This window comes from Enterobacter sp. 342, from assembly GCF_036663495.1.
In the GTDB taxonomy this organism is placed as follows: Bacteria; Pseudomonadota; Gammaproteobacteria; order Enterobacterales; family Enterobacteriaceae; genus Enterobacter.
On sequence record NZ_JAWUEI010000022.1, the window covers coordinates 1 to 57,472 of the forward strand.

General features: G+C 54.0%; 53 protein-coding genes and 5 tRNA genes. 42 read left to right on the forward strand and 16 right to left on the reverse strand.

The window, feature by feature from the left end; genetic code table 11:
- Positions 1-122 precede the first annotated feature (122 nt).
- Positions 123-198: transfer RNA gene (locus V6E55_RS16925), tRNA-Trp, on the forward strand.
- Between the two features lie 98 nt (positions 199-296).
- On the opposite strand, the gene hdfR is transcribed toward V6E55_RS16925, so the two are convergent.
- Positions 297-1,118, reverse strand: a complete 822-nt coding sequence (gene hdfR / locus V6E55_RS16930; RefSeq protein ID WP_316943460.1) for an HTH-type transcriptional regulator HdfR — start codon at positions 1,116-1,118, stop codon at positions 297-299.
- A 118-nt stretch (positions 1,119-1,236) separates the two neighbouring features.
- Between hdfR and V6E55_RS16935 the strand changes: the two genes are divergently transcribed.
- A complete protein-coding gene (locus V6E55_RS16935) occupies positions 1,237-1,575 on the forward strand; it encodes a DUF413 domain-containing protein (RefSeq protein WP_008501577.1) in 339 nt (112 codons plus the stop codon).
- A gap of 25 nt (positions 1,576-1,600) precedes the next feature.
- Here V6E55_RS16935 and V6E55_RS16940 read toward each other — a convergent pair whose 3' ends face one another.
- Entirely contained in the window at positions 1,601-3,121 is a 1,521-nt protein-coding gene (locus tag V6E55_RS16940; protein ID WP_316943462.1) for a YifB family Mg chelatase-like AAA ATPase, read from the reverse strand.
- A 340-nt stretch (positions 3,122-3,461) separates the two neighbouring features.
- On the opposite strand from V6E55_RS16940, the gene ilvL reads away from it, so the two are divergent.
- The 7 genes from ilvL (at position 3,462) to ilvA (ending at position 10,012) form a co-directional block, all read left to right on the forward strand.
- On the forward strand, positions 3,462-3,560 hold the full coding sequence (gene ilvL / locus V6E55_RS16945) for an ilv operon leader peptide (protein WP_001311244.1): 99 nt from the start codon (positions 3,462-3,464) through the stop codon (positions 3,558-3,560).
- A gap of 86 nt (positions 3,561-3,646) precedes the next feature.
- Entirely contained in the window at positions 3,647-3,697 is a 51-nt protein-coding gene (gene ilvX, locus V6E55_RS16950) for a peptide IlvX (protein ID WP_108091188.1), read from the forward strand.
- Between the two features lie 2 nt (positions 3,698-3,699).
- Entirely contained in the window at positions 3,700-5,346 is a 1,647-nt protein-coding gene (gene ilvG, locus V6E55_RS16955) for an acetolactate synthase 2 catalytic subunit (protein ID WP_114979850.1), read from the forward strand.
- The gene (ilvM, locus tag V6E55_RS16960; protein ID WP_129994744.1) at positions 5,343-5,606 is read left to right on the forward strand and encodes an acetolactate synthase 2 small subunit; all 264 of its coding nucleotides are present in this window, start codon (positions 5,343-5,345) and stop codon (positions 5,604-5,606) included. Before ilvG ends, ilvM begins: the two co-directional genes overlap by 4 nt.
- Before the next feature lie 18 nt (positions 5,607-5,624).
- Positions 5,625-6,554, forward strand: coding sequence for a branched-chain-amino-acid transaminase (gene ilvE / locus V6E55_RS16965; RefSeq protein WP_021242827.1), 930 nt, complete (start codon positions 5,625-5,627; stop codon positions 6,552-6,554).
- A gap of 60 nt (positions 6,555-6,614) precedes the next feature.
- Positions 6,615-8,465 carry a dihydroxy-acid dehydratase gene (gene ilvD, locus V6E55_RS16970; RefSeq protein ID WP_129994745.1) on the forward strand — a complete coding sequence of 617 codons (1,851 nt, stop codon included), beginning with the start codon at positions 6,615-6,617 and terminating at the stop codon, positions 8,463-8,465.
- Between the two features lie 2 nt (positions 8,466-8,467).
- Positions 8,468-10,012 (forward strand): threonine ammonia-lyase, biosynthetic, encoded by a 1,545-nt coding sequence (gene ilvA / locus V6E55_RS16975; RefSeq protein WP_108091187.1) that lies wholly within the window; start codon positions 8,468-8,470, stop codon positions 10,010-10,012.
- Here the strand turns inward: ilvA and ilvY are convergent.
- Positions 10,009-10,899 carry an HTH-type transcriptional activator IlvY gene (gene ilvY, locus V6E55_RS16980; RefSeq protein ID WP_316943464.1) on the reverse strand — a complete coding sequence of 297 codons (891 nt, stop codon included), beginning with the start codon at positions 10,897-10,899 and terminating at the stop codon, positions 10,009-10,011. The genes ilvA and ilvY overlap by 4 nt on opposite strands.
- A 152-nt stretch (positions 10,900-11,051) precedes the next feature.
- Between ilvY and ilvC the strand changes: the two genes are divergently transcribed.
- Entirely contained in the window at positions 11,052-12,527 is a 1,476-nt protein-coding gene (gene ilvC / locus V6E55_RS16985; RefSeq protein WP_021242831.1) for a ketol-acid reductoisomerase, read from the forward strand.
- Between the two features lie 85 nt (positions 12,528-12,612).
- Here the strand turns inward: ilvC and ppiC (V6E55_RS16990) are convergent, their stop codons facing one another.
- Both ppiC (V6E55_RS16990) and ppiC (V6E55_RS16995) read right to left on the reverse strand, forming a co-directional pair.
- The gene (gene ppiC, locus V6E55_RS16990) at positions 12,613-12,894 is read right to left on the reverse strand and encodes a peptidylprolyl isomerase PpiC (protein ID WP_008501570.1); all 282 of its coding nucleotides are present in this window, start codon (positions 12,892-12,894) and stop codon (positions 12,613-12,615) included.
- 49 nt (positions 12,895-12,943) lie between these two features.
- Entirely contained in the window at positions 12,944-13,225 is a 282-nt protein-coding gene (gene ppiC, locus V6E55_RS16995) for a peptidylprolyl isomerase PpiC (RefSeq protein WP_316943465.1), read from the reverse strand.
- A 112-nt stretch (positions 13,226-13,337) separates the two neighbouring features.
- On the opposite strand from ppiC (V6E55_RS16995), the gene rep reads away from it, so the two are divergent.
- Entirely contained in the window at positions 13,338-15,362 is a 2,025-nt protein-coding gene (gene rep, locus V6E55_RS17000; RefSeq protein ID WP_316943468.1) for a DNA helicase Rep, read from the forward strand.
- A gap of 55 nt (positions 15,363-15,417) precedes the next feature.
- Here rep and gppA read toward each other — a convergent pair whose 3' ends face one another.
- Together gppA and rhlB are read right to left on the reverse strand one after the other, a co-directional pair.
- Positions 15,418-16,902 carry a guanosine-5'-triphosphate,3'-diphosphate diphosphatase gene (gene gppA / locus V6E55_RS17005; protein WP_114979854.1) on the reverse strand — a complete coding sequence of 495 codons (1,485 nt, stop codon included), beginning with the start codon at positions 16,900-16,902 and terminating at the stop codon, positions 15,418-15,420.
- 6 nt (positions 16,903-16,908) lie between these two features.
- Entirely contained in the window at positions 16,909-18,174 is a 1,266-nt protein-coding gene (gene rhlB / locus V6E55_RS17010; RefSeq protein WP_114979855.1) for an ATP-dependent RNA helicase RhlB, read from the reverse strand.
- A gap of 144 nt (positions 18,175-18,318) precedes the next feature.
- Between rhlB and trxA the strand changes: the two genes are divergently transcribed.
- The 17 genes from trxA (at position 18,319) to V6E55_RS17095 (ending at position 33,477) form a co-directional block, all read left to right on the forward strand.
- Positions 18,319-18,648, forward strand: coding sequence for a thioredoxin TrxA (trxA, locus tag V6E55_RS17015; RefSeq protein ID WP_006179218.1), 330 nt, complete (start codon positions 18,319-18,321; stop codon positions 18,646-18,648).
- Positions 18,649-18,993: 345 nt separating this feature from the next.
- Positions 18,994-20,253: a transcription termination factor Rho gene (gene rho / locus V6E55_RS17020; protein WP_001054528.1), complete on the forward strand. Its 1,260-nt coding sequence runs from the start codon at positions 18,994-18,996 to the stop codon at positions 20,251-20,253.
- Between the two features lie 241 nt (positions 20,254-20,494).
- Complete coding sequence (gene wecA / locus V6E55_RS17025) at positions 20,495-21,598, forward strand: UDP-N-acetylglucosamine--undecaprenyl-phosphate N-acetylglucosaminephosphotransferase (protein WP_316943469.1); 1,104 nt, start codon at positions 20,495-20,497, stop codon at positions 21,596-21,598.
- A gap of 13 nt (positions 21,599-21,611) precedes the next feature.
- A complete protein-coding gene (gene wzzE, locus V6E55_RS17030; RefSeq protein ID WP_114979856.1) occupies positions 21,612-22,658 on the forward strand; it encodes an ECA polysaccharide chain length modulation protein in 1,047 nt (348 codons plus the stop codon).
- A 56-nt stretch (positions 22,659-22,714) separates the two neighbouring features.
- Positions 22,715-23,845, forward strand: a complete 1,131-nt coding sequence (wecB, locus tag V6E55_RS17035) for a non-hydrolyzing UDP-N-acetylglucosamine 2-epimerase (protein WP_236920351.1) — start codon at positions 22,715-22,717, stop codon at positions 23,843-23,845.
- Positions 23,842-25,104, forward strand: a complete 1,263-nt coding sequence (gene wecC / locus V6E55_RS17040) for a UDP-N-acetyl-D-mannosamine dehydrogenase (protein ID WP_236920350.1) — start codon at positions 23,842-23,844, stop codon at positions 25,102-25,104. Before wecB ends, wecC begins: the two co-directional genes overlap by 4 nt.
- Entirely contained in the window at positions 25,101-25,778 is a 678-nt protein-coding gene (gene rffC, locus V6E55_RS17045; protein WP_114979859.1) for a dTDP-4-amino-4,6-dideoxy-D-galactose acyltransferase, read from the forward strand. Before wecC ends, rffC begins: the two co-directional genes overlap by 4 nt.
- A gap of 4 nt (positions 25,779-25,782) precedes the next feature.
- The gene (gene rffA / locus V6E55_RS17050) at positions 25,783-26,913 is read left to right on the forward strand and encodes a dTDP-4-amino-4,6-dideoxygalactose transaminase (protein WP_236920349.1); all 1,131 of its coding nucleotides are present in this window, start codon (positions 25,783-25,785) and stop codon (positions 26,911-26,913) included.
- A gap of 1 nt (position 26,914) precedes the next feature.
- Positions 26,915-28,165 (forward strand): lipid III flippase WzxE, encoded by a 1,251-nt coding sequence (gene wzxE, locus V6E55_RS17055; RefSeq protein ID WP_236920348.1) that lies wholly within the window; start codon positions 26,915-26,917, stop codon positions 28,163-28,165.
- A complete protein-coding gene (locus tag V6E55_RS17060; protein ID WP_236920347.1) occupies positions 28,162-29,241 on the forward strand; it encodes a TDP-N-acetylfucosamine:lipid II N-acetylfucosaminyltransferase in 1,080 nt (359 codons plus the stop codon). The genes wzxE and V6E55_RS17060 overlap by 4 nt, the downstream gene beginning before the upstream one ends.
- Positions 29,238-30,590 carry an ECA oligosaccharide polymerase gene (gene wzyE, locus V6E55_RS17065; RefSeq protein ID WP_236920346.1) on the forward strand — a complete coding sequence of 451 codons (1,353 nt, stop codon included), beginning with the start codon at positions 29,238-29,240 and terminating at the stop codon, positions 30,588-30,590. The genes V6E55_RS17060 and wzyE overlap by 4 nt, the downstream gene beginning before the upstream one ends.
- A gap of 12 nt (positions 30,591-30,602) precedes the next feature.
- Positions 30,603-31,343 (forward strand): lipopolysaccharide N-acetylmannosaminouronosyltransferase, encoded by a 741-nt coding sequence (gene wecG / locus V6E55_RS17070; protein ID WP_114979864.1) that lies wholly within the window; start codon positions 30,603-30,605, stop codon positions 31,341-31,343.
- A 197-nt stretch (positions 31,344-31,540) separates the two neighbouring features.
- Entirely contained in the window at positions 31,541-32,926 is a 1,386-nt protein-coding gene (gene thrP, locus V6E55_RS17075) for a bifunctional threonine/serine APC transporter ThrP (RefSeq protein WP_114979865.1), read from the forward strand.
- A gap of 102 nt (positions 32,927-33,028) precedes the next feature.
- Positions 33,029-33,105: transfer RNA gene (locus V6E55_RS17080), tRNA-Arg, on the forward strand.
- 67 nt (positions 33,106-33,172) lie between these two features.
- Positions 33,173-33,248 (forward strand) — tRNA-His (locus tag V6E55_RS17085).
- Between the two features lie 21 nt (positions 33,249-33,269).
- Positions 33,270-33,355, forward strand: a tRNA-Leu gene (locus tag V6E55_RS17090).
- A 45-nt stretch (positions 33,356-33,400) separates the two neighbouring features.
- Positions 33,401-33,477 (forward strand) — tRNA-Pro (locus V6E55_RS17095).
- Positions 33,478-33,984: 507 nt separating this feature from the next.
- Here the strand turns inward: V6E55_RS17095 and V6E55_RS17100 are convergent.
- From V6E55_RS17100 to hemC, 5 genes are all read right to left on the reverse strand, one after another.
- Positions 33,985-35,196 (reverse strand): MFS transporter, encoded by a 1,212-nt coding sequence (locus V6E55_RS17100; protein ID WP_316943471.1) that lies wholly within the window; start codon positions 35,194-35,196, stop codon positions 33,985-33,987.
- 171 nt (positions 35,197-35,367) lie between these two features.
- A complete protein-coding gene (gene hemY, locus V6E55_RS17105) occupies positions 35,368-36,567 on the reverse strand; it encodes a protoheme IX biogenesis protein HemY (protein ID WP_114979867.1) in 1,200 nt (399 codons plus the stop codon).
- 2 nt (positions 36,568-36,569) lie between these two features.
- Positions 36,570-37,766, reverse strand: coding sequence for a uroporphyrinogen-III C-methyltransferase (gene hemX / locus V6E55_RS17110; RefSeq protein ID WP_316943472.1), 1,197 nt, complete (start codon positions 37,764-37,766; stop codon positions 36,570-36,572).
- A 20-nt stretch (positions 37,767-37,786) separates the two neighbouring features.
- Positions 37,787-38,527 carry a uroporphyrinogen-III synthase gene (gene hemD, locus V6E55_RS17115; RefSeq protein WP_129994757.1) on the reverse strand — a complete coding sequence of 247 codons (741 nt, stop codon included), beginning with the start codon at positions 38,525-38,527 and terminating at the stop codon, positions 37,787-37,789.
- Positions 38,524-39,465 carry a hydroxymethylbilane synthase gene (gene hemC, locus V6E55_RS17120; RefSeq protein ID WP_147279812.1) on the reverse strand — a complete coding sequence of 314 codons (942 nt, stop codon included), beginning with the start codon at positions 39,463-39,465 and terminating at the stop codon, positions 38,524-38,526. Before hemC ends, hemD begins: the two co-directional genes overlap by 4 nt.
- Before the next feature lie 350 nt (positions 39,466-39,815).
- Here hemC and cyaA point away from each other — a divergent pair, with 350 nt between their 5' ends.
- Complete coding sequence (cyaA, locus tag V6E55_RS17125; protein ID WP_114979871.1) at positions 39,816-42,359, forward strand: class I adenylate cyclase; 2,544 nt, start codon at positions 39,816-39,818, stop codon at positions 42,357-42,359.
- 42 nt (positions 42,360-42,401) lie between these two features.
- On the opposite strand, the gene cyaY is transcribed toward cyaA, so the two are convergent.
- Positions 42,402-42,722, reverse strand: a complete 321-nt coding sequence (gene cyaY / locus V6E55_RS17130) for an iron donor protein CyaY (protein WP_028018192.1) — start codon at positions 42,720-42,722, stop codon at positions 42,402-42,404.
- Between the two features lie 135 nt (positions 42,723-42,857).
- On the opposite strand from cyaY, the gene lptM reads away from it, so the two are divergent.
- The 8 genes from lptM (at position 42,858) to corA (ending at position 49,790) form a co-directional block, all read left to right on the forward strand.
- Positions 42,858-43,061: an LPS translocon maturation chaperone LptM gene (gene lptM, locus V6E55_RS17135; protein ID WP_028018191.1), complete on the forward strand. Its 204-nt coding sequence runs from the start codon at positions 42,858-42,860 to the stop codon at positions 43,059-43,061.
- Between the two features lie 35 nt (positions 43,062-43,096).
- The gene (gene dapF, locus V6E55_RS17140) at positions 43,097-43,921 is read left to right on the forward strand and encodes a diaminopimelate epimerase (protein ID WP_108091171.1); all 825 of its coding nucleotides are present in this window, start codon (positions 43,097-43,099) and stop codon (positions 43,919-43,921) included.
- The gene (locus V6E55_RS17145; protein ID WP_028018189.1) at positions 43,918-44,625 is read left to right on the forward strand and encodes a DUF484 domain-containing protein; all 708 of its coding nucleotides are present in this window, start codon (positions 43,918-43,920) and stop codon (positions 44,623-44,625) included. Before dapF ends, V6E55_RS17145 begins: the two co-directional genes overlap by 4 nt.
- Entirely contained in the window at positions 44,622-45,524 is a 903-nt protein-coding gene (xerC, locus tag V6E55_RS17150) for a tyrosine recombinase XerC (protein ID WP_316943474.1), read from the forward strand. Before V6E55_RS17145 ends, xerC begins: the two co-directional genes overlap by 4 nt.
- Complete coding sequence (gene yigB / locus V6E55_RS17155) at positions 45,524-46,240, forward strand: 5-amino-6-(5-phospho-D-ribitylamino)uracil phosphatase YigB (protein ID WP_129994760.1); 717 nt, start codon at positions 45,524-45,526, stop codon at positions 46,238-46,240. The genes xerC and yigB overlap by 1 nt, the downstream gene beginning before the upstream one ends.
- Before the next feature lie 79 nt (positions 46,241-46,319).
- A complete protein-coding gene (uvrD, locus tag V6E55_RS17160; protein WP_129994761.1) occupies positions 46,320-48,482 on the forward strand; it encodes a DNA helicase II in 2,163 nt (720 codons plus the stop codon).
- A 149-nt stretch (positions 48,483-48,631) separates the two neighbouring features.
- Positions 48,632-48,688 (forward strand): YsgD/CorL family protein, encoded by a 57-nt coding sequence (gene ysgD, locus V6E55_RS17165; RefSeq protein WP_212743980.1) that lies wholly within the window; start codon positions 48,632-48,634, stop codon positions 48,686-48,688.
- A gap of 151 nt (positions 48,689-48,839) precedes the next feature.
- Complete coding sequence (gene corA / locus V6E55_RS17170; protein WP_008501540.1) at positions 48,840-49,790, forward strand: magnesium/cobalt transporter CorA; 951 nt, start codon at positions 48,840-48,842, stop codon at positions 49,788-49,790.
- A gap of 43 nt (positions 49,791-49,833) precedes the next feature.
- On the opposite strand, the gene rarD is transcribed toward corA, so the two are convergent.
- Complete coding sequence (gene rarD / locus V6E55_RS17175; protein WP_114979874.1) at positions 49,834-50,730, reverse strand: EamA family transporter RarD; 897 nt, start codon at positions 50,728-50,730, stop codon at positions 49,834-49,836.
- A 51-nt stretch (positions 50,731-50,781) separates the two neighbouring features.
- Entirely contained in the window at positions 50,782-51,249 is a 468-nt protein-coding gene (gene yigI / locus V6E55_RS17180) for an acyl-CoA thioesterase YigI (RefSeq protein ID WP_028018184.1), read from the reverse strand.
- A 162-nt stretch (positions 51,250-51,411) separates the two neighbouring features.
- Between yigI and pldA the strand changes: the two genes are divergently transcribed.
- The 3 genes from pldA to rhtC all read left to right on the forward strand — a co-directional run bounded on the left by pldA (position 51,412) and on the right by rhtC (position 54,883).
- The gene (gene pldA, locus V6E55_RS17185) at positions 51,412-52,281 is read left to right on the forward strand and encodes a phospholipase A (RefSeq protein WP_114979875.1); all 870 of its coding nucleotides are present in this window, start codon (positions 51,412-51,414) and stop codon (positions 52,279-52,281) included.
- Between the two features lie 90 nt (positions 52,282-52,371).
- Entirely contained in the window at positions 52,372-54,201 is a 1,830-nt protein-coding gene (gene recQ / locus V6E55_RS17190) for an ATP-dependent DNA helicase RecQ (protein WP_114979876.1), read from the forward strand.
- A gap of 61 nt (positions 54,202-54,262) precedes the next feature.
- Positions 54,263-54,883 carry a threonine export protein RhtC gene (gene rhtC, locus V6E55_RS17195; RefSeq protein ID WP_010426287.1) on the forward strand — a complete coding sequence of 207 codons (621 nt, stop codon included), beginning with the start codon at positions 54,263-54,265 and terminating at the stop codon, positions 54,881-54,883.
- Here rhtC and rhtB read toward each other — a convergent pair.
- On the reverse strand, positions 54,880-55,500 hold the full coding sequence (rhtB, locus tag V6E55_RS17200) for a homoserine/homoserine lactone efflux protein (RefSeq protein WP_028018181.1): 621 nt from the start codon (positions 55,498-55,500) through the stop codon (positions 54,880-54,882). The two genes, rhtC and rhtB, sit on opposite strands and share 4 nt — an antisense overlap.
- Positions 55,501-55,609: 109 nt before the next feature.
- Here rhtB and pldB point away from each other — a divergent pair, with 109 nt between their 5' ends.
- The gene (gene pldB / locus V6E55_RS17205; protein WP_316943476.1) at positions 55,610-56,602 is read left to right on the forward strand and encodes a lysophospholipase L2; all 993 of its coding nucleotides are present in this window, start codon (positions 55,610-55,612) and stop codon (positions 56,600-56,602) included.
- A 25-nt stretch (positions 56,603-56,627) separates the two neighbouring features.
- Positions 56,628-57,428, forward strand: a complete 801-nt coding sequence (gene yigL, locus V6E55_RS17210) for a sugar/pyridoxal phosphate phosphatase YigL (protein ID WP_316943477.1) — start codon at positions 56,628-56,630, stop codon at positions 57,426-57,428.
- Positions 57,429-57,472: the final 44 nt, after the last annotated feature.

A 57,472-nucleotide genomic window follows, 5' to 3' on the forward strand; every position in this document is an offset into this window, starting at 1 on the left:
AGTTCAGTCGGTTAGAATACCTGCCTGTCACGCAGGGGGTCGCGGGTTCGAGTCCCGTCCGTTCCGCCACTTATTAAGACATTAAGCCTGCCTTATTGGCAGGCTTAATGGCAAAAAACTTTAGGGGCGTAGCTCAGTTGGTAGAGCACCGGTCTCCAAAACCGGGTGTCGCGAGTTCGAGTCTCTCCGCCCCTGCCATATATAATCCTTTGCTTCGGCAAAGGATTTTTTTTGCCTGAAACACTGCAGAAAACTCTCTTCTTAATTTTCAGCCAGCATCCCTGCTGGCTGATATATCAATCCATTACATTGATTTTTAATAGATCTTTTATCTGCGATTGCTTATCACTGTTTTGCAGCCAAATCGCATACAGGGGCCTGGTAAGCGTGGTGGAATCCATCACAGTGTGCAGCCCCGCTTTAGTGTCTGCCCAGCGAACAGGTAACCAGGTACAACCTTTCAGTAAGGAAAGTTGCTGACAGGCGATCTCTGCAGAGCTGGTCGTTAACTGCGGAACATCATCAGGTGCAATCAACCCCGTCTCGTTCTGCTGAAAATCTGGCCCCCATTCCAGTCGCAAATAGGTCAAGTCTGCCTTCATCATTGAAGGTTCAGAGGCATAAAGTGCCAGGCCAAACTGACCCACAATCTGGCTGCTAAATTCGTCCATCTTGGGGGCTTCGGTTGTGATCAGAAGATCAAGCTGGCGCTCATGAAGTTGTTTAACCAGCGACTGCCGTTGTGCAATCCTGGCTTCGAATTGCAGGTGGCCGTGAGAATGATACAGCCGGGTAAGCCATTGGCTTAGCATACATTCCCACAGAGAAGCGCTGGCCCCTATCGAGAACTCATTATGCCTCGAAGTATGTGCCACCTCTTTACGTGCTGCCTGCCAGGTATTCATCAGCGTTTCTGCGTACGGCAGTAGTTTCTCACCAGCAGGCGTTAAGCGAATATTGTTGCGATGGCGGGTAAAAAGATTCACACCCAGTTGATTTTCCAGCTGTCGAATACGAAAACTGACTGCTGATTGCGTCAGGTAAAGGGCTTCAGCTGCTCGCCCAAAGTGGCGTGTTCTGCTCACTTCAAGGAAAGTTTTAAGCAATTCCGTATCCACATCTTTCTCCACAAAATTATTTGTCGTTATGATTTAAATGTTTTGTTTTACACTCTGTCAAGCGTAACTAATACTCCGCGCCATAAATAGCTCGGCCAAAGAATTAGGAGCGTGTAGGATGGCGGAAAGCTTTACGACGACTAATCGTTTTTTCGACAATAAACATTATCCGCGCGGGTTCTCTCGTCACGGCGATTTCACCATCAAAGAAGCTCAACTGCTTGAGCGCCATGGTTATGCCTTTAACGAGCTGGATCTGGGTAAGCGTGAACCTGCTACCGAAGACGAAAAACAGTTTGTTTCTGTTTGCCGTGGTGAGCGTGAGCCGCAGTCTGAAGCGGAACGTGTATGGATCAAGTACATGGCGCGCATTAAGCGTCCAAAGCGCTTCCATACGCTGTCTGGCGGTAAGCCGCAGATGGAAGGTGCAGAAGACTACACCGAGTCTGACGACTAATAAGAAAGGGGCTACGGCCCCTTTTTTACGCCAGTAACTTTTGCAGGTGCAAAAGCAGACGGTCGATTGCACGATAGCTCAACGCTTCCTGCAGATGTTGTCTCTCAATTTCATGACACCTTTCCACATCGGCGATAGTTCGGGCGACTTTTAAGAGACGCTGCCACGCACGAATTGAGAGCCCAAATCGCGTCAATGTTTCTTCCAGCCAGTTTGCGTCCTCAGCCTTTATCTGGCAAAACTGCCGAATCTCAGCATTATCCAGACGGGCATTCAGTTTATTTTGACGTATATACTGCCGGGCTTGAGCGGCGATAACCCGCTCGCGAACCTCTACCGTGCTCTCCCCTCTGACGCTACTCTGGCTGAGCAGGCCAGGGGGAGGTAAAGGGATCTCCAGGGATAAATCGAAACGATCCAGAAAAGGGCCAGAGAGTTTCCCCAGATATCGCAGCGTCTGCTCAGGCGTACAGCGATTATGATTACCCTGATAATGTCCTGACGGGCTCGGGTTCATTGCTGCAACCAGCTGGAACTGCGCGGGATAGCTTATTTTGGCACGTGTACGGGAGATATGAATTTCACCCGATTCGATAGGCTCCCTCAGAGCATCCAGCACGCGCCGTTCAAACTCAGGCAGCTCATCAAGAAAAAGAATGCCATTGTGGGCCAGTGAGATCTCTCCCGGCCCCGGTATAGAGCCGCCGCCGACCATGGCTGTTAGTGAGGCACTGTGGTGCGGAGAGCGGAAAGGGCGACGTCGCCACTGTTTTTGTAACGACACAGAACTCACCAGGCTAAATATTGCAGCGCTTTCAAGTGCTTCATGGTTATTGAGTGGGGGCAGCAGACCATTCAATCTGCTCGCCAGCATCGTTTTCCCAGTACCTGGCGGACCAATCAACAGCAGGTTATGCCCTCCGGCAGCGGTAATCTCCAGTGCCCGTTTCCCCTGCTCCTGACCGATGATATCGCTGAGATCGTCCAGGCTTTCAGGTAGGAGATCCCCTGTTTCTTCAGGCTCTGACAACTCATGTCGCCCCTCAAGATATGCGCAAACCTCCTGCAAGTGCCCTGCGATCAGGCATCCTTTTTCGGCTATCAGGCTCACCTCGGAACCATTTTCATTGGCAACAATGATTTGTCGACCAGCACGAATGGCTTCCAGCGCACCTGAGATTGCACCAGGAACGCCTCTCAATGCCCCTGTAAGCGCCAGTTCACCGATGAACTCATACGAGCCTAGCCTGGATGCATTAAGCTGTTCAGAGGCAGCGAGAAGCGCTATAGCGATAGGTAAATCATATCGTCCCCCCTCTTTGGGCAGGTCCGCAGGCGCCAGGTTGATAGTGATCTTCTTTGCGGGGAAGGTATAACCGCTATTGATGATTGCGCTGCGTACCCGATCTCTGGCTTCTTTCACCGTTGTTTCCGGCAAACCGACGAGTGTTAATCCGGGAAGCCCATTGCTCAGATGAACCTCTACGGAAATCAGCGGTGCTTTGACTCCAATAGCCGCACGCGTATAAACAACTGACAGTGACATAAGCACCTCCTTGGGGGTCGACTATGCCAGTATCTCGCTCATATCTTTAGCGTCAGTTTTGTTTTTTACGACGCCTGTTCCAGGCTTTTGGCGACAAAATGCAACTATTTCGTCTTAGCGGAAACCTTCTCGCAGAAAAAGAGCGGCTCGTTTTGATGACCTGAGTACGCTGGAAATTATGAAAAAAATTCACACTCTGTTTTTCTCATATAAAACAATGATTTTTCGAAATATGATTTGCGTGCTAATCAAAATGGTCATAAATAAATCTTGTGTTTGATTTAAAAACTGTGATACCTCTTTAGGTATTCCTTCGAACAAGATGCAAAAAGAACAGAAAATGACAGCCCTTCTACGAGTGATTAGCCTGGTCGTGATTAGCGTGGTGGTGATTATTATTCCACCGTGCGGGGCTGCACTTGGACGAGGAAAGGCTTAGAAATCAAGCCTTAACGAACTAAGACCCCCGCACCGAAAGGTCCGGGGGTTTTTTTATGACTAAAAAACTTAAGCGAGGAGCAGAGAATGAACACTAGCACAAAATTCTGTTTCTCCCGATTTATGACGGGGAACTAACTATGAATGGGGCACAGTGGGTAGTACATGCGTTGCGCGCGCAGGGAGTCGAGACAGTATTCGGTTATCCGGGTGGCGCAATTATGCCGATTTACGATGCATTGTATGACGGCGGCGTGGAACACCTGTTGTGCCGACACGAGCAGGGCGCAGCAATGGCAGCCATCGGTTATGCGCGCGCTACCGGCAAAACTGGGGTTTGCATGGCAACCTCAGGACCAGGGGCAACCAACCTGATCACCGGCCTAGCTGATGCACTGCTCGACTCTGTTCCTGTCGTGGCAATCACTGGTCAGGTCGCTTCTCCGTTCATCGGCACCGATGCCTTCCAGGAAGTGGATGTGCTTGGTTTATCCCTGGCTTGCACCAAACACAGTTTCCTCGTCCAGTCTCTGGAAGAGTTGCCGCGCGTGATGGCTGAAGCATTTGCTGTTGCCAGTTCTGGCCGTCCTGGCCCGGTTCTGGTGGATATCCCAAAAGATATCCAGGTGGCTCTCGGTGATCTGGAACCGCACTTCTCCACCGTTGAAAGCGACGATGTGTTTCCACATGAGGACGTTGCAGAGGCGCGCCAGATGCTGGCACAGGCGAAACAGCCGATGCTGTACGTTGGCGGTGGCGTAGGCATGGCACAGGCCGTTCCAGCCCTGCGCGAATTTATCGCAACAACGCAGATGCCAGCGACCTGCACGCTGAAAGGTCTGGGCGCGGTGGATGCCGACTATCCGTACTACCTCGGCATGCTGGGGATGCACGGCACCAAAGCCGCAAACCTGGCGGTGCAGGAGTGCGATCTGCTCATTGCCGTAGGGGCGCGTTTCGATGACCGTGTCACTGGCAAGCTGAACACCTTCGCGCCGAATGCCAAAGTCATCCATATGGATATCGACCCGGCAGAAATGAACAAATTGCGTCAGGCACATGTCGCCCTGCAGGGTGATCTCAACATATTGTTACCCGCTTTGCAGCAACCGTTAGATATCCGTGCATGGCGTCAGCATGCTGCAGACATGCGCACTGAGCATGCCTGGCGTTACGACCACCCCGGTGAGGCCATCTACGCACCGCTGCTGTTGAAACAGTTGTCCGATCGTAAACCTGCAGACAGCGTCGTCACCACCGACGTGGGCCAGCATCAGATGTGGTCAGCTCAGCACATGACCTACACTCGCCCGGAAAATTTCATCACTTCCAGCGGGTTAGGAACGATGGGTTTCGGTCTGCCAGCTGCTGTGGGCGCACAGGTTGCCCGACCGAACGATACCGTTATCTGTATCTCCGGTGACGGCTCCTTCATGATGAATGTTCAGGAGCTGGGCACCGTGAAGCGTAAGCAGTTGCCGCTGAAAATCGTGTTACTCGATAACCAGCGTTTAGGGATGGTTCGTCAGTGGCAACAGTTGTTCTTCCAGGAACGTTACAGCGAAACCACCCTGACCGATAACCCCGATTTCCTCACTCTGGCCAGCGCCTTTGGCATCCCTGGCCAGCACATTACCCGTAAAGACCAGGTTGAAGCGGCACTCGACACCATGCTGTCAAGCGAAGGGCCTTACCTGCTTCATGTCTCAATCGACGAGCTTGAGAATGTCTGGCCGTTGGTACCGCCAGGTGCCAGTAACTCACAAATGCTGGAGAAATTATCATGATGCAACATCAGGTCGCCGTGCAGGCTCGCTTCAATCCAGAAACCTTAGAACGCGTTTTGCGTGTGGTCCGTCATCGTGGTTTTCAGATTTGCTCTATGAATATGGAGACGGCCACCGATGCGCAAAATATCAGCATCGAATTAACCGTTGCCAGCCCGCGCCCGGTCGAATTACTGTTTAGTCAGTTATCAAAACTGGTAGATGTTGCCCATGTAGCCATCTGCCAGAGCACAACCACATCACAACAAATCCGCGCTTAAGCGTGACAGGACGAAAAAATGACGACAAAAAAAGCTGATTACATTTGGTTCAATGGTGAGATGGTTCGCTGGGAGGACGCGAAGGTCCACGTGATGTCCCACGCGCTGCACTACGGTACGTCTGTGTTTGAAGGCATCCGTTGTTACGACTCTCACAAAGGGCCAGTGGTGTTCCGTCATCGTGAACATATGCAGCGTCTGCATGACTCAGCCAAAATTTATCGTTTCCCGGTTTCCCAGAGTGTCGATGAGCTGATGGAAGCCTGCCGCGAGGTGATTCGCAAGAACAACCTGACCAGCGCGTATATTCGTCCGCTGGTGTTTGTGGGTGATGTGGGGATGGGCGTTAACCCGCCAGCAGGCTATACCACCGATGTGATCATTGCCGCGTTCCCATGGGGTGCTTATCTGGGTGCTGAAGCTCTGGAGCAGGGGATCGACGCAATGGTCTCTTCCTGGAACCGCGTGGCACCAAATACCATCCCGACCGCTGCTAAAGCGGGCGGTAACTACCTCTCCTCACTGCTGGTCGGTAGCGAAGCGCGCCGTCACGGTTATCAGGAAGGTATTGCCCTCGACGTGAATGGCTATATCTCAGAAGGTGCGGGCGAAAACTTGTTTGAAGTGAAAGATGGCATTCTGTTCACGCCACCATTTACCTCGTCCGCGCTGCCGGGCATCACCCGTGACGCCATCATCAAGCTGGCGAAAGATCTGGGTATCGAAGTGCGCGAGCAGGTACTGTCCCGCGAATCTCTCTACCTGGCGGATGAAGTCTTTATGTCTGGTACTGCGGCTGAAATTACGCCGGTACGCAGCGTAGACGGTATCCAGGTGGGCGAAGGCCGCTGCGGCCCGGTCACCAAACGTATTCAGCAAGCGTTCTTTGGCCTCTTCACCGGCGAAACAGAAGATAAATACGGCTGGTTGGATCAGGTTAATCACTAAGTATAAATTTGGGACGGCACGCACCGTCCCATTAAATAGTCAGACGGGAGTAAATAAAGCATGCCTAAGTATCGTTCAGCCACCACCACCCACGGCCGTAACATGGCGGGTGCCCGCGCACTGTGGCGCGCCACCGGAATGACCGACGCCGATTTCGGCAAGCCAATTATCGCCGTGGTGAACTCCTTTACCCAGTTTGTGCCAGGTCACGTACACCTGCGTGATCTGGGTAAACTGGTTGCCGAGCAAATTGAAGCCTCTGGCGGTGTGGCGAAAGAGTTCAACACCATTGCGGTGGATGACGGTATCGCGATGGGTCACGGGGGCATGCTCTATTCACTGCCATCTCGCGAGCTGATCGCCGACTCAGTGGAGTACATGGTTAACGCCCACTGTGCGGATGCGATGGTCTGTATCTCCAACTGCGACAAAATCACTCCAGGGATGCTGATGGCTTCCCTGCGTCTGAACATTCCGGTGATCTTCGTCTCCGGCGGTCCAATGGAAGCAGGGAAAACCAAGCTTTCCGACAAAATTATCAAGCTCGACTTGGTTGATGCGATGATTCAGGGTGCGGACCCGAAAGTCTCTGATGAGCAGAGTGAGCAGGTGGAACGTTCCGCGTGCCCGACCTGCGGCTCTTGTTCCGGGATGTTCACCGCCAACTCCATGAACTGCCTGACCGAAGCACTCGGTCTGTCGCAACCGGGCAACGGCTCGCTGCTGGCGACTCATGCCGATCGTAAACAGTTGTTCCTCAACGCCGGTAAACGCATTGTTGAGCTGACGAAACGCTACTACGAGCAGGACGATGCCAGCGCGCTGCCGCGTAACATCGCCAGCAAAGCGGCGTTCGAAAACGCTATGACGCTGGATATTGCCATGGGCGGTTCCACCAACACTGTGCTGCACCTGCTGGCCGCCGCGCAGGAAGCCGAGATCGACTTCACCATGAGCGACATCGACAAGCTCTCCCGCAAAGTACCTCAGCTGTGTAAAGTCGCGCCAAGTACGCAGAAGTACCACATGGAAGACGTGCACCGTGCCGGTGGCGTTATCGGTATCCTCGGCGAACTGGATCGCGCCGGGCTGCTGAACCGTGATGTGAAAAACGTACTTGGTCTGACGCTGCCAGAGTCGCTGGACCAGTACGATGTGATGCTGACCAAAGACGACGCGGTGAAAAAGATGTTCCGCGCTGGCCCGGCAGGTATCCGTACCACCCAGGCATTCTCGCAGGACTGCCGCTGGGATACCCTGGATGATGACCGCGCTGAAGGCTGCATCCGCTCGCTGGAACACGCCTACAGCAAAGACGGTGGTCTGGCTGTGTTGTATGGTAACTTTGCGGAAAACGGTTGTATCGTGAAAACCGCCGGCGTAGATGACAGCATCCTGAAATTCACCGGCCCGGCAAAAGTGTATGAAAGCCAGGACGAGGCGGTAGACGCGATTCTCGGTGGCAAAGTGGTGGAAGGTGATGTGGTAGTGATCCGCTACGAAGGTCCGAAAGGTGGGCCGGGTATGCAGGAGATGCTCTACCCAACCACCTTCCTGAAATCCATGGGACTCGGTAAGGCGTGTGCGCTGATCACTGATGGTCGATTTTCTGGCGGTACGTCCGGCTTGTCTATCGGCCACGTTTCCCCTGAAGCGGCGAGTGGCGGCAATATCGCCATTATCGAAGATGGCGACCTGATCGAAATCGATATTCCAAATCGCGGTATTCAGTTGAAGCTGAGCGACCAGGAAATTGCGGCTCGTCGTGAAGCGCAGGAAGCTCGCGGCGACAAAGCCTGGACGCCGAAAGATCGTCAGCGTGAAGTCTCCTTCGCCCTGCGTGCTTACGCGAGCCTTGCCACCAGTGCAGATAAAGGCGCGGTGCGCGATAAATCGAAACTTGGGGGCTAATGATGGCCGAATCACAACCCTTATCTGCCGCCCCTGAGGGGGCGGAATATCTCCGGGCAGTGCTACGTGCGCCAGTCTATGAAGCGGTGCAGGTCACCCCGCTGCAGAAAATGGAAAAACTCTCTTCGCGCCTCGACAACGTGATTCTGGTGAAGCGCGAAGACCGTCAGCCAGTACACAGTTTTAAGCTGCGCGGGGCCTACGCGATGATGGCAGGGCTGACCGACGAGCAAAAAGCACGCGGCGTAATTACCGCCTCTGCAGGTAACCACGCTCAGGGCGTCGCATTCTCCTCTGCTCGCTTAGGGCTGAAAGCGCTGATCGTGATGCCGGTGGCCACGGCGGATATCAAAGTGGATGCGGTGCGTGGTTTTGGCGGCGAAGTGCTGCTTCACGGCGCAAACTTTGACGAAGCCAAGGCCAAAGCCATTGAACTGGCGCAACAGCAGGGTTTTACCTGGGTGCCACCATTTGATCACCCGATGGTGATTGCCGGGCAGGGCACACTGGCGCTGGAACTGCTGCAACAGGATGCTCATCTTGACCGTGTGTTTGTGCCGGTCGGCGGCGGAGGCCTGGCCGCAGGCGTGGCGGTGCTGATCAAACAGCTGATGCCGCAGATCAAAGTGATTGCCGTTGAGGCGGAAGACTCTGCCTGCCTGAAGGCGGCGCTGGATGCCGGGCATCCGGTAGACCTGCCGCGTGTCGGGCTGTTTGCCGAGGGCGTGGCGGTCAAGCGCATTGGGGATGAAACCTTCCGCCTGTGCCAGGAGTATCTCGACGATATCGTCACGGTTGATAGCGACGCGATCTGCGCGGCGATGAAAGATCTGTTCGAAGATGTGCGTGCGGTGGCGGAACCTTCTGGTGCGCTGGCGCTGGCGGGGATGAAAAAATACATCGCTCAGCACAACATTCGCGGCGAACGCCTGGCGCATGTGCTCTCCGGTGCTAACGTTAATTTCCACGGTCTGCGCTATGTTTCAGAGCGCTGCGAGCTGGGTGAACAGCGGGAAGCACTGTTGGCGGTGACCATCCCGGAAGAGAAGGGCAGCTTCCTGAAATTCTGCCAGCTACTCGGCGGCCGCTCAGTGACGGAATTTAACTACCGTTTTGCTGACGCCAAAGATGCGTGCATTTTTGTCGGTGTGCGCCTGAGTCGCGGTCTGGAAGAACGCAAAGAGATCCTCAACCTGCTGCACGAAGGTGGCTACAGCGTTGTTGATCTCTCTGATGATGAAATGGCGAAACTGCATGTGCGCTATATGGTTGGCGGACGTCCATCGAAACCGCTCAAGGAACGTCTGTTCAGCTTTGAGTTTCCGGAGTCTCCGGGCGCACTGCTTAAGTTCCTGCATACGCTGGGTACGCACTGGAACATCTCTTTGTTCCACTACCGCAGCCACGGCACGGACTATGGTCGCGTGCTGGCCGCGTTTGAGCTGGGCGAACATGAGCCTGATTTCGAAACGCGGCTGAACGAACTGGGCTATGACTGTCACGATGAGACGCATAACCCGGCGTTCAGGTTCTTCCTCGCGGGTTAATGGTTTGGCAGGATCTGCCAGAACGCATCAATAAGCGGCTCATGCAGCCGCTTTTTTTGTGCACACACGCCAAGCTCAAACGGTGTTTTCTCGTCGCTGCGTTCCAGAATCATCACGCGGTTACGTACCGGCTCCGGACTGTTTTCCAGCACCACTTCCGGCAGTAGCGCCACGCCGCAGCCGAGCGCCACCATTGAGACCATCGCCTCATGGCCACCGACTGTTGCGTAAATTGACGGATTGCTGATCTTCTGACGGCGGAACCAGAGCTCAATACGGCGGCGTACCGGTCCCTGATCGGCCATGATAAATGGCACCGTTGACCAGTCTGGTTTCTCCACCGATACCTGATTACGCACCGGGCAGGGCAGTGCCGGGGCAATCAGCACTACCGCCAGGTTCTCCAGCATTGAAAATGCCACCGCACCTGGCAAGGTTTCGGGTTTCCCGGCAATGGCGAGATCCGCTTCACCCGTCACCACTTTTTCCATTGCATCGGCGGCGTCGCCGGTGGTGAGTTTAATTTCAACCGACGGATGTGCCGCGCGGAAGCGGTCAAGGATGGGCGGGAGATGGCTATAGGCGGCGGTCACGGAGCAGAAAATATGCAGCTCACCAGAAAGTGACGGCCCCTGTTGGTCAATCGAGTGCCTGAGTTGCTGATACTGTAACAGTGTCTGCTGGGCAAAAATGCGCAGTTCTTCACCCGCTTCCGTGAGGGTAACGGCACGGTTATCACGCACAAACAGCGGCTGGCCGAGATCTTCCTCAAGGCGCTGGATCTGTCGTGAAAGCGTGGAGGGGCTGACGTGCATCGCCCGGGCGCTGCGGCCAAAGTGACGGCTTTCCGCCAGATGCAGGAACATTTTCAGATCGCGTAAATCCACTGATTTCACTCCCCCTTTTTACATTGCAGATATTGCAACGTGACGTTGTGAATATATCAATTTCCGCAATGAATTTCCTGTTGTAATGTGGGTACATTCTCGCTGAACAGCGAACCGAACAATAAGACACACAACATCACGAGGTATCACCCATGGCTAACTACTTTAATACACTGAACTTGCGCCAGCAGCTGGCGCAACTGGGCAAATGCCGCTTTATGGCGCGCGACGAATTTGCTGATGGCGCGAGCTACCTTCAGGGTAAAAAAGTGGTCATCGTCGGCTGTGGTGCGCAGGGTCTGAACCAGGGCCTGAACATGCGCGACTCCGGTCTGGATATCTCTTACGCACTGCGTAAAGAAGCGATTGCTGAGAAGCGTGCGTCCTGGCGTAAAGCGACCGAAAACGGCTTCAAAGTAGGCACCTACGAAGAGCTGATCCCACAGGCGGATCTGGTGGTTAACCTGACCCCAGACAAACAGCACTCTGACGTTGTGCGTTCTGTGCAGCCACTGATGAAAGACGGCGCAGCGCTGGGTTATTCCCACGGCTTCAACATCGTTGAAGTGGGTGAGCAGATCCGTAAAGACATCACTGTTGTCATGGTGGCACCGAAGTGCCCGGGTACGGAAGTCCGTGAAGAATACAAACGTGGTTTCGGCGTGCCAACCCTGATTGCTGTTCACCCGGAAAACGATCCAAAAGGTGAAGGCATGGCGATTGCCAAAGCATGGGCAGCGGCAACTGGCGGCCACCGTGCGGGCGTGCTGGAATCTTCCTTCGTTGCAGAAGTGAAATCTGACCTGATGGGCGAGCAGACCATTCTGTGCGGTATGTTGCAGGCCGGCTCTCTGCTGTGCTTTGACAAGCTGGTGGAAGAGGGCACTGACCCTGCATACGCTGAAAAACTGATTCAGTTCGGCTGGGAAACCATCACCGAAGCTCTGAAGCAAGGCGGTATCACCCTGATGATGGACCGTCTGTCCAACCCGGCGAAACTGCGTGCTTACGCATTGTCTGAACAGCTGAAAACCATCATGGCACCGCTGTTCCAGAAACATATGGACGACATCATCTCCGGTGAGTTCTCTTCCGGCATGATGGCTGACTGGGCAAATGACGATAAGAAACTGCTGACGTGGCGTGAAGAGACCGGTAAAACCGCGTTCGAAACCGCGCCACAGTATGAAGGTAAAATCGGCGAACAGGAGTACTTCGATAAAGGCGTACTGATGATCGCCATGGTGAAAGCAGGCGTTGAGCTGGCGTTCGAAACCATGGTGGATTCCGGCATCATCGAAGAGTCTGCGTACTACGAATCACTGCACGAGCTGCCGCTGATTGCGAACACCATCGCCCGTAAGCGTCTGTATGAAATGAACGTGGTTATCTCTGATACTGCTGAGTATGGTAACTACCTGTTCTCTTACGCTTGCGTACCGCTGCTGAAAGAGTTCATGACTACGCTGCAGACAGGTGATCTGGGCAAAGCGATTGCAGAAGGTGCCGTGGATAACGCGCAGCTGCGTGATGTAAACGAAGCGATTCGCAGCCATCAGATCGAGAAAGTGGGTCACAAACTGCGTGGCTACATGACCGATATGAAACGTATCGCAGTAGCGGGTTAACAATCTTGTCGGGTGGCACCTCGCTTACCCGACCTACAAAACGCTAAAACGTAGGCCGGGTAAGGCGTAGCCGCCACCCGGCTTTTTATTTGCGATACAAGACTTTAATCACGTGGTAACCGAACTGCGTATGCAGTGGACCCGTTGGCTCCAGTACCGGGCAAGAGAAGACCACTTTATCGAATGCCGGAACCATCTGACCCTGACGGAATTCACCTAAGTCACCACCGCGTTTGCCTGATGGGCAGATAGAGTGCTTCTTCGCCAGTTTACCAAAGTCGGCACCGTTCTTAATTTGCTCCAGAAGATCCAGAGCCAGTTTCTCTTCTTTCACCAGGATATGCAGTGCTGCTGCTGTTTTTGCCATGATTGTGCCTTAATGGGTTGAGATAAATTGGGGCGCAATATAACACGCGTTAGCGGCGATAAAGCACCTTAATGATATGGTAGCCAAACTTGGTTTTCACCGGACCGTAAGGCTTCAGGAGCGGGCAGCTAAAAACCGCCTGATCGAATGGCCCCACCATTGCCCCCTGTTTAAATTCGCCTAAATCACCGCCATTACGCCCGGATGGGCATTTGGAGTAGCGCTTTGCCAGATGATCAAAGCTGATCCCACGTTCCAGTTTGGTGAGGATCTCCTGGGCCAGTTTCTCTTCTTTAACCAGAATGTGCAGGGCTGCTGCGCTCTTTACCATGATTCTGCTCTCGGGATTCATCGTGTTTCCGTCACTTTATCATTAGCCGGTAAATCTGCGCCCGGCTTTCTGCTACAATCCATCCCCCGTTCGAAGATTGAGCAATATTCCCATGCGTTTAAACCCTGGACAACAACAAGCGGTCGAATTCGTCACTGGACCATGCCTGGTGCTGGCAGGGGCGGGTTCCGGTAAAACCCGCGTGATCACTAACAAAATCGCTCACTTAATTCGTGGGTGTGGCTATCAGGCACGCCACATTGCGGCGGTGACATTTACCAACAAAGCAGCGCGCGAGATGAAAGAGCGTGTTGGCCAGACGCTGGGGCGCAAAGAGGCGCGCGGGCTGATGATCTCCACCTTCCATACCCTGGGGCTGGATATCATTAAACGCGAATACGCCGCACTTGGGATGAAGTCCAACTTTTCTCTTTTCGATGACACCGACCAGGTGGCGTTGCTCAAAGAGCTCACCGAAGGATTGATCGAAGACGACAAAGTTCTGCTGCAACAGCTGATCTCGACGATCTCAAACTGGAAAAACGATCTGATGACGCCTGCACAGGCGGCAGCGAGTGCGAAAGGTGAACGGGACAGGATCTTCGCCCACTGCTACAGCCTGTATGACGCGCATATGAAAGCGTGTAACGTGTTGGATTTCGACGATCTGATCCTCCTGCCAACGCTACTGCTTCAGCGTAATGAAGAGGTGCGTGAGCGCTGGCAGAACAAGATCCGCTACCTGCTGGTGGATGAATATCAGGATACCAACACCAGCCAGTACGAACTGGTGAAGCTGCTGGTGGGGCAGCGCGCGCGTTTCACCGTGGTGGGTGACGATGACCAGTCAATTTACTCCTGGCGCGGTGCGCGTCCACAAAACCTGGTGTTGTTAAGCAAAGATTTTCCTGCGTTGCAGGTGATTAAGCTGGAGCAAAACTACCGTTCTTCCGGGCGTATCCTCAAGTCGGCGAATATCCTGATCGCCAATAACCCGCATGTGTTTGAGAAGCGTCTGTTCTCCGAACTGGGTTACGGCACAGAGCTGAAAGTGCTCAGTGCCAACAATGAAGAGCATGAGGCTGAACGCGTTACCGGCGAGCTAATTGCCCACCACTTCGTTAATAAAACCGAATATAAGGATTACGCGATCCTCTATCGCGGTAACCACCAGTCGCGCGTCTTTGAAAAGATGCTGATGCAAAACCGCATTCCGTACAAGATCTCGGGCGGTACGTCGTTCTTCTCACGTCCTGAAATCAAAGATCTGCTGGCATATCTGCGTGTGCTCACCAACCCGGATGATGACAGCGCTTTCCTGCGTATCGTGAATACCCCGAAGCGCGAGATTGGCCCGGCCACGCTGCAAAAACTGGGTGAATGGGCGATGACCCGCAACAAAAGCCTGTTTACCGCCAGCTTCGATATGGGGCTGAGTCAGATGCTGACCGGACGTGGTTACGATTCGTTAACCCGTTTCACCCACTGGCTGGGAGAGGTGCAGCGCCTTGCGGAACGTGAACCTGTCGCTGCAGTTCGCGATCTCATTCACGGTATTGATTACGAATCCTGGTTGTACGAAACCTCAGCCAGCCCGAAAGCCGCTGAGATGCGGATGAAAAACGTTAACCAGCTGTTCAGTTGGATGACCGAAATGCTGGAAGGTTCGGAGATAGATGAGCCGATGACCCTGACTCAGGTGGTCACCCGCTTTACCCTTCGCGACATGATGGAACGTGGGGAGAGCGAGGAAGAGGCTGACCAGGTTCAGCTTATGACGTTACACGCCTCAAAAGGACTGGAGTTCCCGTATGTGTATCTGGTCGGTATGGAAGAAGGTTTGCTGCCGCACCAGAGCAGCATTGATGAAGATAACGTCGACGAGGAACGCCGTCTGGCCTATGTCGGGATCACCCGTGCGCAGAAAGAGCTGACATTCACACTGTGTAAAGAACGCCGTCAGTATGGCGAGCTGGTGCGCCCGGAGCCGAGTCGTTTCCTGCTGGAGCTACCGCAGGACGATCTGATCTGGGAGCAGGAGCGCAAAGTGATTACGGCAGAAGAACGGATGCACAAGGGGCAGGCTAACGTGGCGAACATTCGCGCCATGCTGGCGAAAGCCAAAGAGAAAGGATAAATATTTATTTTTAGGCCGGGTAAGGCGAAGCCGCCACCCGGCAATGCTCAGGGAATTACTTCACTTCAAGAACCCAGTGTACATAACTTTGCCACTGGCACTCCTGTTCGATCATCTCTGCCCCAAGGGGATGATTATCAATCCAGTTTTCCGGTAACGTCAGCGAAAGCTTCTCGCCATCAGCGACCAGATTGATGGCAGGTAGCAAATCATCACGACGGCGGCTGGCAAACAAAATCGCCAGACGTAGCAAACGGCACAGATGCTCGGCCACGCGTGGCGGTACGGCGTTTTGCTGATGTAAAGAGGAGAGGTCAACAGTGTTGGTCTGGTTTAGCAGCAGCGTTGCCAGCAACTTTTTCTGTGCAGGTGTGTAGCCCGGTAAATCGAGGTTACGTACCAGATAGGCCGCATGAACAGGGGCCTGTTTGAAATCAATGCTCAGCCCCACTTCATGTAGCGCGCAGGCGCTCAGCAATAAATCTCGGCTCAAAGGGTCAAGATCCCAGCCGGTGGCAACCTGATCAGCGAAGCGTGATGCCAGTTGCGCCACGCGACCCGCCTGGTCGATATCAACCAAAAAACGACGCTGCACGTTGCGCAGAGTACGGCTGCGAATGTCCTGATCAACCGACAGATGCAACATCCCATAGACCAGGCCTTCTCGCAGTGCGCCGCCAGCCAGCGTCATACACTGAATATTCAGCTCGGTGAAAATCGCAATCAGAATGGCCAGCCCGCTCGGGAAAACCAGCGCGCGTTCAAGCGTCAGGCCTTCAATTTCAAGCTCTTCAAGCCGCCCACACTGAATAGCTCGCTGTTTCAGTTGCTGAAGTTTGGCAAGCGTAATCCGCTCATCCATTCCCTGCGCCATCATGATTTCCTGCAAAGCCTGCACAGTGCCAGAAGCACCCACACAGACTTTCCAGCCGTGATAACGCAGTTCATCCATGACCGGACGTAACACCTCGCGTGCGGCATTCTCCGCCTCGTCGAAGTTTTCTTTCGCCAGATTCCGGTCAGTGAAATAGCGCTCAAGCCAGGTCACGCAACCCATCGAGAGGCTGAACAGTGACGTTGCCTGTGCGCCGGTACCGGTCACGAGTTCGGTGCTGGCACCGCCGATATCCACGACCAGACGGCGATCATCACCCCCTGTCGTGTGTGCAACACCTTGATAGATCAGGCGGGCTTCTTCTTCACCGCTGATAACCTGAACCGGACACCCCAGAATTTCCTGCGCTTTGGCAATAAAATCTACGGCGTTAACCGCCAGGCGGAGCGTCGCTGTGGCGACAACGGTAATTTGGGAATGCGGGATATCCTGCAGACGCTCAGCAAAGAGCCGCAGACACTGCCAGCCACGTTCCATGGCTTCATGAGAAAGGTGGTTATCGCTGCTCAGGCCCGCCGCGAGGCGGACCTTGCGCTTAATACGCGTCAGCGTTTGTATGCTTCCCGCCACCTCGCGCACAACCAGCATATGAAAACTATTCGAACCGAGATCAATTGCCGCATAAAGCGAGGTGGAACTGAGCATATTTTTTTAACCTGAACGACGACGATTACGCGGTGCGCCAGAGCGGCGCGGACCATTGCCGGAGCGGGCGCGGGTAAGGCGCTTAGGCGGCGGCAGTTCGCTTAACAGCGCTTCCGGATTGTATTTGCTCTGCGGAATGGAGTGACCGATGTAAGTCTCAATGGCTGGAAGATTCAGCGCATACTCCTCACACGCAAGGCTAATCGAGTGACCGCTTGCGCCGGCTCGACCGGTACGACCGATACGGTGTACGTAGTCTTCGCAGTCGTCTGGCAGGTCATAGTTAAAGACGTGCGTCACGGCTGGAATGTGTAAACCGCGTGCTGCCACGTCGGTTGCGACCAGAATATCGAGATCGCCACGGGTGAACTCTTCAAGAATGCGCAGGCGTTTTTTCTGCGCCACATCGCCGGTCAGCAGACCAACACGGTGACCATCGGCAGCCAGATGACCCCAGATGTCTTCGCAGCGGTGCTTGGTGTTCGCGAAGATAATGGCGCGATCTGGCCACTCTTCTTCGATCAGCGTTTGCAGCAGACGCATTTTCTCTTCATTGGATGGATAGAAGAGCTCTTCTTTAATGCGGTGACCTGTTTTCTGCTCGGGCTCCACTTCCACATATTCGGCGTTGTTCATCTGCTCGAACGCCAGCTCGCGTACGCGATAAGAAAGGGTAGCGGAGAACAGCATGTTCAGACGCTGATTTGCCGGAGGCATGCGACGGAACAGCCAGCGGATGTCTTTGATGAAGCCCAGATCGTACATACGGTCAGCTTCATCCAGCACCACGACCTGGATGGCACCGAGGTTGATGTGATTCTGTTTAGCGTAATCAATGAGGCGGCCTGTGGTACCGATCAGGATATCCACACCGCTTTCCAGCACTTTAAGCTGTTTATCGTAGCCGTCGCCGCCATAGGCCAGGCCAAGCTTCAGGCCGGTAGCCTGCGCCAGGGGCTCAGCGTCTGCATGGATCTGTACCGCCAGTTCTCGCGTTGGGGCCATAATTAGCGCGCGCGGCTGGTTAACTTTGCGGTCTGCAATCGCTGGATGAGAAAGTAAATAATGAAACGTTGACGTTAAGAACGCCATCGTTTTGCCAGTACCGGTTTGCGCCTGCCCTGCAACATCGCGACCGGCCAGCGTTAGCGGCAGCGCGAGGGCCTGAATGGGCGTGCAGTTATGAAACCCTTTATTTTCAAGGGCTTCTGTCACCTTTGGGTGCAGGGCGAAGTCGGAAAACTTCTGTTCTGTTAAATGTGTTTTGCTCATAGTGTGGTAGAATATCAGCTTACTATTGCTTTACGAAAGCGTATCCGGTGAAATAAAGTCAACCTTTAGTTGGTTAATGCGACATCAACACGTCGTTGGTGGAGACAAAACCAACGTACCAGGCTTATTCCTGTGGAGTTATATATGAGCGATAAAATTATTCACCTGACTGACGACAGTTTTGACACGGACGTACTTAAGGCTGACGGGCTGATCCTCGTCGATTTCTGGGCTGAATGGTGTGGTCCTTGCAAAATGATCGCCCCGATTCTGGATGAGATCGCCGACGAATATCAGGGCAAACTGACCGTTGCCAAGCTGAACATCGACCAGAACCCGGGCACTGCACCAAAATACGGTATCCGTGGCATTCCGACCCTGCTGCTGTTCAAAAACGGCGAAGTGGCGGCGACCAAAGTGGGCGCGCTGTCCAAAGGTCAACTGAAAGAGTTCCTGGACGCTAACCTGGCGTAAGGTTTCTCCGCTGTGCGTTCAGAGCTCCCGGCTAAATGATGTGGAACTCTGGACGCCCGGCTGAAGTCGTGCTAAGTTAGCTATGACTTCGTTTTAAACATATCTTGTTGTTTGAATCTTGTTTTACCCGATACTTCCCGTTGTTGACATATACAGTGCGTGAAGTGGCTAAATTCCGGGCTTGTCACTCAATCCGTCTTGTCGTTTCAGTTCTGCGTTCTTTCCCTGTGACCAGACAGCGAACAGACATGAGTTGATGGCCGCTAAACAGGCATGGATGACCCTGCCATACCATTCACAACATTAAGTTCGAGAATCACCCCGAGTTTAAGAACCCACACCATTATGAATCTTACCGAATTAAAGAATACGCCGGTTTCTGAGCTGATCACTCTCGGCGAAAATATGGGGCTGGAAAACCAGGCTCGTATGCGCAAGCAGGACATCATTTTCGCCATCCTGAAGCAGCACGCTAAGAGTGGCGAAGATATCTTTGGCGACGGTGTGCTGGAGATATTGCAAGACGGATTTGGTTTCCTCCGCTCTGCAGACAGCTCCTACCTCGCCGGCCCTGACGACATCTACGTATCCCCTAGCCAAATCCGCCGTTTCAACCTCCGCACTGGTGACACCATTTCAGGTAAGATTCGTCCTCCTAAAGAGGGTGAACGCTACTTTGCGCTGTTGAAAGTTAATGAAGTTAACTACGACAAACCAGAAAACTCGCGTAACAAGATCCTCTTTGAGAACTTAACGCCGCTGCACGCGAACTCTCGCCTGCGCATGGAGCGTGGTAACGGTTCTACCGAAGACTTAACCGCACGTGTTCTGGACCTGGCATCACCAATTGGTCGTGGTCAGCGTGGTCTGATTGTGGCACCGCCAAAAGCGGGTAAAACCATGCTGCTGCAGAACATCGCGCAGAGCATCGCCTATAACCACCCAGACTGTGTGCTGATGGTGCTGCTGATTGACGAACGTCCGGAAGAAGTAACGGAGATGCAGCGTCTGGTTAAAGGTGAAGTTGTGGCTTCTACCTTTGACGAACCAGCATCTCGTCACGTTCAGGTTGCGGAAATGGTTATCGAGAAGGCGAAACGCCTGGTTGAGCACAAGAAAGACGTGATCATCCTGCTCGACTCCATTACGCGTCTGGCCCGTGCGTACAACACCGTGGTTCCGGCTTCCGGTAAAGTATTGACCGGTGGTGTGGATGCCAACGCCCTGCATCGTCCGAAGCGTTTCTTCGGTGCTGCACGTAACGTGGAAGAGGGCGGCAGCCTGACCATCATCGCGACGGCGCTGATCGATACCGGCTCCAAAATGGACGAAGTTATCTACGAAGAGTTTAAAGGTACAGGTAACATGGAACTGCACCTCTCTCGTAAGATTGCTGAAAAACGCGTCTTCCCGGCTATCGATTACAACCGTTCCGGTACCCGTAAAGAAGAGCTGCTCACCACACAGGAAGAGCTGCAGAAAATGTGGATCCTGCGCAAAATCATCCATCCAATGGGTGAAATCGACGCAATGGAATTCCTCATTAACAAGCTGGCGATGACCAAAACCAACGACGATTTCTTCGACATGATGAAACGCTCGTAACGCAAATAAAGCCAGTGAACGCCACGTTTTTACGTGGCGTTTTTCTTTTTTGGATTATACGCTAGTATCACCTACTCCCAATTTTGACCGGTCAGTGCGACAATAAGATAATTCGCACAGTAAAAACATTAATAGCTTGAATAATAAACAAATGGAACTATAAGAGGTTTGCTTTATAACTTCAGGCTAAGTGCCTAGATGGTTATACTTCCTCGACTAACATTTGTTGAGAACATCCATTGTGAACCTACTTGATACGTTTACTGAATTAACCAGTATTTTCTTGTTTACCACCTGCTTTTTGTTTTTTGCGCGTAAGGTGGCGAAATATCTGGGATTAGTGGATAAACCCAACTTCCGTAAGCGTCATCAAGGTATGATCCCCTTGGTGGGGGGGATCTCTGTTTTCGCGGGGATCGGTTTCACGTTTACTATCGCAGATTACTATATCCCGCATGCCAGGTTGTATCTCTCTTGTGCCGCCGTTCTTGTAGTTATTGGTGCTCTTGATGATAGGTACGACATTAGCGTCAAAATTCGCGCCTTCGTTCAGGCAGCGGTCGCCATTACAATGATGGTGTTCGCAAAATTGCACTTGAGTAGCCTGGGCTATATTTTTGGCTCATGGGAGATGGAGCTTGGCCCATTTGGCTATTTTTTGACCCTATTCGCTGTGTGGGTTGCGATCAACGCGTTTAATATGGTTGATGGCATTGATGGTTTGCTGGGAGGGCTGTCCTGCGTCTCATTTGCCGCAATTGGTTTCATTTTGTGGTTCGATGGACAATATAGCCTCGCTATGTGGTGTTTTGCCATGATTGCGGCCATTCTGCCTTATATTTTGTTAAACCTTGGCGCACTGGGGCGACGCTATAAAGTTTTCATGGGGGATGCGGGCAGCACGCTTATCGGCTTTACAATCATTTGGATCTTACTGGAAACCACTCAGGGTGATGTTCATCCTATTAGTCCGGTAACGGCATTATGGATTATTGCCATCCCATTAATGGATATGGTTGCGATTATGTATCGCCGCCTGCGTAAAGGGATGAGTCCTTTCTCTGCTGACCGGCAACACATTCATCATTTGATCATGCGAGCCGGATTCACTTCCCGACAGGCATTTGTGCTTATTACGCTGGCGGCTGCTATTCTAGCTGGGATTGGGGTGACGGCGGAATATGCACATTTTGTCCCTGAGTGGGTAATGTTGGTATTATTCTTGCTAGCATTTTTCCTGTACGGCTACTGTATTAAGCGCGCATGGAAAGTGGCGCGATTCATTAAACGTCTGAAACGCAGGATGCGTCGTAACAATGACAAAAACACAACATTAACTAAGTAAAACCGGGACTATGATGACTCAACCGTTGGCGGGAGCGAAATCAGTGGTAACTGAGAATGAACTGGATATTCGGGGTTTGTTTCGCGTGTTATGGGCAGGCAAACTTTGGATTGCGGGGATCGCGCTGGGGTTCGCACTGTTAGCGCTGGCCTACACCTTCTTTGCAAAACAAGAGTGGAGCGCCACGGCAATTACAGACAGACCAACGGTTAACATGCTCGGCGGGTTTTATTCCCAGCAGCAGTTCCTGCGTAACCTGGATATCAAGGCGAATCTGGCGACACCCGATCAGGCTTCCGTCATGGATGAGGCGTACAAAGAGTTTGTGATGCAACTGGCCTCGTGGGATACACGCCGCGATTTCTGGAGTCAGACGGATTATTACAAGCAGCGTATGGTGGGCAACAGCAAAGCGGATGCCGCGTTTTTGGATGACCTGATAAACAACATCCAGTTTACGCCGGGTGATGCGCTGCGTAACGTTAATGACAGCGTCAAACTGGTTGCGGAAACGGCACCGGATGCTAATAACCTGTTGCGTCAGTACGTTGCTTTTGCCAGCCAGCGTGCTGCAAGCCATCTCAATGAAGAGCTTAAAGGTGCCTGGGCGGCCCGTACCATCCAGATGAAAGCCCAGGTAAAACGTCAGGAAGAGGTGGCACAAGCCATTTTCTCCCGCCGCGTACACAATATTGAGCAGGCTTTGAAAATTGCGGAGCAGCGTAATATTTCCCGCAGCGAAACGGATGTCCCGGCGGATGAACTGCCTGATTCTGAAATGTTCCTGCTCGGTCGCCCAATGCTGCAGGCTCGTCTGGAAAACCTTCAGGCCGTGGGCCCTGATTTTGACCTCGACTACGATCAAAACCGCGCGATGCTCACTACCCTGAATGTTGGTCCAACGCTGGACCCGCGTTTTCAGACCTATCGTTATTTGCGAACGCCTGAAGAACCTGTAAAACGCGATAGTCCGCGTCGTGCATTCCTGATGATTATGTGGGGGATTGTAGGCGCACTGACGGGCGCTGGCGTGGCGTTAACGCGTCGTCGCACAAACTAAGAACGCCGTCTACGATGAAGGCTACGGTCTTCATCGTCTAATCGAAGAGAATCGATGTGAAAGTACTTACCGTATTTGGCACCAGGCCGGAGGCCATTAAGATGGCACCTCTGGTTCACGCGCTGGCCAATGATCCTGATATTGAAGCGAAAGTGTGCGTCACTGCCCAACACCGTGAGATGCTTGATCAGGTCTTAACGCTCTTTTCCATCGTCCCGGATTATGACCTTAATATTATGAAGCCGGGGCAAGGGTTGACCGAGATAACCTGCCGTATTCTGCAAGAGCTCAAGCCGATCCTGGAGTCATTCAAACCTGACGTCGTGCTGGTTCACGGTGACACCACTACCACCGTGGCGACAAGTCTGGCTGCGTTTTACCAGCGTATTCCCGTCGGTCATGTTGAGGCGGGTCTGCGTACCGGCAACCTTTATTCCCCATGGCCGGAAGAGGCCAACCGTACGCTAACCGGTCATCTGGCCATGTACCACTTTGCGCCAACCGAAAACTCGCGTCAGAACTTGCTGCGTGAAAATATTGCCGATAATAAAATTTTTGTGACCGGCAATACGGTCATTGATGCGTTGATCTGGGTACGCGATCGCGTACTGGCAAACAGCGATCTGCAGAAGGACCTCGCAGCCCGCTATCCGTTCCTGAATAATGGCAAAAAAACCATTCTGGTCACCGGCCACCGTCGTGAAAGCTTTGGTCGGGGCTTTGAGCAAATCTGTCATGCACTGGCTGAAATCGCCGCGCAGAACGACGATGTACAGATTGTCTATCCGGTACATCTCAATCCTAATGTGAGCGAACCCGTCAACCGTATCCTGGGCCATGTAGAAAATGTCCTTCTGATTGAACCTCAGGATTACATGCCGTTTGTCTGGTTGATGAATCATGCCTGGCTGATCCTCACTGATTCAGGTGGCATTCAGGAAGAAGCGCCGTCCCTCGGCAAGCCTGTTCTGGTGATGCGTGAAACGACCGAGCGTCCGGAAGCCGTCAAAGCGGGTACGGTACGTCTGGTCGGAACCGACACAAAGTTGATCGTCGAAGAGGTCACGCGCCTGCTGCACGACGATGAAGAGTATCAGGCGATGAGCCGGGCCCATAATCCGTATGGAGACGGGCAGGCTTGTGGTCGTATTTTGCATGCACTTAAACACAATCGGATATCGTTATGAGTTTTACTACCATCTCTGTCATTGGTCTTGGCTACATTGGCTTGCCCACTGCGGCAGCGTTTGCCTCTCGTCAAAAGCAGGTCGTTGGTGTGGATATCAACGCGCGCGCGGTAGAAACCATTAACCGTGGCGAAATTCATATTGTGGAGCCTGATCTCGACCGCGTGGTCAAAGAGGCCGTTGATGGGGGATTCCTGCGCGCCAGTACCACACCCGTTGAAGCCGATGCATATCTGATTGCTGTTCCAACGCCATTCAAAGGCGACCATGAGCCCGACATGGTTTACGTCGAGGCCGCAGCGAAGTCAATTGCACCTGTCCTGAAGAAAGGGGCACTGGTGATCCTGGAGTCGACCTCTCCGGTTGGGGCAACCGAGCAGATGGCACAGTGGCTGGCAGAAGCACGACCTGATTTAAGCTTCCCGCAGCAGGCGGGTGAGCAGGCCGATATCAATATTGCCTACTGTCCGGAGCGCGTGCTGCCGGGGCAGGTCATGGTCGAGCTGATTAAAAACGACCGCGTAATTGGCGGTATGACGCCCGTTTGTTCCGCTCGCGCCAGCGCGCTGTACAAGATTTTCCTTGAAGGCGAATGCGTGGTGACTAACTCGCGTACGGCGGAAATGTGCAAGCTGACAGAAAACAGCTTCCGTGACGTGAACATCGCGTTTGCGAATGAGTTGTCGTTGATCTGCGCCGATCAGGGGATTAACGTCTGGGAGTTAATCAGCCTGGCGAATCGCCATCCGCGCGTCAACATTCTGCAGCCAGGACCTGGCGTGGGCGGTCACTGTATCGCCGTCGATCCGTGGTTTATCGTGGCGCAAAACCCGGCGCAGGCACGTCTGATTCGCACCGCGCGTGAAGTGAACGACAGCAAGCCTCACTGGGTACTCAATCAGGTTAAATCCACGGTTGCGGATTGCCTGGCTGAGAGCGGCAAGCGCGCCAGTGAACTGAAAATTGCCTGCTTTGGCCTGGCATTCAAACCGAACATTGATGATTTGCGTGAAAGCCCGGCAATGGAAATTGCTGAGATGATTGCTGGATGGCACAAGGGCGAAACGCTGGTGGTCGAACCGAATATTCATGCGCTGCCGGCAAAACTGGCGGGGCACTGTACGCTGACCGCGCTGGAGGATGCGCTGGCGACGGCGGATGTGCTGGTGCTGCTGGTGGATCATAAAGAATTTAAAGCAACATCCGGTGATACTGTTCGTCAGCAGTATATCGTTGATACCAAAGGTGTCTGGCGTTGAGTAGCCTGAATGGGGTACTTGAACCTCTGCACTGGGAGAGTACCTTTTTCGGTCTACCCTCGGCCATTGCGCGTCTGCGAGATGATGCGCCGGCACTGACGGAATCTGACTTTACTGCCTGGCAGAGGGTTCAGGCTAAGATCCCAGCAGACCGTGCTGACCTGCTGGATGCGCTCCAGCAACACGGCTTTAAGCTGGTTGAAGGTGAGGTCGATCTTTCTATAACGCTCACCCGGCATGATGCGTCAGGCGCGGAATTTGCAGCGGAACAGGATATTCCCGTGCTGCGTCAGATGGCGGTTCGGGCATTTGCTCAGAGCCGTTTTCGCACGCCCTGGTACGCGCCTGACGATAGCGGACGTTTCTACGCCCAGTGGGTGGAGAATGCGGTCAAAGGGACCTTTGACCATGTCTGCCTGGTTTTTCGTGCCGTGGACGGGCAAATTCAGGGATTTGTCTCGCTGCGTAAGCTCAACGAGCGCGAGGCGCGTATTGGCTTATTAGCCGGGCGTGGCATGGGTGAAAAGCTCATGCAGGCGGCGCTTCACTGGGCGCAGCAACAACAGGTCTCGACGCTGCGGGTGGCGACCCAGGTGGGTAATACTGCCGCGCTTAAACGTTATATTGCGAGTGGTGCCAACATCGACGCCACCGCCTACTGGTTATACAGGTGACAAGATGATTCCATTTAACGCACCACCCGTCGTGGGAACCGAACTTGACTATATGCAGTCTGCTATGGGCAGCGGCAAACTCTGCGGTGATGGTGGGTTTACCCGTCGCTGCCAGCAGTGGATGGAACAGCGTTTTCACAGTGCCAAAGTTCTGCTGACCCCGTCCTGTACGGCATCACTGGAAATGGCAGCACTATTGCTGGATATCCAGCCTGGCGATGAAGTGATTATGCCGAGCTACACCTTCGTTTCCACGGCTAACGCGTTTGTTCTGCGCGGGGCGAAAATCGTCTTTGTGGATATCCGCCCGGATACCATGAACATTGACGAGACGCTGATTGAAGCGGCAATCACCGACAAAACACGTGTAATTGTTCCAGTTCACTACGCGGGTGTGGCCTGTGAAATGGACACCATCATGGCGATCGCCAAAAAACATAACCTGTTTGTGGTGGAAGATGCCGCCCAGGGTGTGATGTCCACTTACAAAGGACGTGCGCTGGGGACTATCGGCCATATTGGCTGCTTTAGCTTCCACGAAACCAAAAACTACACCGCAGGTGGAGAAGGTGGGGCGACGCTGATTAATGACCGGGCTCTGGTGGAGCGTGCGGAAGTGATCCGCGAAAAAGGCACCAACCGTAGCCAGTTCTTCCGTGGCCAGGTCGACAAATATACCTGGCGCGATATTGGCTCAAGCTATCTGATGGCGGATCTGCAGGCGGCCTATCTGTGGGCGCAGCTGGAAGCAGCGGAACGTATCAACCTCCAGCGTTTGACCCTTTGGCAAACGTATTACGATTCGCTTGAGCCTCTGGCAAAAGCCGGACGTATTGAACTGCCAACGATCCCGGCTGATTGCGTACACAACGCGCACATGTTCTACATTAAGCTGCGCGATAACGACGATCGCAGCAAGCTTATTGCCTGGCTGAAAGAAGCCGAAATTATGGCGGTGTTCCACTACATTCCGCTGCACTCCAGCCCGGCGGGTGAGGAGTTTGGGGTATTCGCAGGTGAAGATCGTTACACCACCAAAGAAAGTGAGCGTCTGCTTCGCTTACCACTCTTCTATAACCTCGCGCCGGTTAACCAGCGTACGGTGATTAATACCCTTCTGAGTTATTTCGGCTGATATGTCTCTGGCAAAAGCATCGGTGTGGACCGCCGCGTCCACACTTGTAAAAATTGGCGCCGGGCTGTTGGTCGTCAAGCTGCTGGCCGTTTCATTTGGCCCTTCAGGTGTGGGGCTGGCAGGTAATTTCCGCCAGCTTGTTACCGTCCTTGGGGTGCTGGCCGGTGCCGGTATTTTTAACGGCGTGACCAAATACGTTGCGCAGTACCATGATGATGCTGCCCAGCTCCGTAGGGTAGTTGGTACCTCTTCGGCAATGGTATCTGTTTTTTCGACTCTGCTGGCGGTTGTATTTCTGTTGGCGGCAGCCCCTATTAGTCAGGGATTGTTCGGGCATACTCAATATCAGGGGCTGGTGCGTCTGGTTGCGTTGGTTCAGATGGGCATTGCCTGGGCTAACCTGCTACTGGCGCTGATGAAAGGCTTTCGTGATGCTGCCGGGAACGCCCTTGCGTTAATCCTGGGGAGCGTCATCGGTGTTATTGCCTATTACTTCTGCTATCGCCTTGGGGGGTATGAAGGCGCACTGCTGGGGCTGGCGCTGGTTCCGGCGCTGGTTGTTGTTCCTGCCGCGTTTATGCTGATGCGTCGTGGCGTCATTCCTCTGAGCTACCTGAAACCTCAGTGGGACAAGGTTCTTGCCAGCCAGTTGGGTAAATTTACCCTGATGGCGCTCATCACCTCCGTCACGTTACCCGTGGCCTACGTAATGATGCGAAACCTGCTGGCGGCGCATTATAGCTGGGATGAGGTCGGTATCTGGCAGGGCGTAAGTAGCATTTCCGACGCCTACCTCCAGTTTATAACGGCTTCCTTTAGCGTTTATTTACTGCCAACCTTATCGCGCCTGACGTCCAGGCAGGATATTACCCGTGAGATTTTTCGATCTCTGCGCTTTGTGTTGCCGGCTGTGGCGGCCGCGAGTTTTACCGTCTGGTTATTGCGCGATGTTGCCATCTGGCTGCTTTTCTCAGCGAAGTTTACCGCCATGCGCGATCTCTTTGCCTGGCAGCTGGTGGGGGATGTACTGAAAGTGGGGGCTTACGTTTTTGGCTATCTGGTGATTGCGAAAGCCTCGCTGCGTTTGTATATCCTGGCTGAGATTAGCCAGTTTACGCTCCTGACGGTGTTCTCGCACTGGCTGATCCCCGCACACGGGGCGCTGGGAGCGGCTCAGGCCTACATGGCAACCTATATCGTTTATTTTGCTGCCTGTTGCGGCGTATTTTTACTTTGGCGTAAACGCGCATGACTGCACTGATTCACATCCTGGGATCGGATATCCCACACCATAACCAGACCGTTTTGCGGTTCTTTAACGATGAGCTGGCATCGGGTGATCCTGATGCACGTGAATTTATGGTTGCAGGTCAGGATAAGGGCCTGAGCGAGGCGTTTCCGGCGCTGACAATCGAATTCTGGCCGGATAAGGCCACGCTGGCGAAGGCGGTCGTTGCCAAAGCCAAAGCAGATCGTGAGCAACGCTTCTTCTTCCACGGGCAGTTTAATACCGGTCTGTGGATGGCACTGTTAAGCGGCGGAATTAAACCCTCCCAGTGCAGCTGGCATATCTGGGGGGCCGATCTTTACGAGGTTTCCCGCGGCTGGAAATTCCGGCTTTTCTACCCGCTGCGTCGCATGGCGCAGGGACGCGTGGGCTGTGTTTTTGCCACCCGAGGCGATCTGAATTATTTTGCGAAACAGCATCCTGATGTGCGCGGCGAATTGCTCTATTTCCCGACCCGAATGAACCCGGCGCTGAACACTATGGGGAACGACACGCCACGGGAGGGGAAACTGACGATTTTGGTCGGTAACTCTGGCGATCGCAGCAACGAACATGCTGCCGCGCTCAGGGCTGTTTATCAGCAATTTGGCGATACCGTCAATGTGGTTGTCCCGATGGGGTACCCCCTCAACAACGACGCCTATATCGACGAGGTTCGCCAACAGGGGCTGGCGTTATTCAGCGCCGGGAATTTGCAAATTCTCGATAATAAGCTGGAATTTGATGAGTACCTTGCGCTGCTGAGGAAATGCGATCTCGGGTATTTTATCTTTGCCCGCCAGCAGGGGATTGGCACACTGTGTTTGCTGATTCAGGCTGGGATCCCCTGTGTACTTAATCGCGATAATCCGTTCTGGCAAGATATGGTCGAGCAGAATCTGCCGGTGCTGTTTACTACCGATGCGCTTAATGAAGAGGTTGTTCGGGAAGCACAGCGACAACTGGCGCTGGTGGACAAAAATTCCATCGACTTCTTCAACCCGAATTACCTCTCGCCGTGGCACCGTGCGCTGCGTATCGCAGCAGGAGACAAAGCATGAGCCAGTTGCAATTCAGCGGTTTGCTGGTCGTTTGGCTCCTGAGCACACTGTTTATCGCCACGCTCACCTGGTTCGAATTCCGCCGCGTGCGTTTCAACTTTAACGTGTTCTTCTCATTACTGTTTTTGCTGACGTTCTTTTTCGGTTTCCCGCTAACCAGCATTCTGGTCTTCCGTTTTGACGTGAGCGTCGCGCCGCCAGAAATTTTGCTCCAGGCACTTCTGGCTGCAACCTGTTTCTATGCGGTTTACTACGTCACCTATAAAACACGGCTGCGTTCAGCGCAGGCAACCGCACCACGCCGGGCGCTTTTTACCATGAACAGGGTGGAGACCCACCTGACATGGGTGATGCTAATGACCATCGCCCTGGTCAGTGTTGGTATCTTCTTCATGCATAACGGCTTCCTGCTGTTTAAGCTGCACTCCTACAGCCAGATTTTTTCGGCCGAAGTCTCTGGCGTGGCGCTTAAGCGTTTCTTCTACTTCTTCATCCCGGCAATGCTGGTGATCTTCTTCCTGCGCCAGGACAGCAAAGCGTGGCTGTTCTTCCTGGTCAGCACCGTCGCGTTCGGCATTCTGACCTACATGATTGTGGGCGGTACGCGCGCGAACATCATTATCGCCTTCGCCATCTTCCTGTTTATCGGCATCATTCGCGGCTGGATCTCGCTGTGGATGCTGGTGGCGGCTGGGGTGTTTGGCATTGTCGGGATGTTCTGGCTGGCACTGAAGCGCTATGGGATGAATGTGGCGGGTGATGAAGCGTTTTACACGTTCCTCTACCTGACGCGTGATACGTTCTCACCGTGGGAAAACCTGGCATTACTGCTGCAAAACTACGACAAGATTGATTTCCAGGGCCTGGCGCCAATCGTTCGCGACTTCTACGTCTTTATCCCTTCCTGGCTATGGCCGGACCGTCCTGGCGTGGTGCTCAATACCGCGAACTATTTTACCTGGGAAGTACTGAACAACCATTCCGGACTGGCCATCTCGCCAACGCTGATTGGCTCTCTGGTCGTGATGGGTGGGGCGTGGTTTATTCTGCCCGGGGCCGTTGCCGTAGGGTTGATTATTAAATGGTTCGACTGGCTTTACGTGCGTGGTAATGAAGAGACCAACCGCTATAAAGCGGCCATTTTGCACAGTTTCTGCTTTGGTGCCATTTTCAATATGATCGTTCTGGCGCGCGAAGGGCTGGACTCATTCGTTTCGCGCGTGGTGTTCTTCATGGTCATTTTCGGCGTCTGCCTGTTACTGGCCAAATTGTTGTACTGGCTGTTTGACAGTGCAGGGCTTGTGCACAAGCGCGAGCCGCAGGGCAGCACAACGCTGTCGCAAGTCTGAGTAAGGATAGTAATGACTGATAAAACGTCTGCACCGCGCTATGCGCTACGTGGTTTGCAGCTTATTGGCTGGCGCGACATGCAGCACGCACTGGACTTTCTTTTCGCCGACGGCCAAATGAAATCCGGGACGCTGGTGGCCATCAATGCGGAAAAGATGCTGGCGGTGGAAGATAACGCCGAAGTCAAAACCCTGATAGAAGCGGCTGAGTTCAAATATGCTGATGGTATCAGTGTGGTTCGCTCAATCCGTAAAAAGTATCCTGGCGCTAATGTTTCACGCGTGGCAGGAGCCGATCTCTGGGAGCAGCTCATGGCCCGCGCAGGTGCTGAGGGTACGCCAGTGTTCCTGATTGGCGGCAAGCCGGAAGTACTGGCTCAGACAGAAGAGAAACTGCGGCGTCAATGGAATGTTAATATTGCCGGCAGCCAGGATGGTTACTTCAAACCAGAGGATCGACAGGCGTTGTTTGAACGCGTGCGCGACAGCGGGGCGAAAATTGTCACCGTGGCGATGGGCTCACCGCGCCAGGAAATCCTGATGCGTGATTGCCGTCTGGTTTGCCCGGATGCCCTCTATATGGGCGTCGGCGGGACGTATGACGTCTTCACTGGCCATGTAAAACGTGCGCCGAAGGTATGGCAAAACCTGGGACTGGAGTGGCTGTACCGCCTGCTGTCGCAACCAACACGTATTAAACGCCAGCTCCGTCTGCTGCGTTATCTCGCCTGGCACTACACCGGGAAAATGTAATCAAAATGTAGCGCGATATGCTATTCGCGCTGCAACTCCCCTGCAAAACTGCTGCGAATATGTGCAATGCATTTATTTTTTTAATGCATCGTTTGCCATTTTGCAGAATTTAAGAAACCATTCGCACCGTATTTTAGTACCACTAAAAAACAATACCCGCTCTTAAGCCGGGAAACAGCAGACACAACCGAGGATCTATGGCAGAGAAAAAACCGGAGCTACAGCGTGGGCTGGAAGCTCGTCATATCGAACTGATAGCGCTGGGCGGCACTATCGGCGTGGGCCTGTTTATGGGCTCCGCAAGTACGCTCAAATGGGCAGGCCCTTCCGTATTACTGGCGTATATCATCGCCGGGCTGTTTGTCTTCTTCATCATGCGCTCGATGGGCGAAATGCTCTTTCTGGAGCCAGTAACCGGCTCCTTCGCCGTTTATGCGCACCGTTATATGAGCCCGTTCTTCGGCTATCTGACGGCCTGGTCATACTGGTTTATGTGGATGGCGGTAGGGATCTCAGAGATTACCGCGATAGGGGTTTACGTCCAGTTCTGGTTCCCGGACATGGTCCAGTGGATACCCGCGCTCATTGCCGTGGGGCTGGTGGCCCTGGCAAACCTGGCAGCCGTGCGCCTTTACGGTGAAATCGAGTTCTGGTTTGCGATGATTAAAGTCACCACCATCATCGTGATGATTGTTATTGGTCTGGGCGTGATTTTCTATGGCTTTGGCAACGGCGGGCACGCCATCGGTTTTGGCAACCTGACTGAACACGGCGGCTTCTTCGCTGGCGGCTGGAAGGGTTTCCTGACGGCACTGTGTATCGTTGTGGCCTCGTATCAGGGCGTGGAGCTTATCGGTATTACCGCTGGTGAAGCGAAAAACCCGCAAGTTACGCTGCGTAGTGCAGTGGGTAAAGTGCTGTGGCGTATCCTGATCTTCTATGTGGGCGCGATCTTCGTCATTGTCACCATCTTCCCCTGGAACGAAATTGGCACGACGGGAAGCCCGTTTGTTCTAACCTTCGCCAAAATTGGTATCACGGCGGCGGCGGGTATCATCAACTTTGTAGTCCTGACGGCAGCGTTGTCAGGCTGTAACAGCGGGATGTACAGCTGCGGGCGTATGCTTTATGCGCTCTCGAAGAATAACCAGCTGCCTGCGGCGATGAGTAAAGTCTCACGTGCTGGCGTGCCGGTTGCGGGTGTGGCGGTATCTATTGTGATTCTGCTGATTGGCTCTTGCCTGAATTACATCATTCCTAACCCGCAGCGCGTGTTTGTTTATGTCTATAGCGCCAGCGTACTGCCGGGCATGGTGCCGTGGTTTGTTATCCTCATCAGCCAGCTGCGTTTCCGCCATGCGCACAAAAAGGCGATTGAAAGCCATCCGTTCCGCTCGATTCTGTTCCCGTATGCGAACTATTTAACGATGGCGTTCCTGATTTGCGTATTAATCGGAATGTACTTTAATGACGATACCCGCATGTCGCTGTTTGTCGGGCTGATCTTCCTGGCGGCAGTGACGGCTGCGTATAAGCTTTTTGGCCTGGGCCGCCGTGGCACCACCCAGAAAGTGGAGGAATAAGCGGCAAAATGTGCAAACCATAACCAAACGCGCATTTTTTTCAAAAAAGCACTAGACAGCGGGGACGGAGGTACGTAATATCCAGCCCCGCAACGGCGCTAAGCGCCCGTAGCTCAGCTGGATAGAGCGCTGCCCTCCGGAGGCAGAGGTCTCAGGTTCGAATCCTGTCGGGCGCGCCATTTTAGTCCCGGCGCTAGAGCTGCGGTGGTCTGAGAAGTAGTCAGTACCGCGTGAAAGAATACAGTGGTGGCTATAGCTCAGTTGGTAGAGCCCTGGATTGTGATTCCAGTTGTCGTGGGTTCGAATCCCATTAGCCACCCCATTATTGAAAGAGTTGTGAATTGCGAAGGTGGCGGAATTGGTAGACGCGCTAGCTTCAGGTGTTAGTGTCCTTAGGATGTGGGGGTTCGAGTCCCCCCCCTCGCACCACGACTTTTTAAATGAATTGAACTAAAAATTCAAAAAGCAGTACATCGGCGAGTAGCGCAGCTTGGTAGCGCAACTGGTTTGGGACCAGTGGGTCGGAGGTTCGAATCCTCTCTCGCCGACCAATTTTGAACCCCGCTTCGGCGGGGTTTTTTGTTTTCTGCGCCTTTTTATCCCTGTAGTGATCCCCCGACAGCGTCCTTTTTTATTGTCGCAATTCAACGACGTACAACGCATTGAAAATTAACAAAATAACTATTTATGGGTTTTGTTGTCTCCTCCTGGCGACATATACCCGCCTTTTCCCGATACGTTGTAGGGCTTAAGACGGCGCTTAACAGCATAATTTCCTTTTATCTTAAAATGTTGCGCGGTGTAAAAGTTCGGAGTGTTATGTTGGCACGTTACGTGCAATAATATGCGTGTAGATGCTCATTCCATCTCTTATGTTCGCCTTAGTGCCTCATAAACTCAGGAATGACGCAGAGCCATTTACGGTGCTTATCGTCCACTGACAGATGTCGCTTCGGCCTCATCAAACACCATGGACACAACGTTGAGTGAAGCACCAAATATGTTGTCTTACAGACCTGTTTTAACGCCTGCTTTTATAGCAGGCGTTTTTTTATGTCTTACTCCCGATAAAAGCACATGATCAGAGCAACGGTCAGCAGAGCCACTGACGAGACGGTATAGAGTGCCTGTACTGAGCCAACCCCGGTTGCCACCATCGCTGCGATGCCAGTGAAAAGAGAGGCGCTGAGCGTTTGCCAGCGCCAGGCTTTACCACTGGCTGAAGCGGTTTGCGTGGCATCAAAGCTACTAAGAACAGCAAACGTGCCAGCCGCAAAGAGAACATTCGAAGCCAGATGTGCGATAAAGATCATCCCCAGCGCACAGGCCACCCATCCGGACAAAAACGGAAGCATGCCATAAGCGGCCAGAAAGATGCCGAGACAAACGATGATTCGCGGTGTGTGGGCAGCAAAGTGCGCCAGGCTGTCTCTTTTTAGCAGCATGGGGCCGCAAAGTTGTCCCATGCTCCTCGCGAAAAGCAGAGGCAGAGCAAGACCCGCCGCATTCTGAGGATGGATCTGTTGCACGAGTGCCGGAAGGAGCGCCATCGCCGGTGAACCGACGGCTGCCAGCGCCGGGAGGATGAGCAGGCTGCGTTTTTGCCGACGGGTCAACGTCAGCCAGCGTAGCGCCGCAGGCGCTGTCTCTTCATCAGGGGACGGGAGTGATGGTGCAGAAAACTGGCGCCCAGTCAGCCAAAGCATTAACAGTGACCCGAGAAAGCTGACGGCATCAATAGCCAGCAGTGTAAACACGGATGTCTTCTGGAACAGCACTACACCCAGTCCGGTACCTAACAACACCTGAGAAGCAAAAATCACAGTTTCCAGACAGGTTGCCGCAGGTAGCTCTGCTTCACTGAGGCCGCGCTTAAAGAGCAATGTCAGCGCCGGCCAACTCATCCCGCTGAGCAGCGCTTCAGTGGATTGCACGGCGAGTAACGCGGCAATGCTGTGATAACCCACGCCAAACAAGGGAAAGAGCAGGGCGAGCAAGCCCAGTCCTTCGGTCAGTATTAGCAGAGATATTGGAGAATAGCGCGAGCACAGCTTTTCACCGATCAGGCTACCGACAAATCCTGGTACCGTAGCGAAAAGAAAAGCGAGGGTTAGCAGTGCTGGCGGGGCTGACCACGATAACAGCAAACCGAAGACCACAACCTGGGTTAAACCATTTCCCAGCGAAGTAAAGATAAAAGCACAGGCAAGCAGGCGCAGCCAGCGGTGGCCGCGCAGCGCTTCAATAAGCGCATACAAAAGCGAGTTCATTAAGATTTCCTTTCAAAAACGATTTAGTCCACGCTGCAGAATGTGCGCGTGTGTGAAAAAGGTTAATGAAAAGACATCGTTACATTGGCGGGTTCGCTTGCAGGTGTGGGTACAAAGAATGTAGCAGGTGAAGGGCGATAAAAAAAGGAGGCCATTTGGCCTCCTGTTTATTTACTGCTGGGTACCGTTGTTTTGCAGGGTCAACAACAGCCCGTCACGCCGCATGGCAGCTGCTTCTTCGGGCTTATGCTGCTTGTCCAGCGTATCGGCAAGCCATGCGTAGTCAAACGCATCCGGACGCTGTTTCAGTGCTGCGCGGAAGGCGAGGCTCGCTTCCTGCCATTCCCCATGCTTCATCAGCGACTGACCCAGCGTGCTCCACAGCAGTGGGCGGTCACCGACAGTTTTGATCTGCTGACGTAACACTTTTTCAATCTGCTCAGGATTATTGGTTTTCAGACGCGGGATCACCATCACCAGTCGATCGTCATACTGGCGTTTAAGACCATCGAGAAGGATCTCCTGCGCGGTGTCATGATCGTCACATTCAATAAGATGTTCTGCCATTGCCACCTGCAGTGGGATCTGCTGACGCGTTTTCCGGCTCTGATTCTTCCACCAGGTTTTCAGACCGTCGCTGCCCAAATCGGCGCGTGCCTGATCCATCAGGCCAATCCATGCCAGCCGCTGAAGCTCATCACGATGTTCATCATCACCCACTTCGGCCTTCGCCATTGATGGAATGATATCCAGCAGTGAACCCCATGCACCGGTCCGAATATACGCCTGCTCAGCAAGACGCAGAACTTCCGGGTGACGTGGCGCAATTTCCAGCAGGCGGTCGATGCCGTGGCGTGCAGCGTGATTTTCATTGCGTGCCAGTTGCAGACGAACACGCGTAATTTCCACCGGAATCGGGTCGTTAGACGCCAGTTCAGACGCACGTTCCAGGTGTTGATTAGCGCGGACTTCGTCACCCCGCTGTTGCGCGGCTTCCGCAGCCAGCAAATAGTTCACAACTGGCTGTTCGGCATGATCGGCGTTTTTTGACATCAGCTTTTCAACCTGCTGATAGTCACCTTCCGCAAGTTTCAGCAGTGCCTGTTCGGTTTGCTTACGGGCGCGGCGGCGCTTACGACCCACGAACCAGCCACGCGTATGCGCGCCGGTGCGGAAAATACGGCGCAGGATCCACTCGACAGCAAACAGCACTACCACACCGAGGATCAGAATGATCACCAGACCCGTTACGCTGGTTTCGATGTTGTAGTTATCGGTCTGGATCAGGACGTAACCCTGATGACCGGCAAGCATCGGACCCAACACGATCCCGGCGATCAGCAGGATGAAGAGTAAGAGGACTTTTAGCATCATTACTCTCCTTGCGGTGCGCTTTCAGGCGCGGGTGCAGGAGCTGGGGCGGCTCCGCCAGTTTGCTCAGCCGGAACACCTGGCTGTGCCAGCAAATTACGCACTCGCGTCTGCATCAGCTTCTCCAGAATCGGCTGGCTTTCCAGCTTATCTGGCACGTTCATGGTGATGTTCTGTTGGCTCAGTTTATCAATGTCTTCGAGGAAGGCGGTGGTGGTCGCATCATCGGTATTGTAGTAAGCGCGTACCCACGTAGAGACGTTATCCAGTGCTTGTTTGTACGTCTCTTCCTGATGACGTGGCACGGCCTGGGCGGCAACCAGCAGGCGGGAACGAATGTTTTCGCGCAGATAAACATCCTGATTCGGCGCTAACAGCGGAACGGCGGTTTCGTCGCGACGGCGGATAGTGATAAAGCTGTCCATAAAGTTCTGCCAGCTTTTTTGCAGGTTCACACGCCATTCACTCAGGGAGCTGGAAAGCTCGGTGCCGTCGGAATCCATCGGGGAGTCGTCGTCGTTGTTATCTGCCAGCTGCAGGTTATCAATCTGATTCGATAGCTGATTCACTTTGAGGATAATGCCATCGTAATCCACCTGTGAGACGGCGGAGAGGCTGGCGATGTCTTCGGTGATCGCGCGACGTGCGGTGATGAGGCTTGGATCGTTCATGTCTGCCAGGCTCGCATCGGCACTTTTCAGCAGTGCAGCTGCAGTGGTGACATCCTGATCGCTCCAGAGCTTACGCCCGGCGAGCTTCACCAGGAAGTCAGCCTGGGAGAGCAGCCAGGTTTTAGCATCGGTGCCGGAGATCGCCGCCACTTTCTGCTGCACATCGCTCAGCTGTTTGGTCAACTCTTCTTGTTTACTGTTCGCATCGGCGAGTGCGGTTGCCTGCTGTTTAATCACCGCTTCCAGTTCGGTTTTCTGTGTCTCTTGCGCTTTTTGCAGAGCCGTAAGCTGATTCACCAGTGCGTCGCTGGTGGCCGTCTGGTTAGCACTCTGTTGTTTCACCAAACCGTACAGGCCAACGCCGGCCGCCAGCGCAATAGCGATGGCAATCGCGCTCAGCGCGAGGCTTTTTTTGTTGCTGCCGTTTTTCTTCTCAGCGATGTTCTCTTTCGTCTCTGGCTGTGGCGTCGCGTCCACAGTCTCCCTGGTCTCTTCAACCACGGCGGAGGATTTATCGTGTTCCGTCATTATGGCTTCCCATTTGAGAGTTATTGTAATGCGCGCAGCAGCGCATCGTTGTCGGCGTTATCAGCGATCCGAATATCCTGCCAGCCCAGTTCCCGGGCCTTGTTCGCCAGACGCTCACTGACGACCAGAAGTCGACAGCGGAGTAACCAGTTTTCGCGATACCAAAGCGGTATCAGTGTCCAAAGCTGTTGTAACATTTCACCGCTGGTCACCACCAGCGTATTAATGTCGCGCGCGTACCAGCGCATCGCCTCTTCCACACCATCGTAGTGTTTTGCACAGCGCTGATAACACTCAACGAACGTGACATCAGCTCCACGCTCCAGCAGCGTTTCACCCAACAGTTCACGTCCGCCGTTACCGCGTAAAATCAGTGCACGTTTTCCGGCAATAGTTTGTAATTCAGGTAATTGTAGCAAGACTTCGCTGATTTCCCGATCTAACGGGTAACGCACATTCGCACCGCTGACGGTATGCAAAGCCAGCGCCGTCGAGCGGCCAATCGCGAAATAGCGGGGGGCGGTTGGCCAGGTCAGACCTTGCTGTTGCAGCTGTGCGTGGGCAAATTCCACGGCATGTTGCGACAGCGCGAACAGCAGATCACCTTCCTGAAGGGTATTCATCTGGTCGGCGAGCACAGACAGCTCCCGACCCGGGGAGAATTCAATAAGCGGAAAACTCCAGGCCACCTGCCCCAGTGCGCGCAGACGGCTCACTAATTGCTCTCCTGCGGGAGAAGGGCGGGTGACAAGAATACTCATGCAGGGGGTTCTCCATTATAAACGTCAGCCAGAATCTCGCGGGCGCCGTTATCCAGTAACTCTTCTGCCAGCGACACGCCAAGCTGCTCGGCATCCTGTGCTTTGCCGCGACGTTCACCGCGTACCATCTGCGAACCGTCCGGTGCGCCAACCAGTGCTCGCAACCACAGCTCGCCGTTAATTAATTCAGCATAGCTGCCAATCGGCACCTGGCACCCTCCTTCGAGGCGGGTATTCATCGCACGTTCGGCGTTTACGCGAATAGCGGTCTCGTCATGGTTCAGAGGGGCAAGGAGTGCGCGGGTTCGCGCATCGTCCAGACGGCACTCAATGCCGACCGCACCCTGGCCCACGGCTGGCAGCGACAGCTCCGGTGGCAATGCCACACGAATGCGCGACTCCAGCCCCAGACGCTTCAGACCCGCCACCGCAAGAATAATGGCATCGTAATCGCCGTTATCCAGTTTGCTCAGACGTGTGCCGACGTTACCGCGCAGCGAACGAATGATCAGGTCCGGACGACGCTCTGCCAACTGACACTGACGGCGTAAACTGGACGTGCCAACCACACTGCCCTCAGGCAGCGCATCAAGCGAGTCATAGTGGTTAGAGACAAACGCGTCACGCGGGTCTTCGCGCTCGCAGATCGTCACCAGACCCAGCCCTTCCGGAAACTCGACGGGTACGTCTTTCATCGAATGTACGGCAATATCAGCGCGGTTCTCAAGCAATGCCAGTTCCAGTTCTTTGACAAACAGGCCTTTGCCGCCCACTTTCGCCAGTGGGGTATCAAGGATCACATCACCACGCGTGACCATCGGCACTAGCTCGACGCGCAATCCAGTGTGGCAGGCTTCAAGGCGCTGCTTCACATAATGTGCCTGCCAGAGCGCAAGAGGGCTTTGGCGTGTGGCAATTCTCAAAACATTGTCTAACATGCTTGTTACCGTCATTATCAATCGCTAACCATCCTAACATTGTTGACTCTGGGATGGCAGTTTTACGGTTGATGAAGAGTGAGAGGGACAAGGCGGCGTATTCGTCAGCCATAGCCGTATTCAGGAATTTACACGTACAGAACGGTGCTACACTTGTATGTAGCGCATCTTTCTTTACGGTCAATCGGCAAGGTGTTAAATTGATCACGTTTTAGACCATTTTTTCGTCGGTACCACCAAAAATGATAAGGGCGAAAAAGGGTAACGGTTATCTTTTTGAAATACTGCGGGTCCGCTGTTATTCGTGTTTTGAATAGTTTGCGACACCCGGAAACATCAGGCGATACGTCTTGTACCTCTATATTGAGACTCTGAAACAGAGACTGGATGCCATAAATCAACTGCGTGTGGATCGCGCGCTTGCTGCTATGGGCCCTGCTTTCCAGCAGGTATACAGTCTGCTGCCGACATTATTGCACTATCACCATCCGCTGATGCCGGGTTACCTCGACGGTAACGTTCCCCAGGGCATCTGCCTTTTCACGCCTGATGAAACCCAACAGCATTATCTGAACGAGCTGGAACTCTACCGTGGCATGCCGCCACAGGAGTCCCCGAAAGGTGAACTGCCGATTACTGGCGTTTACTCTATGGGAAGTACCTCATCGGTAGGGCAAAGCTGTTCTTCTGACCTGGACATCTGGGTCTGCCATCAATCCTGGCTCGATAACGAAGAGCGTCAGCTGTTGCAGCGCAAATGCAGCCTGCTGGAGAGCTGGGCTGCGTCGCTCGGTGTGGAAGTGAGTTTCTTCCTGATTGATGAAAACCGTTTCCGTCATAACGAAAGCGGCAGTCTGGGTGGTGAGGACTGCGGCTCGACCCAGCACATTTTGTTGCTGGATGAATTTTACCGTACTGCCGTTCGTCTGGCCGGTAAGCGTATTCTTTGGAATATGGTGCCGTGCGAAGAAGAAGAGCATTACGACGATTACGTCATGTCGCTGTATGCGCAGGGCGTACTGACGCCAAACGAATGGCTGGACCTGGGCGGCCTGAGTTCCCTGTCGGCCGAAGAGTACTTTGGCGCGAGCCTCTGGCAGCTCTATAAGAGCATTGACTCCCCGTATAAAGCGGTGCTGAAAACGCTGCTGCTCGAAGCCTACTCCTGGGAATACCCTACGCCGCGCCTGCTGGCGAAAGACATCAAACAGCGTCTGCACGATGGTGAGATTGTCTCCTTCGGGCTTGATGCCTACTGCATGATGCTCGAACGCGTCACCGAATACCTGAAAGCCATTGAGGACACCACGCGTCTAGACCTGGTGCGTCGATGTTTCTATCTCAAAGTCTGTGAAAAATTGAGCCGCGAACGCGCCTGCGTTGGCTGGCGTCGTGAAGTGGTCAGTCAGTTAGTCAAAGAGTGGGGATGGGACGAAGAGCGTCTGTCCATGCTCGACAACCGCGCCAACTGGAAAATCGACCAGGTGCGTGAAGCGCACAACGAATTGCTTGATGCGATGATGCAAAGCTACCGAAACCTGATCCGCTTTGCGCGCCGCAATAATCTCAGCGTCTCCGCCAGCCCGCAGGATATCGGGGTGTTGACCCGTAAACTGTACGCTGCGTTTGAAGCGCTGCCAGGTAAAGTCACGCTGGTTAACCCGCAGATTTCGCCTGACCTGTCTGAACCGAATCTGACGTTTATCTATGTGCCACCGGGACGCGCGAACCGCACCGGGTGGTATCTGTACAACCGTGCGCCAAGCATGGATTCGATCATCAGCCATCAGCCGCTGGAGTATAACCGCTACCTGAACAAGCTGGTGGCCTGGGCCTGGTTTAACGGCCTGCTGACTTCACGTACCCGTTTGTTCATCAAGGGTAATGAGGTCGTCGACTTAGCCAAACTGCAGGAGATGGTAGCGGATGTGTCCCATCACTTCCCGCTGCGCCTGCCTGCGCCAACGCCAAAAGCGCTCTACAGCCCGTGTGAGATTCGTCATCTGGCGATTATCGTCAACCTGGAATACGACCCGACGGCGGCTTTCCGCAATCAGGTGGTCCATTTTGACTTCCGCAAGCTGGACGTCTTTAGCTTTGGCGAGCAGCAAAACTGCCTGGTGGGCAGCGTTGACCTGCTGTATCGCAACTCGTGGAATGAAGTGCGTACCCTGCATTTCAACGGCGAGCAGGCGATGATCGAAGCGCTGAAAACCATTCTCGGTAAGATGCACCAGGATGCCGCGCCGCCGGACAGCGTAGAAGTGTTCTGCTACAGCCAGCATCTGCGCGGGTTGATTCGTACTCGTGTGCAGCAACTGGTCTCTGAATGTATTGAACTGCGTCTCTCCAGTACCCGTCAGGAAACCGGGCGCTTTAAAGCGCTGCGCGTCTCCGGTCAGACCTGGGGCTTGTTCTTTGAACGTCTGAACGTGTCGGTACAGAAACTGGAAAATGCCATCGAATTTTATGGTGCAATTTCGCACAACAAGCTGCATGGCCTGTCCGTGCAGGTGGAAACCAACCACGTCAAACTGCCGCAGGTGGTGGATGGTTTTGCCAGCGAAGGGATTATTCAGTTCTTCTTTGAAGAGTCGGGCGACGATGCCGGTTTCAACATCTACATTCTGGATGAGACCAACCGTGCTGAGGTCTACCACCATTGTGAAGGCAGTAAAGAGGAGCTGGTGCGCGACGTCAGCCGCTTCTACTCCTCTTCACACGACCGCTTCACCTATGGCTCAAGCTTTATCAACTTCAACCTGCCGCAGTTCTACCAGATTGTGAACGTCGATGGCCGCGTGCAGGTGATCCCGTTCCGGACCCAGGCCGTCACACCTGCTGTGCCTGCAAATCAGGACACTACGCCGCTGTTGCAGCAATATTTCTCCTGAGTCTTTTCGCCCGGTAAGCGTAGGCGCCACCGGGCAACAAAACTACCTGAAACTCACGACCTCACCCGCCTGCGCGGTCGCCGCCTGCTCCAGCAGATCCCAGAACGTAACGCCGCTACGGTCGCAAACCCATTCACCGTCTTTCAGGTCGAAATGATAGCCACCCTGTTTGGCAGCCAGCCATACCTGGTGAAGCGGCTCCTGACGGTTAATAATAATTTTGCTGCCGTTTTCGAAGCTCAGGGTCAGGATACCGCCGTTGATTTCACAATCGATATCGCTGTCGCCGTCCCAGTCGTCGAGACGTTCTTCGATGGTCATCCACAGGTTGTCGGCAAGGCGATGGAATTCACTGTCGTTCATAGTTTTGTTCCTGTTTTTCGTGATGGCGGCAGTATAACGCTAAATAATTCCCGTTGCAGGAAAGCGGCAAACTCTTGCTTTTGTGTCTTCTCCTGCGATGATAGAACCAGATTTGAACTTACGGGCAATTTTATAATGAAAAACGCTTTTCGAACGCTTGCCGTTCTCATCACGCTGTTTAGCCTGACTGGCTGTGGACTGAAAGGACCACTGTATTTCCCGCCAGCGGATAAAACCGCACCGCCGCCGACGAAACCAGTGCAAAGCGGCATTGAGTCTTCTACGCCAGATACTAACGATCGTGGCGACAACGGTGGCCCGACTCAGGTTAATCTCTGACGACAACGTTCTGTACCCGCGCAATGGAGCAAATGATGCAGTTCTCTAAAATGCATGGCCTTGGCAACGATTTTATGGTCGTCGACGCGGTAACGCAGAATGTCTTTTTCTCCCCGGAACTGATCCGTCGCCTGGCGGATCGGCATCTGGGCGTGGGGTTCGATCAACTGCTGGTGGTTGAGCCGCCGTACGATCCCGACCTCGATTTTCACTACCGTATTTTTAACGCGGACGGCAGCGAGGTTAACCAGTGCGGCAATGGCGCGCGCTGTTTTGCCCGCTTTGTTCGCCTGAAAGGGCTAACCAACAAGCGTGATATTCGCGTCAGCACCGCCAATGGTCGCATGGTGCTCAGCGTGACTGATGACGAACTGGTTCGCGTTAACATGGGTGAACCTAACTTCGAGCCTTCGGCAGTACCGTTCCGCGCAAACAAAGCGGAAAAGACCTATATTATGCGTGCGGCCGAGCAGACAGTATTGTGCGGCGTCGTTTCGATGGGTAACCCGCACTGCGTGATTCAGGTTGATGATGTGGAAACCGCCGCCGTCGAAACGCTCGGCCCGGTGCTGGAAAGCCACGAGCGTTTTCCGGAGCGCGCGAACATCGGTTTTATGCAGGTGGTGAAGCGTGAGCACATCCGTCTGCGGGTTTACGAGCGCGGCGCGGGCGAAACTCAGGCCTGCGGAAGCGGTGCCTGTGCTGCTGTGGCCGTCGGCATCTCTCAAGGGTTACTGGCAGAAGAAGTTCGCGTGGAGTTACCAGGTGGTCGGCTTGATATCGCCTGGAAAGGACCGGGTCATCCACTGTATATGACTGGCCCGGCGGCACATGTCTATGACGGGTTTATCCATCTATGAAACAACCAGGGGAAGAACTGCAGGAAACAGCGACGGAACTGGACGACAGAGCTGTTGTTGATTATCTGCTGCGCAATCCTGAGTTTTTTATTCGCAATGCACGCGTCGTCGAACAGATGCGCGTGCCGCATCCGGTTCGTGAGACTGTGTCGTTGGTCGAATGGCACATGGCACGCTCGCGCAACCACATCAATCAGCTTGAAGAGAACATGACGCTGCTGATGGAACAGGCCAGCACCAACGAAAGTCTGTTCTATCGTCTGCTGCATCTGCAGGCGCGTCTGGCGTCGGCGCACAGCCTTGAAGAGTTTCTGAGTCGCTTCCACCGCTGGGCGCGCGAGCTTGGGCTGGCTGGCGCAACGATTCGTCTTTTCCCTGACCGCTGGCGCATTGGCGCGCCGTCCGGTTTTACCCATCTGGCTCTCAGCCGTCAGGCGTTCGAGCCGCTGCGTATTCAGCGCCTGGGCCACGAACATCACTACCTGGGGCCGCTAAACGGACCTGAGTTGCTGGTGGTATTACCGGAAGCCAAAGCGATTGGCTCGGTGGCGATGTCGCTGATGGGGCGCGATGGCGATTTGGGCGTGATGTTATTTACCAGCCGCGATGCGCATCATTATGAGCAGGGGCAAGCTACGCACCTGTTACAAGAGATCGCTCTGATGCTGCCTGAGCTGCTGGAGCGCTGGATTGAGCGCGTATGACGGACGGACTGCTCACCACTGACGTCACGCGCTTTCTGCGTTATCTGGGCGTGGAGCGTCAGCTTAGCCCGATTACGCTGCTGAACTATCAGCGTCAGCTTGATGCCATCATGCAGATTGCCGAAGAGATCGGCCTGAAAAGCTGGCAACAATGTGACGCTGCAACCGTGCGAGCCTTTGTGGTACGTAGTCGCCGCAAGGGACTAGGCCCGGCGAGCCTGGCACTCAGGCTCTCTGCATTACGCAGTTTCTTCGACTGGCTGGTCAGCCAGGGTGGGTTAAAAGCCAACCCGGCAAAAGGAATTGCCACACCAAAAGCGCCGCGCCATTTACCTAAAAATATCGACGTTGACGATGTGAATCGCCTGCTGGATATCGATCTTAACGATCCGCTGGCCGTGCGCGACCGCGCAATGCTGGAGGTGATGTACGGTGCCGGTCTGCGTCTATCTGAGCTGGTTAATCTTGATTTAAAACATCTCGACCTGGACACCGGCGAAGTGTGGGTGATGGGTAAGGGCAGCAAAGAGCGCCGTCTGCCGATTGGCCGCAATGCGGTCTCCTGGATTGAGCACTGGCTGGATCTGCGCGGGCTGTTTGGCGTGGAAGAAGATGCGCTGTTCCTGTCGAAACTCGGTAAGCGGATCTCAGCGCGTAACGTGCAGAAGCGCTTTGCGGAGTGGGGCATCAAGCAGGGGCTGAACAGCCACGTTCATCCGCACAAGCTGCGCCATTCATTCGCGACACATATGCTTGAATCGAGCGGTGATCTGCGGGGCGTGCAGGAATTGCTCGGCCACGCGAATCTGTCGACCACTCAGATCTATACCCACTTAGACTTCCAACACCTTGCCTCGGTGTATGACGCGGCGCATCCACGCGCCAAACGGGGGAAATAATGCGTTTTTACCGCCCACTCGGGCAGATCTCAGCTCTGACCTTTGACCTTGATGACACCCTTTATGACAACCGCGAGGTAATTCTGCGTACTGAGCAGGAGTCGCTGGCGTTTGTGCAGAACTACCATCCGGCGTTGAAGGCGATGCAGAACAAGGATTTCCAGAAGCTGCGTCAATCCCTGCGGGAGACCGAACCCGACATTTACCACGACGTGACCGAATGGCGTCGCCGTGCGGTAGAGCAAGCCATGCTAAACGTCGGCATGAGTGCGCGTGATGCCGCCATTGGCGCTGAAGCATCGATGGAAAACTTTGCCAAATGGCGTAGTCGTATCGACGTGCCACAGGAAACCCATGACACGCTGACTGCACTCGCCGAAAAATGGCCGCTGGTGGCGATCACCAATGGTAATGCCCAGCCTGAGCTGTTTGGCCTTGGTGATTACTTCAAATTTGTGCTGCGTGCAGGCCCACACGGGCGCTCCAAACCATTCAGCGATATGTATCATCTGGCGGCAGAAAAACTGAATCTGTCGCTGGGTGAAATTCTGCACGTAGGTGACGACCTGACCACTGATGTGGCCGGTGCAATCCGCTGCGGCATGCAGGCCTGCTGGATCAAGCCGGAAAACGCTGACCTGATGATCGCCTCCGATAGCCGTCTTCTGCCGCACGTGGAAATTTCGCGGTTGGCATCCCTCACGACGCTGATATAATCATCAATTGTTCTGTATAAATTAACAGGGTTTTGGCGAGTAGAAATATTCGCCTGCCCGACATGACGTGACGGTGCCAATGGACGTTTCTTACCTGCTCGACAGCCTTAATGACAAACAGCGCGAAGCCGTAGCTGCCTCGCGTACTAACCTGCTGGTGCTGGCTGGGGCGGGCAGTGGTAAGACGCGCGTGCTGGTTCACCGTATCGCCTGGTTACAGAGCGTGGAGAACTGTTCGCCATACTCCATCATGGCGGTCACGTTTACCAACAAGGCGGCGGCGGAGATGCGCCACCGTATCGCGCAGCTGATGGGCACCAGCCAGGGTGGCATGTGGGTCGGCACCTTCCATGGCCTGGCGCACCGCCTGCTGCGCGCGCACCATATGGATGCCAACCTGCCGCAGGATTTCCAGATCCTCGACAGCGAAGATCAGCTCCGTTTGCTGAAGCGCCTGATCAAGGCGATGAACCTCGACGAGAAGCAGTGGCCACCGCGTCAGGCGATGTGGTACATCAACGGTCAGAAAGACGAAGGTTTGCGCCCGCACCATATTCAGAGCTTCGGTAACCCGGTTGAGCAGACCTGGCAGAACGTCTACAAGGCTTATCAGGAAGCGTGCGATCGCGCCGGTCTGGTGGACTTCGCCGAGCTGCTGCTGCGCGCTCACGAGCTGTGGCTTAACAAACCGCACATCCTGCAGCACTACCGCGAACGCTTTACCAATATCCTGGTGGACGAATTCCAGGATACCAACAACATCCAGTATGCGTGGATCCGTCTGCTGGCGGGTGATACCGGTAAGGTGATGATCGTGGGCGATGACGACCAGTCCATCTATGGCTGGCGTGGGGCGCAAGTGGAGAACATCCAGCGTTTCCTCAACGATTTCCCTGGTGCACAGACCATCCGTCTGGAACAGAACTACCGCTCAACCAGCAACATCCTGAGCGCGGCCAACGCCCTGATTGAAAATAACAACGGGCGTCTGGGTAAAAAGTTGTGGACCGATGGTGTCGACGGCGAACCGATTTCAATTTACTGCGCATTCAATGAACTCGACGAAGCTCGCTTCGTGGTGAATCGCATCAAAACCTGGCAGGACAACGGCGGCGCGCTGGAACAGTGCGCCATTCTCTACCGCAGCAACGCCCAGTCACGCGTGCTGGAAGAGGCGCTGCTACAGGTGGGTATGCCGTACCGTATTTACGGCGGTATGCGTTTCTTCGAACGTCAGGAAATCAAAGATGCACTCTCGTATCTGCGCCTGATCGCTAACCGTAACGACGACGCGGCTTTTGAGCGTGTGGTGAATACACCAACCCGTGGTATCGGTGACCGTACGCTGGACGTCGTACGTCAGGCATCGCGCGACCGCCAGCTAACGCTGTGGCAGGCGTGCCGCGAGCTGCTGCAGGAAAAAGCGCTCGCCGGACGTGCTGCCAGCGCGCTGCAGCGTTTCCTCGAACTGATTGATGCTCTGGCGCAGGAAACCACCGACATGCCGCTGCACGTGCAGACCGACCGGGTCATTAAAGACTCCGGCCTGCGCACGATGTATGAGCAAGAAAAAGGCGAGAAGGGCCAGACCCGTATTGAGAACTTAGAGGAACTGGTCACGGCAACGCGCCAGTTCAGCTACAACGAAGAAGACGAAGACCTGATGCCGCTACAGGCATTCCTCTCCCACGCCGCACTGGAGGCGGGGGAAGGGCAGGCGGATACCTGGCAGGATGCCGTTCAACTGATGACCCTGCACTCCGCCAAAGGTCTGGAGTTCCCGCAGGTGTTTATCGTCGGTATGGAAGAGGGGATGTTCCCGAGCCAGATGTCGCTGGATGAAGGCGGCCGTCTGGAAGAGGAACGTCGTCTGGCCTATGTGGGCGTGACCCGTGCGATGCAAAAGCTGACGCTGACTTACGCCGAAACCCGACGTCTGTACGGTAAAGAGGTGTATCACCGTCCATCGCGCTTCATCGGCGAGTTGCCGGAAGAGTGTGTGGAAGAGGTGCGTCTGCGTGCGAGCATCAGTCGTCCGGTCAGCCATCAGCGTATGGGCTCGCCGATTGCGGAAACCGACACCGGTTACAAGCTGGGCCAGCGCGTACGCCATTCGAAGTTTGGTGAAGGCACCATTGTGAATCTGGAAGGCAGCGGCGAGCATAGCCGCCTGCAAGTGGCGTTCCAGGGGCAGGGGATCAAATGGCTGGTGGCGGCCTATGCGAAGCTGGAAACAGTCTAACATTCAGAAAAATATAATTTTTTTGTAATAATCTGCTAGCCTTATACATTGAAGGTCAATTAATGCCCTTCAGCGTCCCGTTGCGTGTTGACGCCACAGTTATTGCTGGCGTAACATGCGCGCACGATTACGCTAAGAGGACATTCGCCTTGGACACACCCAGTAGATACTGGCTCAATTCCCTGTCATCCAGGAACAACTCCTAAGGCTATCTCCTCTTGCTGATGGCCTTAGTGGTTGTCAGCGACTTGCATTATTCCCGTCGCGCTGAGTCAGGCTGTTTAATGGTCTGAAACCCAATTTGTTTCTGTGTGCCCACCGAACTGTCCGATATTTTTTGCATTGGGAGTCCCGGTCATGTTGAGCGCATTTCAACTCGAAAATAACCGACTGACTCGGCTTGAAGCCGAAGAGTCACAGCCCCTCATTGATGCCGTATGGGTGGATCTGGTCGAGCCGGACGACGATGAACGCCTTCGCGTACAATCTGAGCTGGGACAAAGCCTGGCGACTCGCCCGGAACTGGAAGATATCGAAGCATCTGCGCGTTTTTTTGAAGATGAAGACGGTCTGCACATCCACTCCTTCTTCTTCTTTGAAGACGCCGAAGACCACGCGGGCAACTCCACCGTGGCATTTACCATCCGCGATGGTCGCTTGTTTACGCTGCGTGAACGCGAACTGCCTGCGTTTCGCCTCTATCGCATGCGCGCCCGTAGCCAGGCGATGGTGGACGGCAACGCCTATGAGCTGCTGCTTGACCTGTTCGAAACCAAAATTGAACAACTGGCGGATGAGATTGAAAACATCTACAGCGATCTGGAAAAGCTGAGCCGCGTCATCATGGAAGGCCATCAGGGCGATGAATACGACGAAGCACTCTCCACGCTAGCGGAGCTGGAAGATATCGGCTGGAAGGTACGTTTGTGTCTGATGGATACCCAACGTGCGCTGAACTTCCTGGTGCGTAAAGCGCGTCTGCCGGGTGGTCAGCTGGAGCAGGCTCGTGAGATTTTACGAGATATCGAATCCCTGCTGCCGCACAACGAATCCCTGTTCCAGAAGGTCAACTTCCTGATGCAGGCGGCGATGGGCTTTATCAACATCGAGCAGAACCGTATCATCAAGATCTTCTCGGTGGTATCTGTGGTATTCCTGCCACCGACGCTGGTGGCTTCCAGCTACGGGATGAACTTTGAGTTTATGCCGGAGCTGAAGTGGAGCTTTGGCTACCCAGGGGCGATTATCTTTATGATCCTGGCCGGGCTGGCGCCGTATCTCTATTTCAAACGCCGGAACTGGCTGTAAAAATCTGGCGGGTGGCGCTGCGCTTACCCGCCCTACACAATACCTACATTCCTCTGCGGATCCGGCGCTGGGTGTAAATCGCATCTGCAACAAAGATCGCCAGCGCCACCCAGATAAAGGCGAATGTCACCATCTTATCCGCACCCGGCACTTCGCCGTAAAACACCACTGCCAGCAGGAACATCAGCGTCGGGCCAATGTACTGGAAGAAGCCCAGCGTGGAGAGACGCAGGCGCGTTGCCGCTCCGGTAAAGCACAGCAATGGAATGGTGGTCACCACACCTGCTGCCATCAGCATCAGGTTCAACGACCATGGGTTGCTGCCCATGTGGCTGGTGGCGCTGTCGGCGATACCAAACAGGTAAATTGCCGCGACAGGCAGTAGCCACAGTGTTTCAAACAGCATCCCGGTTTGTGCTTCCACCGCAATTTTCTTACGCACCAGGCCGTAGAACGCAAAGCTGAACGCCAGCCCCAGCGCGATGATCGGTAGTGAACCGAAGGTCCACAGCTGCACCAGTACGCCGCAGAATGCAAGGATCACCGCCAGCCACTGCATACGTCGGAAGCGTTCACCGAGGAAAATCATCCCCAGTACAATGTTCACCAATGGGTTAATAAAGTAACCGAGGCTCGCTTCAAGCATATGGTGGTTATTCACGGCCCAGATAAACAGTAGCCAGTTACCGCCAATCAGTACCGCAGAGAGCGCCAGCAGGAAAATTTTCTTCGGGGTTTGCAGCAGCGTTTTGACGCCCGACCACTGACGGCTAAGGCTCATCAGCGCGATCATAAAGAAGAACGACCAGATGACGCGGTGAGTGAGGATCTCATCGGCCGGTACGTAAGCGATAAACTTAAAGTAGGCGGGTGCGATACCCCAAATAAAATAAGCGGCAAGGGCGAGTAAAACGCCCTGCCGCGTCTGTTTAGCATCCATCGGGAAAATCCGTTACAAAAAAGTGAAGTAATTTTACCCGATTTTGTCGCCTCAACCCACCATATAAGTGGCGGTTGCGCTGGCGATATAAACCTGTTCTTCGTTGTGTAATTCAACACGCGCAACAGCCACTTTATTCCCCGCACGCAGCAGGCTGCTGGTGCAGGTAAAGCGATTTCCGCGTCCGGGACGGAGATAGTCGACACGTAAATCAATGGTGCCCATGCGCGACAGGCGCTGACGAAGTTCATCTTCATTGATAGTGTCATGACGCGTCAGTGTACTGCCCACGCAGACCAGACCTGCCGCCACGTCCAGCGCGGAGGCAATCACCCCACCATGCAAAATACTTTGCGCCCAGTTGCCCACCATCATCGGCTGGTTGTTGAAACTCAGTTGGGCAAAATCTTTCTCGTAACGCTCCAGCTCCAGCCCCAGCGCACGGTTGAACGGCATATGGTAAACAAAAATCTCGCCCACGAGTTTTAATACTTCTTCGGCGGTAAGCATGGCTGACATGAGGCATTACATCCTTATTGTTAATGAAATGTTGATTTTATGCCTGAGCAAGCAAGAATTCCACTTTCAGAAACGATGATGCAGAAGTTGCGGCAGAAGTCTGTAGAATGTGCGCCATATAACAATTTAAATCATTTAATACTTTGCAGGAGATCACCACCGATGCGGACGTATCTGGTCTGGTTACTGGCAGCGGTTGCGCTGCCCTTCACAGCATATGCGCAGGAAGCGACAGTCAAAGAGGTGCACGATACGCCAGCTGTTCGCGGTAGCATTATCGCTAACCTCCTGCAGGAGCATGATAATCCGTTTACGCTCTACCCTTACGACACCAACTATGTGCTCTATACCTGGACCAGCGATCTCAACAAAGAGGCGATTCGTTCCTATGACTGGGCTGAGAATGCGCGTAAAGACGAGGTGAAGTATCAACTTAGCCTGGCATTCCCGTTCTGGCGCGGCATTCTGGGGCCAAACTCGGTATTCGGCGCGTCTTATACGCAGAAATCCTGGTGGCAGTTATCTAATAGCGGGGAGTCATCGCCGTTCCGTGAAACCAACTATGAGCCGCAACTGTTCCTCGGTTTTGCAACGGATTACGAGTTCGCCGGCTGGACGTTGCGTGACGTCGAGGTAGGTTTCAACCACGATTCAAACGGTCGTTCCGATCCAACGTCACGTAGCTGGAACCGCGCCTATACACGCCTGATGGCGCAGAATGGCAATTTGATGGTGGAAGTGAAGCCGTGGTACGTGGTGGGGAGCACCGATGACAACCCGGATATCACCAAATATATGGGCTACTATCAGCTCAAAATTGGCTACCAACTGGGTGATGCGGTGCTGAGCGCCAAAGGCCAGTACAACTGGAATACCGGCTACGGCGGCGCAGAATTGGGCTTAAGCTACCCGATGACCAAACATGTGCGTATTTATACCCAGGTCTACAGCGGTTACGGCGAGTCGCTCATCGATTATAACTTCAACCAGACCCGCGTGGGTGTGGGCGTGATGCTGAACGATATTTTCTAGACTGCTCGAATGTTTTTGCGTTAAACGTTGAAGTTTCTCTCTCAGGCGCTGAAAATAGCGCCTGTTTCATTTCTGGCATATGGGGTTAATGTGGCGCAGGCGGAAGTATTGAATCAGGAGTCGCTGGCTAAACAGGTTTTGCATGAAACCTTTGGCTACCAGCAGTTCCGCCCCGGCCAGGAAACCATCATTGAAACCGTGCTGGAAGGTCGTGATTGCCTGGTGGTGATGCCGACCGGTGGCGGTAAATCACTCTGTTATCAGGTACCCGCGCTGGTGCTTAACGGCCTGACGGTTGTGGTATCGCCTCTTATTTCTCTGATGAAAGACCAGGTTGACCAACTGCTTGCCAACGGCGTGGCGGCGGCCTGTCTTAACTCCACACAGACCCGCGAGCAGCAGCAAGAGGTGATGGCAGGTTGCCGCACCGGGCAGATCCGCCTGCTGTATATCGCGCCGGAACGCCTGATGCTGGATAACTTCCTTGACCATCTCGCGCACTGGAATCCGGTCCTGCTGGCGGTAGATGAAGCGCACTGTATCTCCCAGTGGGGACACGATTTCCGTCCGGAATACGCGGCCCTCGGCCAGCTCCGTCAGCGCTTCCCCGAACTGCCGTTTATGGCGCTTACCGCCACGGCGGATGACACCACGCGGCTGGATATTGTTCGTCTGCTGGGGCTGAACGACCCGTTGATTCAGGTCAGCAGTTTCGATCGCCCGAACATCCGCTACATGCTGATGGAAAAATTCAAACCGCTGGATCAGCTCTTGCGCTATGTGCAGGAACAGCGCGGAAAGTCTGGCATTATTTACTGCAACAGCCGCGCAAAAGTGGAAGACACTGCCGCGCGTCTGCAAAACCGCGGCTTTAGCGCTGCGGCTTATCATGCCGGGTTAGAAAACCACATCCGCGCCGACGTGCAGGAGAAATTCCAGCGTGATGACTTGCAAATTGTGGTCGCGACGGTGGCGTTCGGGATGGGGATTAATAAACCCAACGTGCGCTTTGTGGTGCACTTTGATATCCCGCGCAATATCGAATCTTACTACCAGGAAACCGGTCGCGCCGGGCGTGATGGCCTGCCTGCGGAAGCTATGCTGTTTTACGACCCCGCCGACATGGCATGGCTGCGCCGCTGTCTGGAAGAGAAACCGCAGGGACAGTTGCAGGATATTGAGCGCCACAAGCTCAATGCGATGGGGGCCTTTGCCGAAGCGCAAACCTGTCGTCGTCTGGTGTTGCTCAACTATTTTGGCGAAGGGCGTCAGGAGTCGTGCGGTAACTGCGATATCTGTCTTGATCCCCCTAAACAATACGATGGTCTGATGGATGCGCGTAAGGCACTCTCGACCATTTACCGTGTCAATCAACGCTTCGGGATGGGCTACGTGGTGGAAGTGCTGCGCGGTGCCAACAACCAGCGTATCCGCGATATGGGCCACGACAAGCTGCCTGTCTACGGTATTGGCAAGGACCAGAGTCACGAGCACTGGGTCAGTATTATTCGTCAGCTAATTCACCTTGGCTTTGCCACACAGAATATCGCCCAGCACTCTGCGCTTCAGCTTACCGAAGCCGCGCGTCCGGTGCTGCGCGGTGATGTCGAACTTAAGCTTGCGGTACCGCGCGTCATCGCCCTCAAGCCGCGCGTGATGCAGAAATCCTACGGCGGTAATTACGACCGTAAGCTGTTTGCCAAACTGCGCAAGCTGCGAAAAGCCATTGCCGATGAAGAGAATATCCCGCCTTATGTCGTCTTCAACGACGCGACGCTGATTGAGATGGCCGAACAAATGCCGCTGAGCGCCAGCGAAATGCTCAGCGTCAACGGTGTCGGCACGCGTAAGCTCGAACGCTTTGGTAAAGAGTTTATGGCGCTCATCCGCTCGCACGCCGATGGTGATGATGAGGAGTAGTCAGCCGGGCGAAAAAGTGCCAGGATGATGACTCACTGAATTATTTCCCCGCGAGCGAATTATGTTAATGCTATTTCTCACCGTGGCGTTAGTGCACATCGTTGCGCTGATGAGCCCGGGTCCTGACTTTTTCTTCGTATCACAAACGGCCGTCAGCCGCTCCCGCAAAGAGGCGATGATGGGTGTACTGGGTATCACCATGGGCGTGATGGTCTGGGCGGCGGTTGCGCTGCTCGGTCTGAACCTGATCCTGGCGAAGATGGCCTGGCTGCATAACATCATTATGGTCGGCGGTGGCTTGTATCTGTGCTGGATGGGCTACCAGATGCTGCGCGGGGCGCTGAAGAAAGAAGAGAAAAAACCGGAAGAGCCAAAGGTGGAGCTGGCAACGGGCGGCCGCAGCTTTGTGAAGGGGCTGCTGACCAATCTGGCAAACCCAAAAGCGATTATCTATTTCGGCTCCGTGTTCTCTTTGTTCGTGGGGGATAGTGTCGGCGCGGGTGCGCGTTGGGGTATTTTCCTGCTGATTGTCGTTGAGACGTTTGCGTGGTTCACCATCGTTGCAAGCCTGTTTGCCTTACCGGCGATGCGCCGTGGCTATCAGCGCATCGCGAAGTGGATCGACGGCTTTGCCGGCGCGCTGTTCGCCGGCTTTGGTATTCATCTCATCATTTCTCGCTAAGCGTGACGCGCTGATGCAAGCAGCGCGCCCACCAGCATAAACAGCGAACCAAACACTTTATTCAGGGCCTTCATCTGTTTAGGCCCTTTAATCCACGCCGCAATTCGCTGTGCCAGCGTCGCATAACCAATCATCACGATGATATCGACGATAATGGTGGTCGCGCCCAGCACCACATACTGCATCACCTGTGGTTGATGTGGAGCGATAAACTGCGGGAACAGGGCAGCCAGGAAAACAATGCTTTTCGGGTTGGTCAGGTTTACGAACACCGCGCGTTTGAACAGACGACCACGGGTTTGCGACTGGGCAAGCGTGTTGAGATTAATCGAACCTGCCGCCCGCCACTGCTGAATACCCAGCCAAATCAGATACGCTGCACCGGCCCATTTCAGTACTTCGAACGCCAGCACAGAGCGGGAGAACAGCGTCCCCAGACCAATCCCGACCAGCACAATATGAATGCCCAGCCCGGTCTGCAAACCGGCGATCGACGCCGCCGCACCGCGATAACCGTGGTTGATGGAGGTGGTCATTGTGTTAATAGCACCTGAGCCCGGTGAAAGGCTGAGGATAATGGATGTCAGCAGGTAGGCGAACCACCACTCGAAGGTCATTTGAAGCTCCCGAACCGTCTATTTTTATGCCACAATACGCTATTGTTGAGTCATTTTGTGACCTGTTACGAAAAAACGATATTCCTTGGCTTACGTGAGTGGAAACCCGATGTTTCAGCAGAAAAAGGACTGGGAAACACGAGAAAACGCATTTGCTGCTTTCTCTATGGGGCCGCTGACCGATTTCTGGCGGCAGCGTGAGGAAGATGAGTTTACGGGCGTCGGTGATATTCCTGTACGCTTCGTGCGTTTCCGCAATGTGAATAACGATCGGGTGATCGTCGTCTGCCCTGGGCGCATCGAGAGCTACATCAAATACGCCGAGCTGGCTTATGATCTTGTCCATCTTGGCTTTGATGTGTTGATTATCGACCATCGCGGGCAGGGGCTTTCTGGTCGTCTGTTATCGGACACGCACCGCGGTCATGTGGATAACTTCAGCGATTATGTCGACGATCTTGCCGCGTTCTGGCAGCAGGAAGTTGAACCTGGTCCATGGCGTAAGCGCTATATTCTGGCGCACTCTATGGGTGGGGCAATCTCTACGCTATTTTTACAGCGCTATAAGCACCAGTGCGATGCCATTGCGCTCACCGCGCCAATGTATGGCATCGTCATGCGTTTTCCTGACTGGATGGTGCGCCATATTCTCGACTGGGCTGAGGGCCATCAGCGCATTCGTGAAGGCTATGCCATCGGGACGGGGCGCTGGCGTGCATTGCCGTTTGCGATGAACGTGTTAACCCACAGCCGACAGCGTTATCGTCGTAACCTGCGTTTTTATGCCGATGAACCACGCCTGCGCGTTGGCGGCCCGACCTATCACTGGGTCCGGGAAGGTATTCTTGCCGGGGAACAGGTGCTTGCTGGTGCGGGTGATGATGACACGCCAACACTTCTGATTCAGGCTGAAGAAGAGCGTGTGGTGGATAACCGCATGCACGATCGTTTTTGTGAACTCCGCGCTGCCGCCGGTCATCCCTGTGAAGGGGGAAAACCGCTGGTCATCAACGGCGCGTACCATGAGATCCTTTTTGAAAAGGACGCTATGCGCTCAGTCGCGCTCAACGCCATTGTTGAATTTTTCAACAGGTATAACTGATTTTTTATTGAGGTTAAATTTCCCTATGTACCAGGTTGTTGCATCTGATTTAGATGGCACGCTGCTTTCCCCCGACCACACCCTGTCGCCTTACGCGAAAGAGACCCTAAAGCTTCTGACTGCCCGTGGCGTGAACTTTGTGTTTGCCACTGGCCGCCACCACGTAGACGTGGGGCAGATCCGCGATAATCTGGAAATCAAATCGTACATGATCACCTCCAATGGTGCGCGCGTACATGATACCGATGGAAACCTGATCTTTACCCACAATCTGGATCGCGATATCGCCGCCGATCTGTTCGGTGTGGTGCACAACAACCCGGATATCGTGACTAATGTCTATCGCGATGATGAGTGGTTTATGAACCGCCACCGCCCTGACGAAATGCGTTTCTTCAAGGAAGCGGTATTCAACTACACCCTGTACGAGCCAGCCCTGCTTGAACCTGAAGGTATCAGCAAGGTGTTCTTCACCTGCGAAAGCCACGAAAAATTGCTGCCGCTGGAGCAGGCGATCAACGCTCGTTGGGGCGACCGTGTTAACGTGAGTTTCTCGACCCTGACCTGTCTGGAAGTAATGGCGGGCGGCGTGTCGAAAGGTCATGCGCTGGAAGCTGTTGCGAAACGGCTGGGCTTTGAACTGAAAGACTGTATCGCCTTTGGTGATGGCATGAATGACGCCGAAATGCTCTCTATGGCGGGCAAGGGCTGCATTATGGAGAACGCGCACCAGCGTCTGAAAGATTTGCACCCGGAGCTGGAAGTCATCGGCACCAACGGCGACAACGCGGTACCAAAATATCTGCGCAAGCTGTTCCTTGAATAATCTTCAAGCGGGCAATTATTGCTCAGTTGTCAACTGAAGAGTTC

Bases quoted from the DNA above. Each gene is read 5' to 3' on its own strand.
- pldA (WP_114979875.1), top strand. From the start codon at position 51,412: ATGCGGACGTATCTGGTCTGGTTACTGGCAGCGGTTGCGCTGCCCTTC.
- wzzE (WP_114979856.1), top strand. From the start codon at position 21,612: ATGACTCAACCGTTGGCGGGAGCGAAATCAGTGGTAACTGAGAATGAA.
- xerC (WP_316943474.1), top strand. From the start codon at position 44,622: ATGACGGACGGACTGCTCACCACTGACGTCACGCGCTTTCTGCGTTAT.
- ilvL (WP_001311244.1), top strand. From the start codon at position 3,462: ATGACAGCCCTTCTACGAGTGATTAGCCTGGTCGTGATTAGCGTGGTG.
- lptM (WP_028018191.1), top strand. From the start codon at position 42,858: ATGAAAAACGCTTTTCGAACGCTTGCCGTTCTCATCACGCTGTTTAGC.
- hemX (WP_316943472.1), bottom strand. From the start codon at position 37,766: ATGACGGAACACGATAAATCCTCCGCCGTGGTTGAAGAGACCAGGGAG.
- yigI (WP_028018184.1), bottom strand. From the start codon at position 51,249: ATGTCAGCCATGCTTACCGCCGAAGAAGTATTAAAACTCGTGGGCGAG.
- V6E55_RS17145 (WP_028018189.1), top strand. From the start codon at position 43,918: ATGAAACAACCAGGGGAAGAACTGCAGGAAACAGCGACGGAACTGGAC.
- cyaY (WP_028018192.1), bottom strand. From the start codon at position 42,722: ATGAACGACAGTGAATTCCATCGCCTTGCCGACAACCTGTGGATGACC.
- trxA (WP_006179218.1), top strand. From the start codon at position 18,319: ATGAGCGATAAAATTATTCACCTGACTGACGACAGTTTTGACACGGAC.
- ilvG (WP_114979850.1), top strand. From the start codon at position 3,700: ATGAATGGGGCACAGTGGGTAGTACATGCGTTGCGCGCGCAGGGAGTC.
- ppiC (WP_316943465.1), bottom strand. From the start codon at position 13,225: ATGGTAAAGAGCGCAGCAGCCCTGCACATTCTGGTTAAAGAAGAGAAA.
- gppA (WP_114979854.1), bottom strand. From the start codon at position 16,902: ATGCTCAGTTCCACCTCGCTTTATGCGGCAATTGATCTCGGTTCGAAT.
- dapF (WP_108091171.1), top strand. From the start codon at position 43,097: ATGCAGTTCTCTAAAATGCATGGCCTTGGCAACGATTTTATGGTCGTC.
- uvrD (WP_129994761.1), top strand. From the start codon at position 46,320: ATGGACGTTTCTTACCTGCTCGACAGCCTTAATGACAAACAGCGCGAA.
- yigL (WP_316943477.1), top strand. From the start codon at position 56,628: ATGTACCAGGTTGTTGCATCTGATTTAGATGGCACGCTGCTTTCCCCC.
- V6E55_RS16940 (WP_316943462.1), bottom strand. From the start codon at position 3,121: ATGTCACTGTCAGTTGTTTATACGCGTGCGGCTATTGGAGTCAAAGCA.
- ppiC (WP_008501570.1), bottom strand. From the start codon at position 12,894: ATGGCAAAAACAGCAGCAGCACTGCATATCCTGGTGAAAGAAGAGAAA.
- V6E55_RS16935 (WP_008501577.1), top strand. From the start codon at position 1,237: ATGGCGGAAAGCTTTACGACGACTAATCGTTTTTTCGACAATAAACAT.
- V6E55_RS17060 (WP_236920347.1), top strand. From the start codon at position 28,162: ATGACTGCACTGATTCACATCCTGGGATCGGATATCCCACACCATAAC.
- hemD (WP_129994757.1), bottom strand. From the start codon at position 38,527: ATGAGTATTCTTGTCACCCGCCCTTCTCCCGCAGGAGAGCAATTAGTG.
- hemY (WP_114979867.1), bottom strand. From the start codon at position 36,567: ATGCTAAAAGTCCTCTTACTCTTCATCCTGCTGATCGCCGGGATCGTG.
- wzyE (WP_236920346.1), top strand. From the start codon at position 29,238: ATGAGCCAGTTGCAATTCAGCGGTTTGCTGGTCGTTTGGCTCCTGAGC.
- wecC (WP_236920350.1), top strand. From the start codon at position 23,842: ATGAGTTTTACTACCATCTCTGTCATTGGTCTTGGCTACATTGGCTTG.
- pldB (WP_316943476.1), top strand. From the start codon at position 55,610: ATGTTTCAGCAGAAAAAGGACTGGGAAACACGAGAAAACGCATTTGCT.
- ilvA (WP_108091187.1), top strand. From the start codon at position 8,468: ATGGCCGAATCACAACCCTTATCTGCCGCCCCTGAGGGGGCGGAATAT.
- wzxE (WP_236920348.1), top strand. From the start codon at position 26,915: ATGTCTCTGGCAAAAGCATCGGTGTGGACCGCCGCGTCCACACTTGTA.
- rho (WP_001054528.1), top strand. From the start codon at position 18,994: ATGAATCTTACCGAATTAAAGAATACGCCGGTTTCTGAGCTGATCACT.
- hemC (WP_147279812.1), bottom strand. From the start codon at position 39,465: ATGTTAGACAATGTTTTGAGAATTGCCACACGCCAAAGCCCTCTTGCG.
- rarD (WP_114979874.1), bottom strand. From the start codon at position 50,730: ATGGATGCTAAACAGACGCGGCAGGGCGTTTTACTCGCCCTTGCCGCT.
- yigB (WP_129994760.1), top strand. From the start codon at position 45,524: ATGCGTTTTTACCGCCCACTCGGGCAGATCTCAGCTCTGACCTTTGAC.
- ilvE (WP_021242827.1), top strand. From the start codon at position 5,625: ATGACGACAAAAAAAGCTGATTACATTTGGTTCAATGGTGAGATGGTT.
- rep (WP_316943468.1), top strand. From the start codon at position 13,338: ATGCGTTTAAACCCTGGACAACAACAAGCGGTCGAATTCGTCACTGGA.
- wecG (WP_114979864.1), top strand. From the start codon at position 30,603: ATGACTGATAAAACGTCTGCACCGCGCTATGCGCTACGTGGTTTGCAG.
- rhtC (WP_010426287.1), top strand. From the start codon at position 54,263: ATGTTAATGCTATTTCTCACCGTGGCGTTAGTGCACATCGTTGCGCTG.
- V6E55_RS17100 (WP_316943471.1), bottom strand. From the start codon at position 35,196: ATGAACTCGCTTTTGTATGCGCTTATTGAAGCGCTGCGCGGCCACCGC.
- rffA (WP_236920349.1), top strand. From the start codon at position 25,783: ATGATTCCATTTAACGCACCACCCGTCGTGGGAACCGAACTTGACTAT.
- rhlB (WP_114979855.1), bottom strand. From the start codon at position 18,174: ATGAGCAAAACACATTTAACAGAACAGAAGTTTTCCGACTTCGCCCTG.
- rhtB (WP_028018181.1), bottom strand. From the start codon at position 55,500: ATGACCTTCGAGTGGTGGTTCGCCTACCTGCTGACATCCATTATCCTC.
- corA (WP_008501540.1), top strand. From the start codon at position 48,840: ATGTTGAGCGCATTTCAACTCGAAAATAACCGACTGACTCGGCTTGAA.
- ilvC (WP_021242831.1), top strand. From the start codon at position 11,052: ATGGCTAACTACTTTAATACACTGAACTTGCGCCAGCAGCTGGCGCAA.
- ilvM (WP_129994744.1), top strand. From the start codon at position 5,343: ATGATGCAACATCAGGTCGCCGTGCAGGCTCGCTTCAATCCAGAAACC.
- ilvD (WP_129994745.1), top strand. From the start codon at position 6,615: ATGCCTAAGTATCGTTCAGCCACCACCACCCACGGCCGTAACATGGCG.
- thrP (WP_114979865.1), top strand. From the start codon at position 31,541: ATGGCAGAGAAAAAACCGGAGCTACAGCGTGGGCTGGAAGCTCGTCAT.